Annotated in this window: 47 protein-coding genes and 2 pseudogenes (2 of these 49 running past the window's edge); 13 read left to right on the forward strand and 36 right to left on the reverse strand. The window is 63.3% G+C overall.

From position 1 onward, the window contains the following. Positions 1-388, forward strand: the 3' portion of a protein-coding gene (locus FW789_RS06700) for a site-specific integrase (protein ID WP_446431189.1). The gene continues 563 nt to the left of window position 1, outside the view; the window shows 388 of its 951 coding nt (coding positions 564-951); the start codon falls outside the window, past its left edge; the stop codon is at positions 386-388. Here FW789_RS06700 and FW789_RS06705 read toward each other — a convergent pair. Together FW789_RS06705 and FW789_RS06710 are read right to left on the reverse strand one after the other, a co-directional pair. Beyond that, positions 378-1,430 (reverse strand): SMP-30/gluconolactonase/LRE family protein, encoded by a 1,053-nt coding sequence (locus FW789_RS06705; protein WP_446431241.1) that lies wholly within the window; start codon positions 1,428-1,430, stop codon positions 378-380. The two genes, FW789_RS06700 and FW789_RS06705, sit on opposite strands and share 11 nt — an antisense overlap. Before the next feature lie 63 nt (positions 1,431-1,493). Beyond that, positions 1,494-2,090, reverse strand: a pseudogene (locus FW789_RS06710) (SDR family NAD(P)-dependent oxidoreductase); the annotation flags it as partial. Positions 2,091-2,357: 267 nt separating this feature from the next. Here FW789_RS06710 and FW789_RS06715 point away from each other — a divergent pair. Then, positions 2,358-3,329, forward strand: a complete 972-nt coding sequence (locus FW789_RS06715) for a LysR substrate-binding domain-containing protein (RefSeq protein WP_103437336.1) — start codon at positions 2,358-2,360, stop codon at positions 3,327-3,329. Here FW789_RS06715 and asnB read toward each other — a convergent pair. Genes asnB through FW789_RS06750 form a run of 7 tightly spaced genes read right to left on the reverse strand, consistent with a single transcriptional unit; the run spans position 3,318 to position 11,198 of the window. Beyond that, the gene (gene asnB, locus FW789_RS06720; protein WP_446431190.1) at positions 3,318-5,153 is read right to left on the reverse strand and encodes an asparagine synthase (glutamine-hydrolyzing); all 1,836 of its coding nucleotides are present in this window, start codon (positions 5,151-5,153) and stop codon (positions 3,318-3,320) included. The two genes, FW789_RS06715 and asnB, sit on opposite strands and share 12 nt — an antisense overlap. A 12-nt stretch (positions 5,154-5,165) precedes the next feature. After that, a complete protein-coding gene (locus FW789_RS06725) occupies positions 5,166-6,548 on the reverse strand; it encodes an amidase family protein (protein WP_446431191.1) in 1,383 nt (460 codons plus the stop codon). Next, entirely contained in the window at positions 6,535-7,515 is a 981-nt protein-coding gene (locus FW789_RS06730; RefSeq protein ID WP_446431192.1) for an AMP-binding protein, read from the reverse strand. The genes FW789_RS06725 and FW789_RS06730 overlap by 14 nt, the downstream gene beginning before the upstream one ends. Before the next feature lie 11 nt (positions 7,516-7,526). Continuing rightward, positions 7,527-7,811, reverse strand: coding sequence for an acyl carrier protein (locus tag FW789_RS06735; RefSeq protein ID WP_103437340.1), 285 nt, complete (start codon positions 7,809-7,811; stop codon positions 7,527-7,529). Further along, on the reverse strand, positions 7,808-8,215 hold the full coding sequence (locus FW789_RS06740) for a hypothetical protein (RefSeq protein WP_103437341.1): 408 nt from the start codon (positions 8,213-8,215) through the stop codon (positions 7,808-7,810). Before FW789_RS06740 ends, FW789_RS06735 begins: the two co-directional genes overlap by 4 nt. Before the next feature lie 11 nt (positions 8,216-8,226). Then, entirely contained in the window at positions 8,227-9,960 is a 1,734-nt protein-coding gene (locus FW789_RS06745) for a prenyltransferase/squalene oxidase repeat-containing protein (RefSeq protein ID WP_446431193.1), read from the reverse strand. Continuing rightward, complete coding sequence (locus FW789_RS06750) at positions 9,957-11,198, reverse strand: phenylacetate--CoA ligase family protein (protein ID WP_411563110.1); 1,242 nt, start codon at positions 11,196-11,198, stop codon at positions 9,957-9,959. The genes FW789_RS06745 and FW789_RS06750 overlap by 4 nt, the downstream gene beginning before the upstream one ends. A 368-nt stretch (positions 11,199-11,566) precedes the next feature. Here FW789_RS06750 and FW789_RS06755 point away from each other — a divergent pair, with 368 nt between their 5' ends. Both FW789_RS06755 and FW789_RS06760 read left to right on the forward strand, forming a co-directional pair. Next, entirely contained in the window at positions 11,567-12,802 is a 1,236-nt protein-coding gene (locus FW789_RS06755) for a 3-deoxy-7-phosphoheptulonate synthase (protein WP_446431194.1), read from the forward strand. Further along, positions 12,793-13,977 carry an MFS transporter gene (locus FW789_RS06760; RefSeq protein WP_446431195.1) on the forward strand — a complete coding sequence of 395 codons (1,185 nt, stop codon included), beginning with the start codon at positions 12,793-12,795 and terminating at the stop codon, positions 13,975-13,977. The genes FW789_RS06755 and FW789_RS06760 overlap by 10 nt, the downstream gene beginning before the upstream one ends. Here the strand turns inward: FW789_RS06760 and FW789_RS06765 are convergent. Next, positions 13,968-15,110 carry a glycerate kinase gene (locus FW789_RS06765; protein WP_340612235.1) on the reverse strand — a complete coding sequence of 381 codons (1,143 nt, stop codon included), beginning with the start codon at positions 15,108-15,110 and terminating at the stop codon, positions 13,968-13,970. The two genes, FW789_RS06760 and FW789_RS06765, sit on opposite strands and share 10 nt — an antisense overlap. Before the next feature lie 114 nt (positions 15,111-15,224). After that, complete coding sequence (locus tag FW789_RS06770; RefSeq protein ID WP_446431196.1) at positions 15,225-16,322, reverse strand: sugar diacid recognition domain-containing protein; 1,098 nt, start codon at positions 16,320-16,322, stop codon at positions 15,225-15,227. A 161-nt stretch (positions 16,323-16,483) separates the two neighbouring features. On the opposite strand from FW789_RS06770, the gene FW789_RS06775 reads away from it, so the two are divergent. After that, on the forward strand, positions 16,484-17,812 hold the full coding sequence (locus FW789_RS06775; protein ID WP_186698039.1) for an MFS transporter: 1,329 nt from the start codon (positions 16,484-16,486) through the stop codon (positions 17,810-17,812). Positions 17,813-17,851: 39 nt separating this feature from the next. On the opposite strand, the gene FW789_RS06780 is transcribed toward FW789_RS06775, so the two are convergent. Then, on the reverse strand, positions 17,852-18,385 hold the full coding sequence (locus FW789_RS06780) for a cupin domain-containing protein (protein ID WP_446431197.1): 534 nt from the start codon (positions 18,383-18,385) through the stop codon (positions 17,852-17,854). Positions 18,386-18,543: 158 nt separating this feature from the next. On the opposite strand from FW789_RS06780, the gene FW789_RS06785 reads away from it, so the two are divergent. Continuing rightward, entirely contained in the window at positions 18,544-20,472 is a 1,929-nt protein-coding gene (locus tag FW789_RS06785; protein WP_446431198.1) for a sigma-54-dependent Fis family transcriptional regulator, read from the forward strand. Positions 20,473-20,523: 51 nt separating this feature from the next. On the opposite strand, the gene aldA is transcribed toward FW789_RS06785, so the two are convergent. From aldA to FW789_RS06800, 3 genes are all read right to left on the reverse strand, one after another. Then, complete coding sequence (aldA, locus tag FW789_RS06790) at positions 20,524-21,957, reverse strand: aldehyde dehydrogenase (protein WP_446431199.1); 1,434 nt, start codon at positions 21,955-21,957, stop codon at positions 20,524-20,526. Positions 21,958-21,964: 7 nt separating this feature from the next. Next, entirely contained in the window at positions 21,965-24,112 is a 2,148-nt protein-coding gene (locus FW789_RS06795) for a PQQ-dependent dehydrogenase, methanol/ethanol family (RefSeq protein WP_411563193.1), read from the reverse strand. A 240-nt stretch (positions 24,113-24,352) separates the two neighbouring features. Beyond that, positions 24,353-25,480, reverse strand: a complete 1,128-nt coding sequence (locus FW789_RS06800; RefSeq protein ID WP_446431242.1) for an MFS transporter — start codon at positions 25,478-25,480, stop codon at positions 24,353-24,355. A gap of 379 nt (positions 25,481-25,859) precedes the next feature. Between FW789_RS06800 and FW789_RS06805 the strand changes: the two genes are divergently transcribed. Further along, positions 25,860-26,867: an aldo/keto reductase gene (locus FW789_RS06805; protein ID WP_446431200.1), complete on the forward strand. Its 1,008-nt coding sequence runs from the start codon at positions 25,860-25,862 to the stop codon at positions 26,865-26,867. Between the two features lie 215 nt (positions 26,868-27,082). Here FW789_RS06805 and FW789_RS06810 read toward each other — a convergent pair whose 3' ends face one another. From FW789_RS06810 to FW789_RS06880, 15 genes are all read right to left on the reverse strand, one after another. Beyond that, a complete protein-coding gene (locus FW789_RS06810; protein ID WP_446431201.1) occupies positions 27,083-29,326 on the reverse strand; it encodes a PAS domain-containing hybrid sensor histidine kinase/response regulator in 2,244 nt (747 codons plus the stop codon). Then, the gene (gene nosP, locus FW789_RS06815) at positions 29,256-30,410 is read right to left on the reverse strand and encodes a nitric oxide-sensing protein NosP (RefSeq protein WP_103437354.1); all 1,155 of its coding nucleotides are present in this window, start codon (positions 30,408-30,410) and stop codon (positions 29,256-29,258) included. Before nosP ends, FW789_RS06810 begins: the two co-directional genes overlap by 71 nt. 115 nt (positions 30,411-30,525) lie before the next feature. Further along, positions 30,526-31,296, reverse strand: a complete 771-nt coding sequence (locus FW789_RS06820) for a TraX family protein (RefSeq protein WP_189691609.1) — start codon at positions 31,294-31,296, stop codon at positions 30,526-30,528. Next, positions 31,245-32,336: a metal-dependent hydrolase gene (locus tag FW789_RS06825; protein WP_446431202.1), complete on the reverse strand. Its 1,092-nt coding sequence runs from the start codon at positions 32,334-32,336 to the stop codon at positions 31,245-31,247. The genes FW789_RS06820 and FW789_RS06825 overlap by 52 nt, the downstream gene beginning before the upstream one ends. 127 nt (positions 32,337-32,463) lie before the next feature. Next, a complete protein-coding gene (locus FW789_RS06830) occupies positions 32,464-33,714 on the reverse strand; it encodes an OprD family porin (RefSeq protein WP_446431203.1) in 1,251 nt (416 codons plus the stop codon). 64 nt (positions 33,715-33,778) lie between these two features. Further along, entirely contained in the window at positions 33,779-34,978 is a 1,200-nt protein-coding gene (locus FW789_RS06835) for a benzoate/H(+) symporter BenE family transporter (protein WP_207074017.1), read from the reverse strand. A 73-nt stretch (positions 34,979-35,051) separates the two neighbouring features. Beyond that, the gene (gene catA, locus FW789_RS06840; RefSeq protein WP_446431204.1) at positions 35,052-35,978 is read right to left on the reverse strand and encodes a catechol 1,2-dioxygenase; all 927 of its coding nucleotides are present in this window, start codon (positions 35,976-35,978) and stop codon (positions 35,052-35,054) included. A 44-nt stretch (positions 35,979-36,022) separates the two neighbouring features. Next, positions 36,023-36,313, reverse strand: a complete 291-nt coding sequence (gene catC, locus FW789_RS06845; protein ID WP_101319527.1) for a muconolactone Delta-isomerase — start codon at positions 36,311-36,313, stop codon at positions 36,023-36,025. A gap of 26 nt (positions 36,314-36,339) precedes the next feature. Further along, positions 36,340-37,461, reverse strand: coding sequence for a muconate cycloisomerase family protein (locus FW789_RS06850; protein ID WP_446431205.1), 1,122 nt, complete (start codon positions 37,459-37,461; stop codon positions 36,340-36,342). Between the two features lie 30 nt (positions 37,462-37,491). Next, on the reverse strand, positions 37,492-38,820 hold the full coding sequence (locus FW789_RS06855) for an MFS transporter (RefSeq protein ID WP_186698011.1): 1,329 nt from the start codon (positions 38,818-38,820) through the stop codon (positions 37,492-37,494). A gap of 54 nt (positions 38,821-38,874) precedes the next feature. Next, the gene (locus FW789_RS06860) at positions 38,875-39,636 is read right to left on the reverse strand and encodes a 1,6-dihydroxycyclohexa-2,4-diene-1-carboxylate dehydrogenase (protein WP_103437362.1); all 762 of its coding nucleotides are present in this window, start codon (positions 39,634-39,636) and stop codon (positions 38,875-38,877) included. 109 nt (positions 39,637-39,745) lie between these two features. Then, positions 39,746-40,756, reverse strand: coding sequence for a benzoate 1,2-dioxygenase electron transfer component BenC (benC, locus tag FW789_RS06865; protein ID WP_446431206.1), 1,011 nt, complete (start codon positions 40,754-40,756; stop codon positions 39,746-39,748). 73 nt (positions 40,757-40,829) lie between these two features. Then, on the reverse strand, positions 40,830-41,318 hold the full coding sequence (benB, locus tag FW789_RS06870) for a benzoate 1,2-dioxygenase small subunit (RefSeq protein ID WP_186698007.1): 489 nt from the start codon (positions 41,316-41,318) through the stop codon (positions 40,830-40,832). Next, positions 41,315-42,673 (reverse strand): benzoate 1,2-dioxygenase large subunit, encoded by a 1,359-nt coding sequence (gene benA / locus FW789_RS06875; protein WP_101323026.1) that lies wholly within the window; start codon positions 42,671-42,673, stop codon positions 41,315-41,317. The genes benB and benA overlap by 4 nt, the downstream gene beginning before the upstream one ends. A gap of 151 nt (positions 42,674-42,824) precedes the next feature. After that, on the reverse strand, positions 42,825-43,781 hold the full coding sequence (locus tag FW789_RS06880) for an AraC family transcriptional regulator (protein WP_446431243.1): 957 nt from the start codon (positions 43,779-43,781) through the stop codon (positions 42,825-42,827). A gap of 376 nt (positions 43,782-44,157) precedes the next feature. Between FW789_RS06880 and FW789_RS06885 the strand changes: the two are divergent. Further along, positions 44,158-45,049 (forward strand): annotated as a pseudogene (locus tag FW789_RS06885) (alpha/beta hydrolase). Positions 45,050-45,055: 6 nt separating this feature from the next. Here FW789_RS06885 and FW789_RS06890 read toward each other — a convergent pair. Both FW789_RS06890 and hisN read right to left on the reverse strand, forming a co-directional pair. Next, a complete protein-coding gene (locus FW789_RS06890) occupies positions 45,056-45,787 on the reverse strand; it encodes a hypothetical protein (RefSeq protein WP_103438778.1) in 732 nt (243 codons plus the stop codon). 134 nt (positions 45,788-45,921) lie between these two features. Next, positions 45,922-46,713 (reverse strand): histidinol-phosphatase, encoded by a 792-nt coding sequence (hisN, locus tag FW789_RS06895; RefSeq protein WP_103437367.1) that lies wholly within the window; start codon positions 46,711-46,713, stop codon positions 45,922-45,924. A gap of 145 nt (positions 46,714-46,858) precedes the next feature. On the opposite strand from hisN, the gene FW789_RS06900 reads away from it, so the two are divergent. After that, positions 46,859-47,443, forward strand: a complete 585-nt coding sequence (locus FW789_RS06900; RefSeq protein WP_411563098.1) for a nucleotidyltransferase family protein — start codon at positions 46,859-46,861, stop codon at positions 47,441-47,443. Here FW789_RS06900 and ptrR read toward each other — a convergent pair. Further along, positions 47,440-48,318 carry a putrescine utilization regulator PtrR gene (gene ptrR, locus FW789_RS06905; protein ID WP_103438779.1) on the reverse strand — a complete coding sequence of 293 codons (879 nt, stop codon included), beginning with the start codon at positions 48,316-48,318 and terminating at the stop codon, positions 47,440-47,442. The two genes, FW789_RS06900 and ptrR, sit on opposite strands and share 4 nt — an antisense overlap. Positions 48,319-48,425: 107 nt before the next feature. On the opposite strand from ptrR, the gene FW789_RS06910 reads away from it, so the two are divergent. Next, the gene (locus tag FW789_RS06910) at positions 48,426-49,811 is read left to right on the forward strand and encodes an aldehyde dehydrogenase family protein (protein ID WP_446431207.1); all 1,386 of its coding nucleotides are present in this window, start codon (positions 48,426-48,428) and stop codon (positions 49,809-49,811) included. Between the two features lie 57 nt (positions 49,812-49,868). Here FW789_RS06910 and FW789_RS06915 read toward each other — a convergent pair whose 3' ends face one another. Both FW789_RS06915 and FW789_RS06920 read right to left on the reverse strand, forming a co-directional pair. After that, complete coding sequence (locus FW789_RS06915) at positions 49,869-51,782, reverse strand: AAA family ATPase (RefSeq protein ID WP_411563097.1); 1,914 nt, start codon at positions 51,780-51,782, stop codon at positions 49,869-49,871. 68 nt (positions 51,783-51,850) lie between these two features. Further along, a complete protein-coding gene (locus tag FW789_RS06920; protein WP_186697995.1) occupies positions 51,851-52,747 on the reverse strand; it encodes a helix-turn-helix domain-containing protein in 897 nt (298 codons plus the stop codon). A gap of 149 nt (positions 52,748-52,896) precedes the next feature. Here FW789_RS06920 and FW789_RS06925 point away from each other — a divergent pair, with 149 nt between their 5' ends. The 3 genes from FW789_RS06925 to FW789_RS06935 all read left to right on the forward strand — a co-directional run bounded on the left by FW789_RS06925 (position 52,897) and on the right by FW789_RS06935 (position 56,726). Then, positions 52,897-54,255, forward strand: coding sequence for a glutamine synthetase family protein (locus FW789_RS06925; protein WP_103437372.1), 1,359 nt, complete (start codon positions 52,897-52,899; stop codon positions 54,253-54,255). Positions 54,256-54,327: 72 nt separating this feature from the next. Beyond that, on the forward strand, positions 54,328-55,416 hold the full coding sequence (locus FW789_RS06930; protein WP_150569215.1) for a polyamine ABC transporter substrate-binding protein: 1,089 nt from the start codon (positions 54,328-54,330) through the stop codon (positions 55,414-55,416). 14 nt (positions 55,417-55,430) lie between these two features. Beyond that, the gene (locus tag FW789_RS06935) at positions 55,431-56,726 is read left to right on the forward strand and encodes an NAD(P)/FAD-dependent oxidoreductase (protein WP_411563095.1); all 1,296 of its coding nucleotides are present in this window, start codon (positions 55,431-55,433) and stop codon (positions 56,724-56,726) included. A gap of 47 nt (positions 56,727-56,773) precedes the next feature. Here FW789_RS06935 and FW789_RS06940 read toward each other — a convergent pair whose 3' ends face one another. Beyond that, a protein-coding gene (locus tag FW789_RS06940) for a serine/threonine transporter (RefSeq protein ID WP_103437375.1) crosses the window boundary here: on the reverse strand, positions 56,774-57,671 show its 3' portion. It continues 410 nt past the right edge of the window; 898 of the gene's 1,308 nt are visible here — the last part of the coding sequence; its start codon lies off the right edge, out of view; it ends in the stop codon at positions 56,774-56,776.

Below are 57,671 nucleotides of genomic sequence, written 5' to 3' on the forward strand. Positions count from 1 at the left end.
GCACCGCACCCCGGCGCTGAAAGCGTTGTGCCCGGTGACGGCGTACCTGCAATGGCTGGAAGTGGCGGGCATTGCCCATGGCCCGGTGTTTCGCAAGCTCGATCGCTGGGGCAACCTGGGCCAGGCGCCACTGAACAGCAACAGCCTGATTGCCGTGCTGCGTGGCATGCTCGAACGCACCGGGGTGCCCGCCTCACTGTATAGCGGCCACTCATTGCGACGCGGTTTCGCCACCTGGGCCACAGCCAATGGCTGGGAGTTGAAGTCGTTGATGAGTTATATCGGCTGGAAGGACGCCAAATCCGCGCTGCGCTACATCGATGCAGCGCAGCGCTTTGGCGATCTGGCAGTCCTGCCCATTGCTCAGGAGCGCTTGCTCATTCCTTGAACGGATGGCGGGCAATCCCCGCCACTTCCGGGCGGATCATGTACAGGTCACCTGCATCCGGATAGTCGAGCAGCTGCGCCGGGGTCATGCCAAAGCGGGCGGTGGTGATGTACAGCGTGTCCAGCTCCGGGCCGCCAAAGCAGCAGCTGGTCGGCCGCGGCACCGGCATTACCACCTGGTCGCTGAGGTGACCGTGGCGGTCATAACGCAGCAGGCAGCTGCCGTTGAACTGGCACACCCAGATGCCGCCTTCCTTATCTAGCGCAATGCCATCCGGGCGACCCAGCTCGGCCGGGGTTTCGGCAAACAGGCTGATCTCGCCCAGCACGCCACCGGCGAGATAATCAGCACGGTAGATCGAACGCCCCACCGAATCGACGAAGAATAGCGTCTGGCCGTCTTGCGACCACGCCAAACCGTTGGGCAAGGACATCTCGCGATGGATCACTTCGGCATGCATTTCGTGATCGAAGCGGTACAGTGCGCCGGTCTTGCCGCTCGGGCCTTCGTCCATCAAACCGGTTACAAAATAGCCTTGGGGATCACAGGCGCCGTCGTTGAAGCGGTAGCTGGAGCGGTGATGCACGGGCGCCGAATACTGACGCACCTTGCCTTCGCCAAGGTCCAGCAGCGCAGCACTGGCATCCTCGGTGAAGATCAGATTGCCTTGGTCGGTCAAGGCCAGAGCGCCAATTTTCGCAGCGGATTCGTAAACCCGTTCGACATCGCCCTGCGGCGTCAGCCGGTTGATGCGGCCGCCGGAAATATCGACGAAATAGAGTAAGCCGCTGTGCGCATCCCAGACCGGGCTTTCACCAAGGTCGGCACGGGTACGGGCGACTTTGACTGGCGCGTAATGGCATTCCTTGATGCGACTCCAGCGCTCGGCGACTTCGCTGAGGCTGGCGGCTTCTACCCGGGCCAGATCGCGAGGATAGCTGACGCCGCTGTTCTCGCAGAAGCGTGTAGCGGTGAACTGGCCGTTGCTGGCGCGCAGGATGTAGCCGGTGTCGCGGCACAGTTCACTGGCCAGGTAGAGCAGGCCTGGGGTCACCCATCCAGGTTTGAGGTCCTCACTGGGCTGGCTCACTCCCCACATGCGGGTCTTGGCCACAGGCGAAATCGCATTGACCAGGATGCCGTGGGCCAGGCCTTCCATGCTCAGCGCATTCATGATCCCGACCTGGGCCATCTTGCCTGCGGCATAAGCCACTAGCCCAGGCTGGGCATAGCGCTGGTACATAGCGCGATCAGAGGTGGTCAGGACCACCCGCGGCGCCGCCGAGCGCTTGAGGTGCTTCCAGGCGTGCTTGGCCAGCCACACCGGCGCATGCACGCTGATGCCCAGCGCACGCTCGAGAAATGCCTCCTCTTGCTCTTCGATGTCCTGATAGCCGACCCAGCCGGCGTTGTGAATCAGGATGTCGAGTTGGCCGAACTGCTCGATGGCAAGGTCGATCAACTGCTGGCAGCCGGCCTCATCGTCCAGGCGGCCAATGTGCGCAACCGCCTCGCCACCCTGGGCCTTGAGAGCCTGCAACGCTTCAGTTACCAGTGCCTGATCTTCGCCTTCGCCGGCGCGATCGGTGCCCAGGTCACTGATCACTACCCGTGCGCCCTGAGCCAGCAGTGCCTTGGCATAATCCAGGCCAAGCCCCTGGCCTGCACCGGTAATAATCGCGACTTTATTTGTGAATGGCATCGACGAATCCCCCCGATTCTCATCCACAAACGATAACAATAAAAAAATCAATGACTTAATACTAAAAGCATGCAACCTTGATATCTAATAGATATCACCGGGACCCTGCAAGCGGATGGCTCCGCCCGGCCGGGTTACTCATATAGATAGCGCCAGTACTGGCGTCCAGGCTTCTGCGCCGCCCAAGCACACATTATGATGGCGCGCTTGCAGAGGGCCTGCGAGCCCACGCCCCTGCACCCGTTCGCCTCGATGAAGGAAAGTAGAATGATCGAGACCCGTTTGCTCAGGCAGTTCATCGCCGTGGCTGAGGAGTTGCACTTTCACAAGGCAGCTATTCGTCTGCACATGGCGCAGCCGCCTTTGAGCCAAGCGATCAACCGCCTCGAGGACAAACTCGGCTTCAGCCTGTTTCTGCGCAACAAGCGTGGGGTCAAGCTGACCGCCGCTGGCATGGCATTTCTGGAAACCGCTTATCGCACCCTCAAGGAACTCGAGCAAGGCATCGAGTACGCCCGCAATGTCTCCGAGGGCGTGTGCGGCAAGCTGACCATCACGGCCATTTCGATTGCCTACTACGAGTCGCTGCTGAACTCGCTGCGGCGCTTTCGCGAAAGCTACCCGAACGTGCGCCTGACCATCCGTGAAATGCCGTCGGCGTCCCAGGCCGCCGCCTTGTTGGCCGGCGAAGCCGACATCGCCTTCATGCGCAAGCTGCCACTGCCGCCAGATATCATCGAATCACGCCTGATTCTCAATGAACAGATCGTGATGGCCTTGCCGGCCCATCACGAAAAGGCTCGCCACGCCAACGTCGACCTGCGCGAATTCGCCGAAGAAGACTTCGTATTCACCCCGCAGGCATTGGGTAATGGCTACTACAGCCAGCTGATGGCGCTGTGCGAGTCGGCAGGCTTCTATCCCAAGGTGGTACAGGAAGCGTCGCAGATCCACACCTTGATCGGCTTGGTGGCCTGTGGCTTCGGTGTGGCCCTGGTGCCTGAATCGATCGCCAACTCGACGCTGCGTGATCGGGTCCTGTTCCGCCCGATCAAGCCCATTGGCGATCAGCCCAACGCCAGCATGGGCCTGTACATGAACTGGAACAACCAGAACGCCTCGCCGGCGCTGGGCAGTTTCATTTCGATGCTCGACCTCGGCGCACCCAAGCGCTTCAGCGACACCCTCCTCGACCTCGCGGCCCAGGAAAGCATCCTCAAACGCGACCTACACCGATAGCTGGTTGTGCCGCAGCCAGGTATCCAGCGCCAGTGCTGTTTCCAGGTTGTTACGGCGCAGCTGCGAGTTGAAATAGCCCTCGGCGTGATCCAGTTGCGTGTTCAGCTGAGCTCGATCGATGACCGCGAACGCCGGGCTGTCGGCCGTCGCCAGCAGCTGCCGGGTACGCTCGCGCAGAAAGCGCTCGTAGGCCAGGTTTGCCGAGGTCGGATAAGGGCTTTTCTTGCGCGCCAGCACGGCGGGTGGCAGTAGATCAGCCGTCGCCTGTTTGAGCAGCCACTTTTCCTCGCCTCCTCTACCTTTTATCGACCACGGCACGTTGTGCACGTACTCGACCAGCTCATGATCGGTATACGGCACACGCACCTCGAGGCTGGCGGCCATGCTCAAGCGGTCCTTGCGGTCGAGCAGGATCGGCAGCCAGTGGTGCAGGTGCAGGTGGCTGATCTCGCGCATGCGCCGCTCGACAGCGTCGTCGCCCGGCAGATGCTGCACTTGATCCAGTGCCTGGTGATAGGCGCTGTCCTGATAGCCGGCAAAATCGCAGTGGCGGTTGAAGTCCGGGTTTATCAGTTCTGCCTGCAGCAGTTGCATCCGTGACAACCAAGGCATCCGCGCCGCAGCGATGGCCTGCGGATCGCGACACCAGGCATAACCGCCAAACACCTCGTCCGCGGCCTCGCCTGAGATCGCCACCGTCGAGTGGCCACGGATGGCTTTGAACAGCAGATACAGCGAGGTATCGACATCGCCAAAGGTCGCCGCTGAATCATTGGCCAGGTACACCGCCTGCCTGGCTTGATCGGCAACCAGCTCGCGGTTGTCGATCAGGATGGTCTGGTGCTGGCTGCCGATATGCGCGGCGGCGGCCAGGGCATACGGCTCGTCGCGCTCCGGGCGGAAGGCATCGGCCTGGAACTGCTCGGCCTGGCCGACAAAATCCACCGAGAACGAATTGACCGTACCGCCCTGTTCGGCTTGCAACTTGCGCTGGGCCATCGCTGTGAGAATGGTCGAGTCAAGCCCGCCGGACAGCAACGAGCATACCGGTACGTCGGCATACAGCTGCTCGCCCAGCGCTTTACCCAACAGTTCGCGGGTGCGCTCAATGGTGCTTTGCAGGTCGTCTTGATGCTCACGTCGTTGTAACTGCCAATAGCGCTTGAGCTTGACCTGGCCGTTCGGCCGCCACGATAGCCGATGCCCCGGTGGCAGCTCACGAATGCCGCGCAGCGCCGTGCGCGAGCTGCCCCGCGACAAGCTCAGGGCATCGACCAGCCCCACCACGTCGAGCCGTTTGCTGAAATCCGGATGGGCCAGAATCGCCTTGATCTCCGAGCCGAACAGCAGGCCCTGGCCATGTTCGGCGTAGTACAGCGGCTTGACCCCGAGGCGATCGCGTACCAGCAGGAAGTGCCCGTCCCGCTCGTCGAACACGGCAAAGGCGAACATCCCCGACAGCTGCTCGCTGCAATGCTCACCCCATTCCAGGTACGCATGCAGCACCACTTCGGTGTCGCTGCGGGTCTGGAACTGATGCCCGGCCAGACGCAGCCGCTCGCGCAATTCGTTGTGGTTGTAGACCTCGCCGGTATACACCAGCGCCACTTGCTGGCCATTGCCGAAGCGGTAAATCATCGGTTGTACGCCGCCAGCAAGGTCGATGATCGCCAACCGCCGGTGGCCGAGCAAGGCATGCCGGTGGCGCCAGCTTCCGCTGGCGTCCGGGCCGCGCAGGGCCAGGGTGGCGGTCATTGCCGCCAGCAGCGGCGCGTGTTGCTCCAGGTCGCGACTGAAGTCGACCCAGCCTGTAATTCCACACATGGTTGCCGCTCCTTATTGACCAGCCTCAGCGGCCGGCACCCGCCCGACCAGCGCTTGCAGGCGCTTGGCAATGTCCAGCAACTGCCGCTCGCTGTCGCGTCGGCCCATGATCTGCACCGACAGCGCCGCCTTGCCATCCGGGCTCAGGCAGATCGGCACGGTGATGGCCGGAAGGCCGCTGAAGCTGGCCAGCGGGGTGAAGCTGATTTTCTGTGAGTAGTCGCCGTCGGCAGGTGATGGGATGGTCGAGTCGCCGGGCTGCGGATCACGCCGGTCGAACGGCCGATTGGGGTCCATCGGGAATACCACGAAGTCCACCTGGGCGTTGTCGAACCAGCTGTCGATACCCGCTCGAACGCTGTCCATACGTTGCTGGATGGCGTTGTACTCTTCCTCGCTGACACCGGCACCGACGGCCAGTGCGCTCTGCGTCGACCAGTGCAGTTCGCAGTCGAACACCTGCTGCCACGCCGCAGAGGCTAGCCACGCATCACGGGCGCAGAGTTGCCAGGCGTCGCCGCGGCACGCCCACAGTTCAGGCATGTCGACATCACTGTCGGCCATTTCAAGCTGCACCACGGCGCTGCGCGCCTGAGCAAGCATGGCGAGCATCTGCGCGCTGGTCAGGCCCGGTTCCTGCATATGGCTGAGGAAACCGACCCGGTACTGCTGCTTGAGCGGCAGCTGCTCGCCGAGCAGACCATCGATGCCAAGCATCGGTAGCAGCAGGTCGAGGTCATCGGCGCTGCGCGCGACCCAGCCAAGGGCGTCCATGCGCGGAGACAGGGGGAATACGCCGGCCAGATTCCCGGCCTTGTGCGTCATGCGCAAGCCGACCATGCCGCAGTGCGACGCAGGCCAGCGGACCGAGCCGAGCACATCGGTGCCCAGCGAGATATCACACAGCCCCGCCGCCACCGACACCGCCGAACCGGTGCTCGAACCCGAAGGGTCGATGCTCGGGTAAAGCGGGTTGCGACAACCGCCACCAAAGGCGATGTTCAGTTCTGTGGTGGTCACCTTGCAGGTCAAGGCCACCCGTGGGTCCAGCCAGGTCAATGCTTCGGCGCTGCGCGCTGGGTAGTGGCGGTAGCTACGCAGGCCCAGTCGGGTCGGCAAACCCGCAACGTCAACGGTGTCCTTGACGCCCAGGCGGAACCATGGCGCCTCGGCCGGGCGGGTGCTGATCAGGCAACGGTAGTGGCCGTCGGCATGCACCGCCCATTGCTCATACTGCCCTGCCCAATCGGCCGCCAGTGCTGGGTTGGCCTGCAGTTGCGCATAGCGCTCACGCAGGGTCAGGGCCAGGTAATTCGGCACCTGTTGGCCAACTGCTGCGGGACCGCAGTTGGCCAGGTAGGCGTCGATAGCATTTTCGGTTTTAACGTATGACATCGGTGTATTCCTTGACAGTTGATGCCGCCGCCCAGGCTTGTGGCTTGCCTGTGGCAGACAGCGGTAAGTGATCAACGTGATGGATATGCAGCGGCCGCGGCGTGCCGGGCGTGAGGTGAGAAAACGCAGCCAGTACAGCCCCGCTGCTGACTGACGAATCGCCCAGCACTATGGTGTAGGCCTCGCCACGCAAACCGTCGCGTAGCGGCACACAGGCCAGGCTTGCGCAGCCCAGCAGCATGCCCAGTTCGGCGCCTAGCCGGGCCAGGTCGAGGCGAACGCCATTGACCTTGATCAGGCTGCTGACCCGGCCCAGCCACTGCACCCGGCGCGGGTCGAGCACCTGCACCAGGTCGTCACAACGGTGGCTTGGCGCTGCGCAGGCCTGGCCCTGCTCACGGGCAATGCGTGGGCTGGCAATTTCCAGGGGCGCGGGCTGGCCTGCGGGCGTCAGTAGCTGAACGTCGTCAAGCAAAGTCCACGGCTGCTCCGGCGTGCTACTGGCATCCAGTTCGCGGACGGCAATCGCGCCGGTTTCGGTCGAGCCGAGCACCTCGATGAAACGCACCTGCGCACCGGCAAACTGCTGGACCACAGCCAGTGCGCCGGGTGGCAACATTGATGCGCTGTGCATGACCAACAGCGGGCGCTGGCCAGCCAGGCGCTTGAGCAGTGCTGGCAGCAGCTTCCAGGTACTGGCGATGGCCAGGATCACGCACTGGCCGTTTCCAGCCAGCATTGGCAGTTGCTGTTGTTCGAACGAGCACAGCTGTAGCGCCGCCCCATTTACGCGCGCACCGGTTTCGCCGAGGATCTGCCCGTAGCTGTGGCTGACCGGGGCAAAGCTGATGATCTCGCTGACCTCCGGCGCCCAGCGCTGATAGATCAGCCGCGCCTCCTGCTCCATCTGCGCGCAGCTGCGCAGCCACTGGCGCGGCGCGCCGCTGGAGCCGGAGGTATGGAACATCTGCTCGGCGCTCACTCGGCGGCCTGCAGGGTGAGCTGGTCTTCGACCTTCTGCGCAACGAAGCGCTGCATCTTGTCCAGGGTCTCGAACCAGAAACGCACATCGTCGCTGAGGTAGTCCACCTCGATGCTGAAGCGGTCCTCGACGGCAGTAATCACCTCGACTGCCATCAGGCTGTCGAAGCGCTCACCGAGAAAGTCGCGAAAGCTGGCCTGGCTGTCGATGCCGAGGACCTCGGGGCCGAGCAATTGCGCAAGCGTCTGGCGGATCTGGAGTTCGATGGAGGGGGTATTCACGAGCCGGTGCTTCCTTGTTGAGTGCTTGCGTTGATCAGTGCCGCGCCCGCGCTGTAGAACACCTGTTCAGGCGCGATCGGGTCAAATAGCAGATAGATGAAAGCTGTGCTGTAGCGGCTGCGCAGCCCCGCGTACAGGCCGTCGGCCAGGGTCTGCTGCGCGAGCATGTCGCGCTCGCTGGAGAGCGTGATGCGCACATGAAACTGCGCAGGCTGGCCGTCACGGTCCTGGCTGGGCAAAGGCATGCCGGCGCTGAACACGCAGTCCAGCGGCAGCGGCGCGAAGAACACCATGCAATGCGCGGGGTCGGCGCCCAGGCTCTTGAGAACGCGGGTAAAACCCAGCGCAATGCGCTTGCGCTCGATCAGCGGCAGCGGCGCGCAGGCGACGGTAATGGTCGGCATGCTTGGTGTCCTTATGACAGTTGCAGGTTGGGCAAATGGCGGCGGCGGCCGTCGACGAATGCCTGCAGCAGACGGCCCAGGCAGGCTGACAGCGCATCGCTGCCCTCCAGATACAGCGGCGACCAGGCAAAGCCTTGCGCGGTGCTGACCTTGTCGAGGAAGAAGCGCAGGTGAGCGATGTCCACCGGCAGCTCGAATGCCAACGCCATGGCCACCGCCTGATAGGTGCTGAGCAGGTCGGGGATACGTTGACCGTGATTGGCGAAGCCACCCTGACGAACCTTGTGCGCCGCCAGCAGCGCAGTCGCGGCCTGCTGCACGGGATGGCCGAGATAGGCAAGACAACTGAGCGCCTGCAAACCGGCCCGCAGCGATGACGCGCCTCGCGGATAGGCGCTGTAGGTCAGACGCCCGCTGTCTTCATGCTGGCAGCTGCCGACGAACCGCTGCAGGCCATCCAGCGCCACGCAGCTGCTGTCTCCCAGCGACTGCAGGATGGCCACCGCGGCGGCGGTCGAGACCATGTCCGAGCCGCGTCCTTCCCAGAAGCCAAAGCCGCCATCCGGGTTTTGCAGCGAGGCCAGCCATTCGCCGATTGCCTGACGGGCCTGTGGCTGCTCGGCAAACGCCCCGGCTGCCAGTCCCCAGGCCGTGCAGCGCACCTCGGCACCGCGCCCGGGCATGTACATGATCCCGGCCTCGTTGGGCATCTGGCAGCCTTCGATCCAGCGCAACGCCGCAGCACGCTGGCCGCCGTCGAGGGTGCCGCCGAGGATCCCGGCGGCGCTGGTCAGCACATCCGCCGCCGTGCTCGCTTCGCGGTAGGTGTAGCCGCCACCCGGTGTGGCCAGGCTGGCGATATAGTCAGCGACTTCATCGGCCAGCCAGGCGACTGGCTGCCCGAGTGCCTTGAGTGAGCCCACCGCGCAGAACACCGCCCAGACGTCCTCGCCGTCATAACCCTGCCAGCGGACAAAACCGCCTGCGCCGCTGCGGCGGGCAACGATCCAGTCGCTGCAACGCTGTGCGTCCAGTGGTAGTGCGTGCAACTCTGCCAGGCTTGCAGTTGCCCGGTAGGTTGCCCACAGGCACGCCGACTCGGCCGACGCGCTGAAGCGAAAGCCGCCGTCAGCCAGCTGCTGCGCCTGCAACCAGGCGATCAAACGCGTGCGGTCCCACGCTGGCGCCGGCAGCCCGGCTCGTTGCAGTGCGCGGGCGGCCATCACGCCATAAAAGCAGGCGCGCGTATCGGCGACATCGCGCTCGGCAAACTCAGCCGACCAGCTCAGGCCACCATTGGCGCATTGCAGACCCTCAAGCCAGCGGTACAGCGGTTCACGCTGCTGGACCTCGCCTTGGCAGACTTCGAGCAACGTGCGCAAGGCGTAGTGCGTTGCCCAGGCATCTGCCGTCTGACCCGGGCACATAGCGTAGGCGTCGCCGTCGAACAAGGTGTGCAGCCATGCGGCAGTGGCGTCTGTGTCGCTGACTGGCGCCGCCAGATCCTTGAGGGTTTCGGTGCAATAGAACGTGGCCCAGGCATCGGACGGCATACCTTTGCTCCAGGCATAGCCGCCATCACGGTTGCGCCGTGACTGGATATACGCCTGCAGCTGCGGCACATCGGCACTGCCCAGGCGCTCGACCCAGGCCAGGCTGCGGATCGCAGCGTAGGTGCACCAGAGGTCAGCCTGATGATTGGCCAGGCCCTGCCCTTGCGGAAACTTCGGCAACAAGGCGCTCATTGCGCACCGCCGACAAAGCGCAGATTGGTTTTTTTCCAGCTCTTTTGCGAGGCGCCGCTCTTGCTCAACACCGACAGGTTGTTGATGAACAGGATGCGGCTCCAGCGCAGGCGCATGTGAGCTTGCGAATGGGCCTGCAGGCGCGCCTCGATCGCCGCCTCCTGACCAGTGTCCCAGAGCACATCGCGCTCCAGGATCAGCGCGGCGCTGTCCTTGTCGCGGTCGACTTCGATCATGTAACCCGTGGCGTCGCAGTTGCCGTAAACAACTTCCTCGACGGCGCGAATATCCAACGCCACGCCGCCGACTACCACGGCATCGTTGTCACGGCCGTTGATCAGCAGGCTTGGGCTGAGCTGGCCGGCCTCGCAGGCGCCGCTGATGGTCACGCTGTCACCGGTATCCAGGCGCAGCAACGGCCGCGCATACAGGTTCAGCGGCGTTACCACCAGACGCCCGCTGAGACCTTGCGCCAGCGGCACCAGTTGACCGTCCTCCAGCAGCAGTTCGAAGTAGTTGGTGGTGCAGGCCAGACGCATCTGTTGATCTTCGCCAATTGTCGCCAGGGTGCCGGTCTCGGTACTGCCGTAACTGGCATCGAATACCTCGCACTGCCACCAGCGCGCCAGGCGCTGGCGGAACGGCTGGGTGTTGACCTCGCCCAGCAGCATGATCGTCTGCACCGACAGGGCGAAGCCGTCGAGCATCTCCCGCTGTTTAAGGTAGCGAGTCAGCTGGACCAGCACGCCAGGGGCAATGAACAGCACGCTCGGCTGGTAGGTGGCGAAGGTCTTGCATACCCGCTCCCAGTCGGTGATACCGGTGGTAAACGGGTACAGGCGCACGTGGGAGACGTCCAGATAGTCGCAGACGTTGGCAATCAGATCGCCGACCGGGACGATATCCGACGGCATAAGGTTGGCGACCCTGGAGCCTGGTCTGAGTACCGCGCGCCACTGGCTGGCGACGCTGATGGCATTCCAGATGATGTCTTGCTTCAGGCGTGGAGTTGGCGTCGGTTCGCCGGTGGTGCCGGTGGTGGCGTAATAGCGCGCCGCATCACCCAGGCCGACCGTGCAAAAATCCAGCGGGGTGGCCTTGAGGCTAGCCTTGGGCGTGACCGGCAGCTGGGCGAAGGCTGTGCTGCTGAACGGGCCGATATCCGCGTAATAGCGGCTGTTGCGAGCTCGTTCCCAGGCGGCCTGCAATTTGCCGGTGTAAAAATTCTGACAAGGCATATTCCTGCCGAACTGGCGAAGCTCGCCCTCGGCTGCCGCTACGACTGAATGGTCGTTTTCCTTGTGAACCAACATCGCCCCGCCCTCTCGAATAAGTTGCGCCGAGAATTGGCGAGTGAAGACCTTGAGTAAAATACTTTTGGCGAAGCAGCGGTGATAGATCGAAAGTATTAGTAGCCCCTGAAATACAAGTTTAAGCCCCCGTCAGCGGCTGTGGTCTGCGCCACGCCCCGCGCGCTCTGGGGCAACTGCGCGTATCAGATTGAGACCTTTATTGTATTTCCCTTGAACTGTCGTCGCTGCGCACTATCGCCGCTCCTTGCAGCAGGTGCAGGGCGAACGACGACACTCAGGGAGCGACACCGATCATGCTGACTCAAGGCGCCAACGTGCTCGACGGCCCACTGGCCTGGAGCCTCAACTCCTGGCGCGATCGCAGCGCTGCGCAGCAACCGCTGTATCACGACCAACCTGCCCTTGAGCAAGCGCTGGCATACTTGCGCCAGGCCCCCGCGCTGGTCAGTCGGCAGTCGATCAGCCTGCTTACGGCCTTGCTGGCCCAGGCCCAGCAGGGCCGCGCGTTTGTCTTGCAAGGCGGTGATTGCGCGGAAGGCTTCACCCAGACCGATCAGGCTGCGCTGAATCGCTTTGTGCAATTGCTGCAGCAGATGAGCCAGCTGCTGACGCGGGGTGTACAGCGGCCAGTGATCAAGATCGGCCGCCTGGCCGGGCAGTACGCCAAGCCACGTTCCAGTGATATCGAAACCCGTGATGGCCTGAGTCTGCCGGTGTATCGCGGCGATATCGTCAACCAGGCCGAGTTCCGCGCAGCAGCGCGGCGGGCAGATCCGCAGCGCTTGCTTGCAGCCTATGCTCACTCGGCCGCGACCTTGCGCGATATCCGCACCCTGCAGGGTTTCATGGACAGCGATGGCCTGTGCGATCAGGCGCTGTTCATCTCCCACGAAGCCTTGCTGCTGGAATACGAGCAGGCGTTGACCCGGCAAGAGGACGATGGCTGCTGGTTCAACCAGTCCACCCACCTGCCGTGGATTGGCCTGCGCACCGCCCAGCCCGACGGCGCCCATGTCGAATACCTGCGTGGGGTGAGCAACCCGGTGGCGGTCAAGGTCGGCGCTGAAACTTCGGCCAGCGCACTGCTGCAACTGATCGAACAGCTTAACCCGCACAACCAGCCGGGCCGGCTGACGCTGATCCACCGTATGGGTGCGGCGCTGCTGGAACAGCACCTCGGGCCGCTGATCGACGCAGTAGAGCACGCTGGCGCACGGGTGTTGTGGCTGTGCGACCCCATGCACGGCAATACCCGCACCCTGCCCTGCGGCACCAAGACCCGCGCCTTCGATGACATCCTGGCGGAAATAGAGACGGCCTTCGCCGTGCATGCCCGGCATGGCTCGGTCCTCGGCGGGCTGCACCTGGAATTGACCGCTGAAGCAGTGACCGAGTGCCTCGGCGGCCCGAGCCAGCTGCAGCCGGAGGATCTGCACCGCTGCTATCTGAGCAAGGTGGATCCACGCCTGAATGGCGAACAGGCGTTTGCCTTGGCCCAGCACTTGAGCCGGATGCCGCCATGCCGTTAGCCATATACGTGTTTTCGCTGTGCACCTTTGCCTTCGGTTTGTCCGAGTTCGTGGTCGCCGGTCTGGTTTCGGCAATGGCGGACGATCTGAGCAGTTCAGTCGCTGCGGTGGGCGCGGCGATTGCGGCGTACGCGTTGGGTGCCGCCATCGGCGCACCATTGCTGACTGCGGCGCTGGCGAGCTGGCGTGACCGCTCGCTGATGCTGCTGACGGTAGCAGCGCTGGGGGTGGGCAGCCTGCTGCTGGCAAGCGTCGAGCAGGTGTTGACCTTGCACCTGGTGCGCTTTGGGATTGGCCTGGCCCACGGCGTGTTCATGGCGGTAGCGGCCAGTGTCGCAGTCAAGCTGGTAGCACCCGCACAGGCTGGGCGGGCATTGTCGGTGGTATGGATGGGCTTGACGGTGTCGTTGGCACTCGGGGTACCGCTGGGCACGCTGCTGGGCAGCTTCTGGTCGTGGCGGGTGATATTTGTCGCGCTGGCGCTACTCGGTTGTTTGAGCTTGATCGGCTTGCTGCGCTGGATGCCGGTTCAGGCCGGTGCGGTGGCTGCTCAGCCTGGCGCGGGGCTGAGCGGCCTGCGCGCCGTACTACTGCGGCCGTTGTTGTCCGTTGCCGTGGTGTCCATGCTGGTCAGCGTCGCGGTGTTCAGCTTTTTCAGTTACGTGTCGCCGTACCTGCTGGAGGTGAGCCAGGCCGGGCCACGCTTGTTGAGTGCGGGCATGCTGCTGTTTGGCGCCTGCACGATTGCTGGCAATCTGGTTGGCGGCTATGCCGGCGACCGCTTTGCGATAAACCGCTGCCTGTTGCTGGCCCTGCTCATGCTGGTGGTCACGTTAATGCTGCTGTATGTGTTCAGGCAGTCGCCATGGGCAGTGCTCGGCCTGGTCGGGGTGCTGGGGGCAGTGTTCTTTGCCATCGTCACGCTGTCCACGTTGCGCCTGCTCAACTTGGCCAAAAGCGTGGCGCCGCTCGCCAGCGGCGTGGCCTCAGGGTTGAACATTGCTGCGTTCAACCTCGGCACAGCGCTCGGCGGCGGGCTCGGTGGCCTTTTGATCGGTCAGCTCGGCCTGGCGTGGTTGCCGCTGGCAGGCGTCGGCGCCGGGCTGTTGGCAATTGCTGTGCTACTCAGCCAGACGCCTGCTGATGTGCCCTATGAAGCTGAAACTCAGCGCTGAGCCTTGGCGCACTGCCACAGCCTGGCAACATCGCTGGCACGCGCCTGCAGCAGTGCCGGCGCCTCGCTGCACGCCTGAGCCAAGGTCATCGGCCCACTGGCCAGCGCAAACGCGGCATCGATGCCATGGCCGTACAGTTGCTGGTAACCCTCGCCCAGGGTGCCGGCCAGCACCACCACCGGCACACCATGACGTTTGGCAACCCTGGCCACGCCCATGGGCGTTTTACCGCGCAAGGTCTGCGCGTCAAAGCGGCCTTCGCCGGTGATGACCAGATCGGCGCCCTGCACCAGTGTATCCAGGCCGGCCAGCTCGGCGACCACCTCCACTCCAGCGCGGAAACGCGCGTCCATGAATGCCTTGGCCGCAAAGCCCATGCCGCCGGCAGCGCCGCTACCGGGCGACTCCCTGAGGTCTTTACCCAGCAGTTGCGCGCAATGGTCGGCAAAATGGCCAAGTGCGAGATCCAGCGCTGTCACCTGCTCAGGGCTGGCGCCTTTTTGCGGACCAAAAATCGCCGAGGCGCCATTCGCCCCACACAGTGGGTTGTCGACGTCTGCAGCGACTTCGACCTGCACCTCAGCCAGACGCGGATCAAGCTCACTGGCGTCGATCCGGGCCAATTGCGCCAAGGCCAAGCCGCCTTCGGCCAGCGCCTGGCCATCGGCATCGAGCAAACGCAAGCCAAGGGCGCGGAGCATGCCGCTGCCGCCGTCGTTGGTGGCACTGCCGCCAATCGCCAGGACGATGCGTTGGGCACCCGCAGCCAATGCCGCGCCGATCAATTCGCCGGTGCCCCAGGTGCTGCTGCGACAGGCGTCGCGCTGCTCGCCGGGGACCAACTGCAAGCCACTGGCTTCAGCCATTTCGATGATTGCCGTGTGGCTCTCGGCGAGCCAGCCCCAGCTGGCCTCGACCGTCTGCCCCAGCGGCCCGCGCACCGCTTGCTGGCGGAGCTCACCGTGGCTGGCCGCGACAATCGCCTGCAGCGTGCCTTCGCCGCCATCGGCCATCGGACACTCGATCAGCTCGGCCTGCGCCCATACCTCGGCCAGGCCGCGCGCGATGGCCTGGGCGACAGCAGCGGCGTCGAGGCTGTCCTTGAACGAATCGGGGGCAATGACAATTTTCATGGGGATTCTCCTGATCCTGTTGCAGCGATGCTGACAGTTGCGTCATCCGCAGGCCTCGGTCAGATGCACAAAAGCCCGGCGCCGTTGTTTGGGCAAACGCCTTTGCCACTCAGCTCAGTCGGCGGGCAACAGCTGCAAACCCAGATACAAGGTCAACATGCCGTCCAGCCGCTGTGGGTCGACTTCGCCCAGCTCGGCGATACGTTCCAGGCGATAGCGCAGGCTGTTGCGGTGGATGCCCAAGGCATCGGCACAGGCCTGGCTCTGGCCATCATGGGTGCACCAGGCGCGCAAGGTATTGAGCAACTGGCCGCTGGCGTCCTTGCTCCGAATGCGCAGCAATGGCTCGAGCAATTCATCCAGCGCGTCGTCGTTGCGGTGGCGCCACAGCAGTGCTGGCAAGCGGTAGCGGGTCAGGTTCAGCAAGCGCTCGGCAGGCAGCACTTCGCGCCCATAGGCAAGCAAATCACGTACCCGCCGGTAGCCGCGTCGCAATTGCTCAAGGCTTTGCGCTGGCGGGCCAACGGCCAGGCGCTGGACATGCCAGCCATGGCGCTGCAGCCGCTCGAGCAGGCGCTGTTCATCCAGCGCGACCGCTGCCGGCCGACACCACAACAGCGACTGACGGGCCGGGCTGACGCACCAGCCATCCGGGTAACGGCTCATCAGCCAGGTGGCCAAGGCTTCTGCAGGCGGTCCGGACTCCAGCTCGAACAGGCACGGCACCCGTGCCAATTGAGGCTTGAGGCCAAGTTGCTGGGCCTCGTCGAGCAAACGCGTCGAATCACCACTACTGCCCAGCAACAATGCCAGCAAGTCATCACAGCGCTGGCGTCGCCAGTGTTGCTCGACTTGCAGGTGACGCTGAGCCAGGAGCATCTCGGCGGTCATCCGCACCAGCTCGCCGTAGGTGCGCAATTGCTGCGGATCACCGGTCAGGCCGAGCACGCCGATCAAGCGGCCATCGAGCATCAGCGGCAGGTTGACGCCGGGCTGCACGCCCTTGAGGCACTTGGCCGCGTCATTATCGAGCTCGACGATCCGGCCATTGGCCAATACCAACTGGGCACCTTCATGGCGGGTGTTGATGCGCTCTGCTTCACCGCTGCCGAGGATCAGGCCCTGGCTGTCCATGACGTTGACATTGCACGGCAGGATGGCCATCGCCCGGTCGACGATATCCTGCGCCAGGTCATGGTCCAGTTCGAACATTCAACGGTCCTTGCAGTGATAGGATTTGGGCCGCAGCACAGCGGCCAGCGCTGACACCTGTGCATAAGCACAAAGACAGCCGCGCTGCGCTCGCCGAGACTCGTCAGGCGAGCGCCGAAACAGGCGACGCGGTAACAATCATAACAACAGAGATCCCGATCATGGCACACAGCTCTGCCCCTGACCAAGGCCACGATAGCACCCGCAATGCGCTGTACCGGCGCATCACGCTGCGGCTGATTCCATTCATTTTCATCTGCTACCTGTTCAACTACCTCGACCGCGTCAACGTGGGTTTTGCCAAGCTGCAGATGCTCGATGCACTGAAGTTCAGCGAAACCGTCTATGGCCTCGGCGCCGGGATTTTCTTCATCGGCTACGTACTCTGCGGCCTGCCCAGCAACCTGGCGCTGAACCGCTTCGGGCCACGGCGCTGGATCGCCTTGATGATGATCGCCTGGGGCAGCCTGTCGACCTGCTTGATGTTTGTCACCACGCCGACCGAGTTCTACGCCCTGCGCCTGCTCACCGGCGCCGCCGAAGCCGGCTTCTTCCCGGGCGTGGTGCTGTACCTCTCGCGCTGGTTCCCTGCGGATCGACGTGGGCGGATCATGGCCCTGTTCATGTCGGCGATCCCGGTTTCGGGGCTGCTTGGCGGGCCATTTTCTGGCTGGATTCTGCAGCACTTTGCCGCCGGCCAGCACGGTTTGGCGGGCTGGCAGTGGATGTTCCTGATCCAGGGCCTGCCGACAGTGGTGCTGGGCGTACTGGCGATCAAACTGCTCAGCGACGGTTACCAGAAAGCGCCGTGGCTCAGCCCGGCCGAGCGGCAGATCATCGAAACCGACCTTACCGCCGATGCAGCACGCAAGCCGGTCAGCAGCGGTGACAGCGTGTTGTCGGTGCTGACCAATCCGCTGATCTGGACCTTTGGCTTCATCTACTTCTGCATCCAGAGCGGCGTGTACGCGATTAACTTCTGGCTGCCGTCGATCATCAAGAGCATGGGCTTTGACAACCCATTGCTGATTGGCTGGTTGAGCGCGATCCCTTATCTGCTGGCCGGCCTGTTCATGATTCTGGTAGGCCGTTCGGCTGATCTGCGCAACGAGCGCCGCTGGCACCTTGTGGTGCCGATGCTGATGGGCGCGATCGGCCTGCTGATCGCGGTCAACTTTGCCGGCAATCCGCCGATTGCCATCCTTGGTCTGTCGATCGCGACCATGGGCGCCCTCACCGGTTTGCCGATGTTCTGGCCGATGCCAACTGCGTTGCTCAGTGCTGCCACTGCGGTGGCTGGCCTGGCGATCATCAACTCGGTCGGGCAGATGGCAGGCTTCCTCAGCCCGTATCTGGTGGGCTTCATCAAGGATCAGACTGGTTCCACCGATGCTGCACTGTACTCGCTGGCCGGGCTGATCGTGATCGGCAGCCTGGTGGCCCTGCGCGTCACCCGTGCAGGCGCCTTGAGCAGCGCCCGCGCCGATTGATACGGCTGAACGTTGCCGGGCCTGGCGCCCGGCAACACTTCAACGCCACAACGCGACGACCCCGCCATCCTTGCCCAGCACCGGGTCCAACTCCGGCAACGCCACCTTGGCAATCCGCGCTACCGCCTGCGCGTGGCCACGGGCGTTGGGCCGCTCGATCTCGTAGTCTTCCTGCCCCCGCGGGTAACCGCCAACCACGACAAAGTCCTCACTACAGGTCACGCAGCGATGGCCGGTGCCCGCCGGCAGCACCAGCACGTCGCCCGCTTTGACGCTGATGGTCTGCCCGGCGGTACCACCCAGGGTCAAGCGCGCTTCCCCCTGCGCTACGCCCAGTACTTCATGCGCGTTGGGGTGGAAGTGGTGGTAGGGAAACACCCCATCTCGCCATAACGCAGGCCACCCGTGCACCTCGAACAGCGCCTCAAAAGCCGCCGCTCGGTTCGTGCCGTGTGGCCACTGCATCGCATAAAGCAACACCGGCAACAGGCTGTTCGGCGTCGAGCCGTCGTCGGTAAAACGTAGCTGGCGCGGCTCAACCGGCCGCGGCGCGATAGATTGCTGCTGGTCCATGATCTGCCCCTCCCAGGCTTGTATTCTGTTGAGAAGCTAGAATGCCGTCAGGCGTTCCATTTCAAGCAGGCGCTCACTGCCTCAGGCTTTTGCGCTATGGTTGCAGTCTGACCGGCACTTCGAACCGGCCCACGACAATAACAGCACGGGGAGCGCCCATGACCGCGCCTACCACCGACACCCGCGCCAGGGAACTGGCTGCGTTTATCGACTGCCACTTCGCCGAGCGCGGCCTTGCGCCGGAAGCGGTGATCGCCGAATCGTGGTTTCGCAGCATCAACCAGCACCACCTCGACCCAGGCCTGCGCCATGTCGACAATATCCTCAGCGCCGCCGAGATTCGCCAGCATCAGGCTCAGCACGAGGCTTACCTGAGCATCGCCGGGCAAGGCGTCAACGGCCTGGCCCGAAGGGTGGTCGATGCGGGCTTCGCCGTGCTGCTCAGCGATGCCGACGGCATTACTCTGGATGCGCGCCTGCCGGCCGATCACGACCGTTATTCACGCGCTGGGCTGATTGTCGGCGCGCGCTGGGACGAATCGATCGCTGGCACCAATGGCATCGGCACCGCGCTGGCGTCGGGGCAGGCGCTGACCATCCACCGCCAGGAGCATTTTCTTGCGGCCAACGCCCGCCTGAGCTGTTCGGTGTCACCGATCTTCGATGCGCAGAATCAGTTGCTTGGCTGCCTCAACGCAACCTGCCTGTTCAACGATGGGCCAAAACAGGCGCAGCACCTGACCCTGCACCTGGTTACGCTGTACGCGCGGCTGATCGAGAACACCCATTTCCGCCAACGTTACCGCGACCGTCTGACCCTGGCCCTCAAGCCTCGCGACGACATCACCGATCTGGCCAACGAGCAGCTATTGGCGCTGGATGAAGGCGGCCGGGTGATCGGCGCCAACCGGGCTGCATTCATGGCCCAGCCTGGCGCTCTGCTGGGCTTGCGCATCGAGCAGTTGCTGCCCGCCACTATCGATGAGCTGCTGATGCTCACCCGCGGCGGCGCTTGCGGCACCCAACTGCGCGAGCCTGGCAGCGAGCTGATCATCGAAGTCGGTTTGCGTGTGCCGGCTGGCTACGGGCTGCGCGCCAAGCCTGTTGCGCCGGCCCCAACTACAGCCCGCCACCCGACACTTGAGCAACTTGCCGGCGGCGACAGCCAACTGCAGCAAAGCGTGCAGCGTCTGCGCAAGGTGCTGGACAAGGACATCTGTATCCTCATCACCGGTGAAACCGGCACCGGCAAAGAGGCCTTTGCCCGCGCCGTGCACCAGGCCAGTCGCCGTCAGGCCGGGCCGTTCGTTGCACTCAATTGCGCAGCGATCCCCGAGTCGTTGATTGAAAGCGAGCTGTTTGGCTACCGCAGCGGCAGCTTCACCGGCGCCAACCGCAAAGGCATGAAGGGCAAGCTCGAACTGGCCAATGGCGGCACGCTGTTCCTCGATGAGATCGGCGACATGCCTGCACACCTGCAAACCCGCTTGCTGCGGGTGCTGGCCGAGCGTGAGCTGCAACCCCTGGGGGCCGAAGCGCCAGTGGCGTTGGATATTCAGGTGGTGTCGGCGACCCACCAGGATCTGGCCAGCATGATTGCTGACAAACGCTTCCGTGAAGACCTCTTTTACCGTTTGTGCGGCATGCGCATGAGCCTGCCGGCGCTACGCCAGCGCAGCGATCGCGTCGAGTTGATCGAGCACCTGCTGCGACGGCTGCCCGAAGCGCAAGGGCTGCAGCTGGACGCCGAGGCTCACCGCTGCCTGCTGGGCCACCCCTGGCCTGGCAACGTGCGCCAATTGCTGAACGCGCTGCGCTACGCAGCCGCGCTGGCGGAAAATGGCGTGATAAGCCTGAATTGTCTGCCGGAGGAGTTGCTGGCGAGTGCGCCGCAGACGCCGGTCCTTGCACAGCCACTGCGCCTGGAGGCTCAGGTCGAGGATGCCGAAGCCCGGCATTTGCTCGATGTACTGCGGCGCGAGCGTTGGAATATCAGCGCGGCAGCAGACGCGGCGGGAATTTCCCGATCGACTCTGTACCGCAAGATGAAACGACACGCAATCGTGCCGCCGAATCAGGCTGACTGAGCGCAGCACTGGCCGCTGCACGAGCGTGCCGGCCAGTGCTGCCCCCGTTACTCAGCCCTGGATATACACCACTTGCGTGCGCGTGTACTCATACAGCCCATGCTTGCCATCCGCCCCGCCCACCCCAGACTTGCGTGCTCCGGCGTGGAAACCCTGCATGGCCTCGAAGTTCTCGCGGTTGATGTAGGTCTCGCCAAAATCGATTTCGCGGCTGGCTTTGAGTGCGGCGTTCAGGTCGCGGGTATATAACGACGAGGTCAGGCCATATTCGCTGTCGTTGGCCAAGGCAATCGCTTCATCCAGGTCGTCGATGATCTGGATCGGCAGGACCGGACCGAAGATCTCCTTGCGCATGATCTCCATGTCCGCCTCACAGCCGGCCAGCACCGTCGGTTGATAGTGGAAGCCCGCACCAAGATCAGCTACCTGCCCGCCGGTAACCACCTGAGCGCCCTGCCCGACAGCCGTGCGCACCATCTGCGCGACCTTGTCCAGCCCGGCCTGATTGATCAATGGGCCCATGTCCAGGTCAGCCTGCAGCGACGGGTCGCCATAGCGCGTGGCGGCCATCGTCTGCGCGACCTTGTCGATGAAGGCATCCGCCACATCGCGCTGCACATACACCCGCTCGGCGCAGTTGCACACCTGCCCGGTGTTGATCACCCGCGAGGCAACGATCGCACGGACGGCCAGGTCCAGGTCGGCGTCGGCCAGCACGATAGCGGGCGCCTTGCCGCCCAGTTCGAGGTTGAGCTTGGTGATGTTTGGCGCTGCCGCAGCCATGATCCGCGCCCCGGTGGCGACACTGCCAGTGAAGCTCACCAGGTCAATACCGGCATGGCTGGTGAGGCTGTGGCCGACACTTGCACCTTTGCCGCCGACCACGTTGAACACCCCTGGCGGTAGATCGGTTTCGGCCACCAGCCGGGCAAACTCGTAGCAGTTGATCGGTGTCTCTTCGCTGGGTTTGATCACGATGGTGTTGCCGGTCAGCAGCGCCGGCGCCATCTTGCGCGCAATCAGGAAGAACGGGAAATTCCACGGCAGCACCCCCGCAACCACGCCCAGGGGTTTGCGCAGCAGGAAGATGTGTTCGTTGGCCCGATCACTGCTCAGCACCTCGCCCTCCAGGCGGCGCGCCCATTCGGCCATGTAGTCAAGATAGTCCGCAGTGAAATTGACCTCCACCAAGGCCAACGCCGGCACCTTGCCCTGCTCCTGGGTGATGATGCGCGCCAGGCGCTCGGCATTGGCCCGCACCTTGGTCGCGATCTGGCGCAAGTAACCGGCGCGCTCGATGGCAGGTCTTGCCGCCCAGCCTTTCTGCGCACGGCGCGCTGCGTCAATCGCGCGTTCGACCTGCTCAACGGGTGACTCCGGCACCGCCCCCAACAGCTCGCCGTTGGCCGGGTTGAACACCTCGATCAGTTGTTCGCTGGCCACAAAAGCGTTGTCGATATAGTTCTGGTACAGATTATCGCGCATCGTCATGTCACTCCTTGGAGGTATTGTCGGCAAGCGGCGTGGCGGCTGCGGGCTTGGCGCTGAAGCGCTGCCAGACACTGCCTTCGCTTTGCAGGTCGTGGGCGCGCTTGATCAGGTATTGGTGCACCTGTTCCACCTGCTCAGGCTTGAGCGCTTCGGCGAACGAAGGCATACCGTCCGGGATGCGCCCGCCATAGAGAATGCCGAGGAACATCTGGTGTTTTTCCGCGGTGAGCTTGCGCAGGTCCGGCAGCACGCCGCCGCTGACGGCATGGATGCCATGGCACTGCGAGCAGTTGCCGTCGTAAAGCGCAGCACCGGCGGCTACGGTTTTTTCGTCAGCAGTGAGCGCTGGCGGTTTCGGCGTGTCGGCCGGCGGTGGTGGCTCACGCAGGGTGGCGTTGCCGCCGATCTTGTAGGTCAGCACCTGGGCGAACGGCTGCACGCCGGCGCGCAGCGACAAGGCCCCGGCAAAGGTCGAGAACGCCCCGCCCCAGCCGGCCATGAAGGTCACGTATTGCTCGCCATCTACCGAATACGTGATCGGCGCAGCCATCACGCCGCTGGCAGCCGGTGATTCCCAGAGCTTTTTGCCATCGTCGGCGGCGTAGGCGATCACCCGGCCATCGGCACTGCCCTCGAAAACCAGGTTGCCCGCCGTGCTCAGGGTGCCGCCGTTGAAGATGGTGATATACGGCACTTCCCAGGCAGGCGCCTGCTTGACCGGGTCCCAGGCGATCAACTTGCCTGACCAGGTTTTGGCCATTTCCAGCAGGCCTTCCGGGCCTTCGGGCATCATCCCGGTGCGCAGGCCGAGCTGGTACACGCTCTTGAACGGGTGACGCTTGGGCGCGTCCGGGATGTGCTCGTAGTAGGCCGACATGATGTGCGCCGGGATGTACACCAACCCGGTGTTGGGGTTGTAGGACATCGGGTGCCAGTCATGTGCGCCCCAGAATGCCGGGGTCACCAGCTTGCGCTTGCCGTCCTTCCAGTAGGCAGCTGCCTCATCATCGACGATTGGCCGGCCGGTCTTCATGTCGATGCCCTTGGCCCAGTTGACCGGCACGATGTTCTTCGCCGAGAGCAACTCGCCGGTGGCGCGGTCGAGTACATAGAAGAAGCCGTTTTTCGGCGCCTGCATCAATACCTTGCGCTGTTTGCCGTTGATCGGCAGTTCGGCGAGGATCATGTGCTGGGTGGCCGTGAAGTCCCAGGCATCGCCCGGCGTGGTCTGGTAGTGCCAGGCGTATTCGCCGGTATCGGCATTGACCGCCACGATCGACGACAGGAACAGGTTGTCGCCCTTGGCCTGGCTGCGCCATTTCGGATCCCACAGCGAGCCGTTGCCGACGCCGATATAGAGCAGGTTCAGTTCTGGGTCATAGGCGAACGAATCCCACGCCGTGCCACCGCCGCCCTGCTCGACAAAGGCATCGCCGTGCCAGGTCTTGCTGGCGATTTCCATCGCCTTGTCTTCAGGCGGCAGCTTGGGGTCGCCAGGCACGGTGAAGAAGCGCCAGGCCTGCTTGCCGGTTTCGGCATCATAGGCGGTGACGTAGCCACGCACGCCAAATTCGGCGCCGCCGTTGCCGATCACCACCTTGCCATTGACCACACGCGGCGCGCCGGTGATGGTGTAGCTGCGTTTGTCGTCGCTGCGGGTGTCGACCGACCATACGCGCTTGCCGGTCTTTGCATCGATGGCCTCCAGGCGGCCATCGAGCACGCCGACATAGACCTTGCCCTGCCATACGGCTACGCCACGGTTGACCGCATCGCAGCAGGCTTCACCGGCCCGATGGCGATCGGACTGCGGATCGTACTTCCACAGCAGCTTGCCATTGCGTGCGTCCAGGGCATACACCACCGAAAATGGCCCTGTGGTGTACATCACGCCGTCGACCACGATAGGCGTGGCCTCGACGCCGCGGTCCAGATCGAGCTTGTAGCTCCAGGCCAGGCCCAGTTGATTGACGTTGCCGTCGTTGATGGTGTTCAGCGGGCTGTAGCGCTGCTCATCGTAGGTACGGCCATGGCTCATCCAGTTGCCGGGTTCTTTGTCGGCGTCGATTATGCGCTTGCCATCGACCTCGGCGGCAAACGCCGGGGCCAGGCAAGCCAACGCCAGGACGGCGCAACCTGCGGTTCTCATCAAGGCACCCGGCATGGGCCGGCGGTGCGGACCTGATTGGGTCATCGGGGAATCTCCGTTCTTGTTATTGGCGACACCCAGGGAATGTGTCGTGAACAACAGGAGCAACGGCTGTGCCAGCACCAGAGATACCACTGAAAGCCCCGTCGTAGAGAGCTTTGTCCACTGTCGAACGCAAGCCAGCGAGCCTACGAGTCGCCGCAGTTTCGGCACACGTGGCGCAGGAATGGAACAGGTGTGTCAGTCCGGGAGAAGCTTCGATTGCAGGCTGCGAAGACGTCCCAGCAACAGACTCCCGATCAGCGCTGCAAGGACGAATGCCATCGCTAATGCCTGCAGCAAGTCCCCTTCTGCCAACGCGACCCCTGCGCTGCACAAGCCGCCAAGGGTAAATACCAGCGTGTTATTCAGAGCGGCTGCCGTCCCTGCAATCTCAGGGTGTAGGCTCAACGCCCAGGTAGTCGCGGCCGGGCGCACAATCGTTGTACCGGCACTGCAGACCACCATCGACAGCATGATTCCGGTGACGGTCAAATTCAGCACGTACAGCCAGAGAAACAGCGACAACCCAGCGACGCCGATCAAAAGCAGCCCCAGTCTGATCTGTGCACTCACCTCGATGCGTTTGTTCAAGGCACTGGCGACCACGCCGCCAATGATATAAGCCGCACCGTAAGCAATGAATATCAGTGAAAAGGCGTAGTCGGTCATCCCCAGCAGATCCATGAACAGCAAGGGTGACGTGACAATGAAAGAGAAGTGGCAGGCAAATGCCATTGCGGACAGCAGCGAATAGCTTATGAAGCGTCGATCCTTGAACAAGGTGCGATAGCCGCTCCGTGGGGCGACAGGACGCGAGGCGTCTGTGAGCGAAAGACTACACAGCAACACAGCTAACGCCGCGAGCACGACAAAGGCCTGAAAGCTGCCCTGCCAACCAAGCCACTGTTGCAAAAAACTGCCTGCCAGCGGTGATAGGGAGATAAACAAACCGCTGGCGGTAGTCAGCAAAATTCGCATCGAATTGCGCCGATGGTCGCTATACAGGTCCTGAACCAGTGCATGGCTGAGTACAAAGCAACCGCATCCAGCGGCCTGAACCAAGCGGAACACCATGAAGGACGAAAAGTCCCAGGCATAAATACAACCCACGGCACCTGACGCCGCCGTTATCAGTCCGACTAACAACAGGCGTTTACGGCCAAGGCGATCGGATAGCGGTCCGATCCAGCACTGCGACAGCGCGGCCCCAACGGCGAACAGGCTGATGGACCAGGCGATATCTGGGGTTGGCACCGAAAATTGTGAAGACAACGCTGGGAATGATGGAAGTATCACATCTAGTGGGAATATCCCCAGTAAGCTCATCAGTATCAGTACAGTAACTAACAGCCGATTTTCAGATGGTTGATCTTTAAGCACTACGCACCTCAGCACTGCGAATCAGCGGCATGGTTACTGGCGGATACTGCGTCTCCAGGCTGCATCAAGCATCGCTGTCTCGTTGTGCGCGTGGCAATAAGCACAGGCAGGAAAAAGATCCCATAGCGTTGTGAGGAATTTCGCTAACTATCAGCTGCGTATAAACATCATGTTGAGTATTTGAAAATGCTGTTGGCGCTGCGCGACACAACGCCGCGCACATTTACAGGCAGGATCAGGCAACAACCCCGCTGTTTTGCCCTTTCAAACCCCACCGCTTGCCTGTAAAAAAGGTCATCCCCCTCCCCACTCAAGGACCTTCCCCATGCTCTATCGCCCTCTTGGCCAAAGCGGCCTGCAGGTTTCAGCCCTGACCCTGGGCAGCATGATGTTCGGCGAGCAGACCAGCGCCGAGGATTCGCTGCGGATCATCGACAAGGCCTGGGATCAAGGCGTCAACTTTGTCGACACCGCCGACGTCTACAACGGCGGGCGCTCGGAGCAGATCGTTGGCGAGGCGGTGGCGCGCAAGCGGCAGGACTGGGTGGTTGCCTCCAAAGCGGGATTCGGTGCAGTGGACGGCTTGCCCAACCGCAGCGGGCTGTCGCGCAAGCATCTGTTCAATGCCATCGAAGCCAGCCTGACGCGTATGGGTACCGACTACCTGGATATCTACTACCTGCACCGCGAAGACCACAGCGTGCCGCTGGAAGAAACCGTGAGAGCCATCGGTGATCTGCTGCAACAGGGCAAGACCCGTTACTGGGGCGTGTCCAATTTCCGCGGCTGGCGCATCGCCGAGATCTGCAACGTGGCCGAGCGCCTGGGTGTGGCCAAGCCGGTTGTGAGCCAACCGCTGTACAACATCGTCAACCGCCAGGCCGAACCTGAACAGTTGACCGCTGCGGGTTATCACGGGCTCGGCGTGGTGCCGTTCAGCCCACTGGCACGCGGCGTGCTCAGCGGCAAGTACGCACCGGGTTCCGAGCCTGACGCTGGTAGCCGTGCCGGGCGCCAGGACAAGCGCATCATGGAAGTGGAATGGCGTCAGGAGTCACTGACCATCGCGCGCAAGATCCAGGCCTACTGCGAGGGCAAAGGCGTCGGTATCGTCGAGTTCGCGATTGCCTGGGTGCTGAACAATCGCCTGGTCAGCTCGGCGATAGTCGGGCCGCGCACCGAAGCGCAGTGGGACACCTATGCCGGGGCACTGCAGGTGAAAATCACCGCCGAAGATGAAGCCTTCATCGATGCGCTGGTGACCCCAGGCCACGCCTCGACCCCAGGCTTCAACGATGTAGCCCACTTCGTCAGCGGCCGCCTGGCGCGTTAACGAGGCCGCTCACCTGCCGCTGCCCCTGTAGCGGCCTTGTGTCGCGAAAGGCGCGCGCAGCGGGCCCAGACATCAGCTTCGCCGCCGACATTGCCGGGCCAGCTCTGCTGGCCTTTCCGACCGGTCCGGCGCCCCGGCAAGGCCGCTCCTTGTCCGCGTAAGTCTTGGTGATGTGGCACCCGGTGAATTGCAGATGACTTGAAAGGCATTACGCGCTAACGGCCTCTTGACGACCCAAGCAGGTGGCTGATCGCGGTCTTGAGCTTCATCGGCCGCACCGGTTTGTGCATCAGGGTGTGGCCAAGCAGGCGCACTTGCTGCTTGAGCTCGTTGCTGTAATTGGCGGTGATCATCAGCACCGGTATGGCCCGGTCGCGGCAGGCGTTGATCGCCGCTACCGCCTCGATGCCGGTGCGGTCATGGTCCAGGTGATAATCGGCGATCAACAGGTCGACTCGCGCCCGTGGCAGGGCGACCTGACGCTGCAGGTCCGCTTCACTGGCCGCCGTGGTGACCTTGCAGCCCCACTGTTCGAGCAAGCTGCGCATGCCGGCACAGATCGCCCCGTCGTTATCCAGCACCCAGATTCGCGCGCCCTGCAGCGATTGCAGGTGAGGCATGTCCTGCTGCAACGCTAAGCATTTGCTCACAGGGCGCTGGCAGCACGGGACTTCGACCGAGAATACCGAACCTTTGCCGGGCACCGAGCGCAGCTGGATGGGATGCCCGAGGATACCGGCGATCTTGTCGACAATCGCCAGACCCAGCCCCAGGCCGCGATCCTGGTCCGGCCGCTGCGCCTCACCACGTTTGAACTCCTGGAACACTTCGCGGCACTTGTCCGCTGCGATGCCGATGCCGGTATCCCACACCTCGATCAACACCTTGTCGCCGCGCCGCCTGCAACCGAGCACGATCCGCCCGCGGGGGGTGTAGCGTACGGCGTTGCTGAGCAGGTTGCGCAGGATCCGCGCCAATAGCTGCATATCACTGCGCACGCGCAAGCGGCTCGGCACGTAGTCAAGGCGCAAGCCCTCGCTGGCGGCGACGGTAGCGTGCTCGGCCGCGAGGTTGTCGAGCAGGTCGCTCAGGGCAAAACTGGCGACATCGGCGCGGATCACCCCGGCGTCGAGCTTGGAGATATCCACCAGCGTGCCGAGCAGGCTCTCGACGCCATCCAGGGCGTTGCTGACGTTCTGGATCAACGGGCCTGCGCCAGGCTGTTCGAGCAGGGCACTGGTAAACAGCCGGGCGGCATTCAGCGGCTGCAACAGGTCATGGCTGACTGCGGCGAGAAATTTGGTTTTCGACAGCGTGGCCTGCTCGGCATCGGCCTTGGCATCGCGCAGGCTGGCTTCCATACGCCGGCGCTGGTTGATTTCGCCGAGCAATTGGCGATTGAGGCTGGTCAGTTCGGCGGTGCGCTCGTGCACGCGCAGTTCCAGGTGCTGATAGGCCTGATGCAGCGCTTCGGCATGGGCGTAGCGCTCGGTGATATCGGTGAAGGTGTTGACGAAACCGCCTGTGGGCAATGGATGCGTACGAATTTCCAGCATGCGCCCGTCGAACAGGCGCTGCTCCAACTCCGGCAGCGGCTGGCCGTGGTCGTCGCGGCTGGCGGGCGTCAGCAAGGCCAGCTCGCTGTCGGCAATTACGTCGGCAAACTGCCGATGGCTGGCAATCGGTGCCAGGCCGCTGACCTCGAGAAAGCGTCGGTTCCACAGCTCGAGCACGCCCTCGGCGTTGACCATGGCCAGCCCCTGCGACAGGTTGTCGACCGCCCGCTGCAGCAGGTACGACTTATGCGCCAGGGCCTGCTCGCGGCGGTGATTCTCACGCAGCTTGACCCGGGTGACATCAGTAAACAGCATCACCCGGCCGCCGTCGCGGGTCGGCCGTTCGCTGACCTGCAACCAGCGCTCGTTGCGCAGCCGATACAACGGTTGCTCGTCGCTGCTGGCACGGGGTTCTTCGCGCAGCAGTTTGTGCATCAGGCGTTTCACCTCGACCAGCTGCATACCGCTGGCCACGCGCAACCGGCTGTTGGCCCAGAGCGCCTTGAAGCGCCGGTTGAACAGCACCACGCGCAGGTCGGCATCGAACAGCACGAACGCATCGGAAATACTCTCGATGGCATCCACCAGCCGCTGGTGGGCGGTTTCGGCGCGGTGATGCGCGTCGCTGAGCAACAGGTGGCTGGCCTTGAGTTCGACCAATACCTGGCTCAAGGCATCCGTGCGCTCGCGCACCTGCTCGGCCAGCACCACCGAGTGCTGGAACGCGGCAAAGGCATCGTCCGGCCGCGCCGCACCCGACTCCAGCCGCTCGATCAACGCTGCATTGATGCGCTTTAGCTTGTGGTTGTCGCGTTGCAGCTGGCTGATCTGCTCAGCTGGCGATGCGCTCGCGGGGCCGTCCGATGGCAACGCCGGTGAAGGTCTGGTTGATGTGCATGCCATTGAACTGCTCCCCATAGGTGTTGAAGCCCAGCACCTGCTGGCTGCGCAACAACGCGCTGACCTCAGCCACAGCAGCGCCCTCGCCCTCCAGCTCGAGACGGCGCAGTACGCAGTCGCAGCCGATGGTCAGCAGCAACGGCCCGAGGCGCTGGCGCAGGCCCTCGAACAACGATTGCAGGTTGGCCAGCAGCGGACCGGGGCGCATTGCGGTGAGGACGATGCCGTTCTCCACCGCGCAGTAGAAGCTCAGGCTGCCATCCTCATGTACCTGCTGAATGGCCCGCACGTAGTGGTTCTGGTTGATCCGCAGCGCCAGCGGGTGCGCCGCAAACAGCCGATGATCGAGCGCGCCCACGGGTACACCGATCAACTGGGCGTATTCAGCGGCTGCCGGCTCGGCGTTCAGCTCATAGACCCGGCGTAACTGACGGTCAGCGCGGGTCACCACCAGTTTCTCGCTGCGCGGCTGAATGTGATCGGCGCTGAACACCTCGAACTCCAGCCAGGTATTGACCAGCAACAAAACCGCCGCACCGCTGTGGAAGGCACCGTTGTAATACACATGAGTGCGGCTGAGGTGATTGTCATCACCTGCCGAACCGCCGAACTGCGGGATATCGCCCAGCGCCGCTGCCAAGGCAGCCAGCACCACCTCTTCCCGGCTGGACAGGCCGTCGAACAGGGTCAAGGCAAAGCTGTGCGCCTTGATCGGTGCCAGGCTGTTGCGTCGGCAGTCTTCGACCAGCTGGGCAACCAGCGCCTGCGCGTCGAGCAGGCTGAAACCGGGTACCGCTTCCACCAGGCCAGCGGCGATGGAGAAGTAGCGCCGGTCGAAACCGACCGCGGTGATACAACCGCGCGCATAGCCCTCCGGGGTCAGTTCGCCGGCGCTGGTGCAGCCGGCCAGCCCCACCGCCGGAAATTGCGCCTGTAGCGCAGCCGCCAATGCCGGCAGATCGTATTCGGCAGAGCAGAAAAACAGCACAAAGCCTAGCTCGGCATGCCGCAGTTGATCAGCCAGCTCACCGGCTGCCTGAGTAGCGCAGGTAGCCCGCGACAGTGCGCTGAAGACGCCTTCGCTCATAAGTCGATTTCCGAGAGAGATACAGCCATGGCCGCAGGATAGGCAAGCATGCGGCTCAGCCGAATGCTACTTGGGTAGGGGGTCGGGGTGGCATTGGTTGTACGCGGCCCTCGCGCTAAATACCAAGGGCTGCGGCCAGACGTTGCAGGCCGGCGATAAGCGCCAGGTGCAGCGGATAGAACGCATAACCCCAGCGCCCGACCCGCGATACCTGCCAGCGTTCCTGACGCGCCAGCCACAGGCCTATTGGCAACGACATTGCTGCGGTGCTCAGGATGACCAGGGCGATGGGTTGCAACGGATGCGCACGTAACCAACTGTTGGTCACGTTGCCCGCCACCGCCAACGCACACGGCAGCAGCCAGCCGGCGCCGCCGTAGCGCCTGGCGATCAGTATCGCGGCGGGGAGCAGGACGCCAGGCAAGCCGTACATCAGGTGATCACTGAACAGCGCTGCAGTCAGCGCAGCGCTCAAGCCGAGCAGGCAGGCCAGCGCCTGTCGATGGTGTATTGCCCAAGCCAGCAACAACCCGAGCGTCAGGGTCGGGATCACGTTTAGCGTCTGCGAACCGGTGTCCAGCCAGCGGTACGGGCCTTCGGACAGCACGCCAAATACCAGCAGCCAACCGAGATAGCGCGCCGCGCTGCGGCTGGGCCACATAGCCGGGTCGCTGCGCCCGACGTTGATTGCCAACGCCAGGCAGAACAACGGAAATGCCAGCCGGCCGATGACGAACAAGCCGTCGGCAGCTGGCCATAGGTAACGCAGGTGGTCGGCGACCATGGTCACGATCGCCGTCCACTTGACCAAATCCAGCCCGGCGGAGCGCACGGTTATTGTCCGGACTCGCTGCTCGCCATTGGCTGCAGGTACTTGGCGGTCCATGCCGCCAACGGCATCGGCGGTTGTTGGTGAATGATGCGGCGCCAGATCAGAGCAAGGTCTTCCAGGTTGAACATCGAGTTGGCCGATGTGCCTGACCAGGCTGTTGGCGTGCCGACGATCCACTGGCCAGTGCTGTCGCGGCTGGCCATCTGGAAGCGGAACGTGTAGTTGCCGGGAATGCCCATGCGCAGGTCGGTCACCACCAAGGCATCACCGACCTCGTCGTAACGCAGCCAGTCTCCCGTGAACCAGCGCAGACGCGCGTGCAGTGGGTCCTTACCAAGAGGCTTGGCTGCGTCGAGGTTGCGCGAATGCCGCAGCATTTCCGGCGGCTCGCGATCGAACACGCTGCTGACGCCCTCGAAGTAATGGCCGTCCGCGGTTTTCGCCATCACCCGCCAGACCAGACTGTTAAAGGCGATAGGCACGGCACGCACTTCGGTCACTGCTACGCCTTGCTGATCCAAAGCAGCCGCAAAGCGCTGCTCGGCATGCATACGCGCGCCCACGCCAAAGCCGAGGTAGGCCGTACTGAACAGCAATGCACAAGTCATCAACGCAATCGCCCTGCCCTGCATGCCGCGAATCGCCGCGAACAGCACAGTAAATAACAGCGGCAACGTGTACACCGGATCAATGATGAACACCGCCGCCCAACTTTCCGGAATCAGTTGCAACGGCCAGAACAACTGGGTGCCATACACGGTGAAGGCATCAAGTACCGGATGCGTGATGAGCACCAGCCAGAACGCGGCAAACAGCCTTGGCCAGCGATAGCCGCGCTCCGGCCAGTACTTATGGCCAAGCCAGGTCACCAACCAGGCCAACAACAAGGCCAGGCCGGTGAGCACGAACAGTGAATGCGAGAAACCACGGTGGAAGGTCATCTGCGACACCGGATCGGCATAGCGGATGATCACGTCGAGGTCTGGCAAGGTGCCCAGGGCGGCGCCGTAGAGCAATGCCCGGCGGCCTTGAATACGGCCTAGCACCGTGCCTTGCAGCGCTGCGCCGAGCACCGCTTGAGTGAGTGAGTCCAAGGGTCAGGTTTCCACAAAAAGTCTGCTGGCAACCTACCTGCATTGCCGGCCACCGTGCAAACGCTATCGCCGCAGCGCAGCGTTTGCAGCGGGCTGGCAACTCAGCCTTCTGTGAGCGGCGCGGGGCTCACAGCAACTGCCAGGTGTAGGCCAGAATCAGCCGGTTCTCGTCGATATCGCTGCGATAATTCGAGCGCGCCACCGCGTTTCTGACACGAATCCCCAAACCCTTGAACACCCCGCTCTGCACCGCATAACCAATATCCAGATCGCGCTCGCGGTCCTTGCCCTCGAAGCCGCGGCCAGTATCGACATTGTTGCCGGTTATGTAGCGCACCGTCGCGGTCAGGCCAGGGATGCCCATGGCCGCGAAGTTGTAGTCATAGCGCGCTTGATAGGAGCGCTCATCGGTGTAGGCAAACTCATAGGTGGGCACCTCATTGCCCAGCGGGGTGATATTGGCAAATACCCGTGGAAACGGGCTTTCGCCATAGATGCCCTGATAGCCGACGTGAAAGCTGTGTCCGCCATGCCGGGCTGTCAGCAACGAGAAGAACGCCTGGTTGTCGATCTGGCCAAGCAAGGCATCGCCGTCCTCGCGGGCAGTGAAATAACCCAGGTTGGCGCTGAGGACCCAGTCGCCGAACGGCTTGCTGTGCTTGAGGCCGACAAAGCCCTGCTGGTAGATGTCTTCGAGCTGGCCATACCACAGGCTGGCGCTGGTCTGCTTGTCATTGAAGACATAGTCACCGCCCAGGTAATTGAACGCGTCACTCGCGACCTGGCGCATCGGCACATGGCCAAGCATGGCGTTGAGCTTGTCATCCCCGCCTTCGTTGCGCAGGTGCGTCGAAGACAAATGCCCAACCTGCACGGTCAGCCCGTTGATCTCGGCAGAGTTGAGGCTGACGCCCTGATAGGTGGGTGGCAGCAGGCGAATGTCGCTGAAGGTCAGCACCGGCAGATTCGGCTGCAGCTCGCCAACGCGCAGCTCGGTTTGCGACACGCGTGCTTTGAAGGTGCCAGCCAGGCGACTGTAATCGCTAGCCGCACGCCCGTCGCCATGCACTGGCAACAGTCCGCTGTTGACCCGGTCCGGGCTGCTGTCGAGGCGAACCCCGAGCAAGCCCAGTGCATCCACGCCGAAACCGATCGGGCCAGGGGTGTAGCCGGACTTGAAATCGAGGATGAAGCCCTGGGCCCACTCCTCGGCCTTGGACTGATGGTTGGCGCCGACGATGTCAGAGAAATCCCGGCTGAAATAGTAGTTGCGAGCACTGAGGCTGGCTTTGGCATCTTCGAAAAAACCGCTTTCGGCAGCCAGCAAGGGTTGGCTGAGCAAGGTTATGCCCAGGGCGACACAGGGGTTAGGGTTCATTGCGAAGCTCTCTTGATCTTGTTTTTATGGATGGATCGCTACTACGGTTTTGCACTACGGTTTTTCAGGAGTTACGGTGCAAGGCATCCCCCGCCTGCGGCCGCCGCAAACGCAGCAAGGCATGCGCACAGAGGCCAAACAGCAAGCCCCAGAACGCTGCCGACAAGCCCAGAAAGGCAACACCGGAGGCCGTCACCAGAAAGGTGAACAACCCGGCATCACGCTCGCTCGGTTCGGCCAGGCTGCGGGCCAGTGCCTCGCTGATCGCGCCATACAAGGCGAGCCCCGCCAGGGCGGCAATCAATGCAGCAGGAAAAGCGGCAAACAACGACATCAGGGTCGCGCCGGCGATGCCCAGCAGCAGATACAAGCCACTGCCGGCCAATGCCGCGATGTAGCGTCGGCGCGGGTCTTCGTGGGCCTCGCGGCCGGTGCACAGGCTGGCCGTGACGGCGGCGAGGTTGAGTCCGTGGCAGCCGAACGGCGCCAGCAGCATGCCGCCCAGGGCACTGGCACTGATCAACGGGCTTGCCGGCGTCTGATAACCAGCATTGCGCAGCACGGCCATGCCCGGCATGAACTGCCCGGTCAGGGCCACCAGCACCAGCGGCAAAGCCAGGCTGAACACTGCCGACAGGCTGAATTGCGGGGTGATCAACCGCGCGGTAGCAAACTCCAGGACCAGCGCCTCACTGCGCAGCTGGCCGCTGAGCACTGTGATCAACGCGCCAACGGCCAAAACCGCCGCCACCGCATAGCGGGGCTGCAAGCGCCGCATCAGTACATAAGTGATGAACATCGCCACGACCAGCGTCGGTTGCACCGGCAAGGCGCGAAACACTTCAACGCCAAAGCTGAACAGAATGCCGGCCTGCATGCCTGCCGCAATCGAGCCCGGCAGGCGTGCGATCAAGCCGTCGAACGCACCACTCAGGCCAATCAACAGCAAGATCAGATTGGCCACCAGATAGGCGCCGACCGCTTGCTCGAGACCAATCTGCGGCAGCGCAGTCACCAGCAGTGCCGAGCCTGGAATCGACCAGGCGATAACCACCGGCACCCGATAACGCAGGGTCAATACCGCGCCAAGCACGGCGCTGCCCATCGACACGGCCCACACCCAAGACGACAACTGGCCGTGGGACAGGCCCGCAGCCTCGGCAGCATGGAAGATGATCACCAGCGGGCCGGCGTAGGAAATCATCGTCGCCAGCAGGCCGGCGACGATGGCAGACAACGAACAATCCTTGATCAGGTCTTTCATGGGACCTCTGGCCAGACCGGGGCCGGACGGGATGTCCGGCATGGGTTGTTCAAGCAACATCAAGTGAGGCCGATTACACCTGCTGCAACGCCCGCGGCCGACCACTGCGTTGCTCGGCCTCGCTGTCCGGCGCGCGCTGCAGCAGGAAGTCGAAGCGCAGCTCGACATAGCGCCCGCTCACGCCCCGCGCGCCGTCTTCGCGCATCTGCACTTCGCCGACCAGGCCGTCACGGGTGGCGTAGGCGAAGTCGTCCCACAGGTACTTGTCGCCAGCCAGGTTGATCTGCGTGGTCAGGTGCCGATAGCCCGGCGCCGAGATGAAGAAGTGGATGTGCGCCGGGCGCTGGCCATGCCGGCCGAGCAGGTCCAGGCACTCCTGGGTCGGGCCTTGCGGGTCACAGCCGTAACCCGATGGCACGATCGAGCGCGCGCGGTAATAGCCCTCGGCATCGGTGACAATGCGCCGACGCAGGTTGTATTCGGACTGGCTTTGGTCGAAGAACGAGTAAGTGCCACGGGTGTTGGCATGCCACAGGTCAACCGTGGCGCCGGGCACAGGCTGGCCAGCCGGATCGAGCACCTGGCCTTCGAGGAACATCACCGTGGCTACGCCCTCCTCGCTGCCATCGTCCATGCGCACCTGGCCCGTGGCAATGGGCGCGCCGGCGACATACAACGGCCCCTCGATGGTGCGCGGAGTGCCACCGGCAAGGCCGACGGCGGCGTCCTTGGCGTCCTGCAACAGGTCGAGAAAGTGCTCGATACCAAGGCCGGCGACCAGCAACCCCGCCTCACCACGACCGCCCAGGCGGTTGAGATAGTCAACGGCGTGCCAGAACTCGTTTTCGCTGATCTCAAGGTCCTCGATCAGGCGCGCGCTGTCCTGCAGGACGCGCAGGATGATCTGCTTGAGCCGAGGGCTGCCTTCATCGTTGGCAAACCCTGCGGCTTGTTCGAAGAACTTGGTCAGTTCGCCAGTGTGGGAAATTTTCACGGTCATGTTTGCTTACCTCTAATAATTGTTCCTGGGCGAGTCGGGCTCGATCAACGGTCGTCGCTGTGGACTGACGAGGGATGCCGGCACAGGCCGGTCACTTCGATGGCCATATACGGGAACAGCGGCAACTGCATCAGGGTGTCGTGCAGCGCCTCGACACTGGGCACGTCGAACACGCTGTAGTTGGCGTAGTGCCCGGCAATGCGCCACAGGTGACGCCAGGTACCGTCGCGTTGCAGGCGCTGGGCCAGCTGCTTTTCGTCAGCCTTGAGCTGGGCGGCCCGGGCCGGGTCCATGTCGACGGGCAGGTTCACGGTCATCTTCACGTGGAACAGCATGGGTTTCTCCTTGGGTAAGGTCGCAATCAGCGCCGGGCGAAACGCGCCAGGCGGGTTTCATCCAGGTTCAGGCCCAATCCGGGCGTGCGTGGTACATGCAGTTGGAAGTCGCTGTAGCGCAGCGGCTGCTCGACGATGTCTTCGGTCAGCAGCAGCGGCCCGAACAGCTCGGTGCCCCAGGTCAGCTGGCGTAGGGTCAAAAAGGCGTGGGCCGAGGCCAGGGTGCCGACCGCGCCTTCGAGCATGGTGCCGCCGTACAGGGCGATGCCGGCGGCTTCGGCGATCTGCGCGGTACGCAGCACGGCGCGGGGGCCGCCGTTCTTGGCGATCTTCAAGGCGAACACGCTGGCAGCGCCGTCGGCGGCGAGGCTGAAGGCGTCTTCCACGCTTTCGATCGACTCGTCGGCCATGATCGGTGCCGGGCTGCGCTGGTTGAGGCGGACTTGCCCGCTGCGGTTGATCCGCGCGATCGGCTGCTCGATCAGGTCGATGCCGTTGTCGCCAAGCACCTGGCAGGCACGCAAGGCCTGCGACTCATCCCAGTACTGATTGACGTCGACGCGCACGCTGGCGCGCTCGCCCAGCTCACGCTTGATTGCCACCACGTGGCGCAGGTCCTGCTCCAGCGGATTGGCGCCGATCTTCAGCTTGAACAGCCGATGGCGGCGGATCTCAAGCATGTGCTCGGCTTCAGCGATGTCGCAGGCGGTGTCGCCACTGGCGAGGGTCCAGGCTACTTCGAGGCTGTCGCGCACCCGGCCACCGAGCAACTCGCTGACCGCCAGGCCCAGGCGTTTGCCCTGCGCGTCGAGCAGGGCACTTTCGATGCCCGACTTGGCGAAGGTGTTGCCCTTGGCCAGCTTGGCCAGCTTGAGCATGGCGGCATTGATGTTGTCGGCTGGCAGGCCGACCAGCGCCGGAGCCAGGTGCGCGTCGATGTTGGCCTTGATCCCTTCCGGGCTTTCGTAGCCATAGGCCAGGCCACCGATGGTGGTCGCTTCACCAATGCCTTCGACGCCGTCGCTGCAGCGCAGGCGCAGCACCACCAAGGTCTGCTGCTGCATGGTGTGCATCGCCAGCTTGTGCGGGCGAATGGTCGGCAGGTCGACGATGATCGCCTCCAGCCGGTCGATAGTCGGGCTTGTCATGCAAGACCTCCAGTTGCGTCAGTCAAAGGGTTACGCCTGCGCCAGCGTGGCCAGGCCGTGGCGCCGGCTGCTGGCCAGGTGCACGGCCATGGCCAGCGCGGCAACCGCGCCGGGGATGGCAAAGGCGATGAAGTTGAGTTGCAGCGGCAGGTTGATGCCCATCAGCGCGCCGCCCAGCAGCGGGCCGACGATGGCGCCGTTGCGGCCGATACCGGAGGCCCAACCGAGGCCGGTCGAGCGCATCGACAGGCCATAGAGCTGGGCCGCGCCGGCATACAGCAGGATTTGTGTGCCAATGGTGGTGGCGCCGGCAATGAAGATCAGCAGGTACAGCACTGGCATCGGGCTGTTAACCCCAAGCAGGCTGATCGACAGCGCCGCCGCGACAAAGAAGGCGATCTTGACCTTGACCAGGTTGTAGCGATCACCCAGCCAGCCGCCGAGAATTGCCCCGGCCATGCCGCCGAAGTTCAGTGCCAGCAGGAACGACAGGCTTGAACCCAGGCTATAGCCGGCGTTGGCCATCAGTTTCGGCAGCCACGAGCTGAGCGCATAGACCATCAGCAGGCAGCAGAAAAACGCCAGCCACAGGGCCAGGGTGCGCACCGCCAGGCCGTCACGAAAAAGCTCCAGCACCGACGCGCCCTTGCCTTTGCGCTCGCTCGCCTGCAACACATCGTCGGCCTGCACGTCGCAGTCCGGATCAAGACGTTTGAGCAGCGCACGAGCTTCGTCGGTACGGCCCTGGCGCACCAGAAAACCAATCGACTCGGGCAGGTAGTAGAGGATCACCGGCAGCAGCAGCAACGGCAGCGCTGCGGCAAAGAACATCGACTCCCAACCAAAGCGCGGCAGCAAGAAGATGCCGACACCTGCCGAAAGCATGCCGCCCAGCGAGTAACCGCTGAACATGATCGCCACCAGCGTGCTGCGCAGGCGTTTGGGTGCGTACTCGTTCATCAACGCCACGGCATTGGGCATCAAGCCGCCGCAGCCGAGCCCGGCGATGAAGCGGTAGATGCCGAACTCGCTGGGGCTGCTGGCAAAGCCGTTGAGGATGGTCGCGCCGGAGAACAACGCGAAACAGATGGCGATGCCCTTCTTGCGCCCGATCCGGTCCGCCAGGCTACCGAACAGCAGCGCACCGAACATCATGCCGAACAGCGCGTAGCTGCCCAGCGCGCCGGCTTGCAGCGGGGTCAGGCCCCACTCTTTCATGATCACCGGCAGCACTACGCCATAGATGAACAGGTCGTAGCCGTCGAATACCAGCAGCAGGCCGCACCAGGCCATGACCATCCAGTGGAACGGTGAAAAGCGCGCGTTATCAATGATCGGGTGAACATCCAGGGTTCGCATGGCATCGGTCTCTGTTGTTTTTGTTGTGAGAGGTAAACGCAGGCTGGGCGACTGTCAGCCGAGGTCGCCGCCGCCGACCGGCAGGGTCACGCCGGTGATGTAAGAGGCCTCGTCGGAGGCTAGGAAAAGGATCGCGCTGACTTGCTCATCGATGCTCGCGTAGCGCTTCATCAGGCTGCTGTCCAAGGTCTGGGCAACGATCTGCTGGTACCAGGCCTTGTCCTGCTCGCTCTGCGCATCGCTGTTGCGCGGCACCCGCCGGGGTGGCGCTTCGGTGCCGCCGGGCGCAGTGGCGTTGACCCGAATGCCGCGCTCGGCGGTCTCGAAGGCCAGGCAGGCGGTGAGTGCGTTGACGCCGCCCTTGGCTGCGCCATAGGGCACGCGGTTGATGCTGCGGGTGGCAATCGACGACACATTGACGATGGCGCCGGCACCACGCTCGAGCATGTACGGCAGCGCTGCATGGCAGCACCACAGGGTCGGGAACAGCGAACGGCGTACTTCGGCCTCGATCTGTTCCGGCTCATAGTGCTCGAACGGCTTGGCCCAGATGGTCCCGCCGACGTTGTTGACGAGGATGTCGATCCGGCCAAAGCGCTCGACCGCGCTGGCCATGACCCGGGCGCACTCGGCGTGCTGCTCGAGGTCGGCGATCAGCGTCAGCGTGCCCTCGCCGGCCAGTTCATGAACCAGCTCGGAACGGTCTACGGCTACCACTTGAGCGCCTTCGGCCTTGAGCCGCCAGCACACGCCGCGGCCAATGCCCTGGGCCGCGCCGGTGACCAGCGCGACCTTGCCTTGGAATCTGTTGCTCATCTCTGCTCTCCCCAGCGCCGCCTTCGTCTGCACGCGGCGACGCTGCTGCCATTGGCAATAAAAAAGAGGCCAGCCGCACCCGCACGATGCGGCCAGCCCCCAAGGAAACTCAGGCCGCGGCGGCGAACTTCTCGTAATAGAAGTTGGCCGGAGTGATGCCCTGTTCGCGGATGTACTGGCTGACCGCCTCGACCATCGGCGGCGGGCCGCACAGGTACACGTCGACATCGCCGTTGTTCAGGTGCGCCGGTTCGATATGCTGGGTGACGTAGCCCTTTTGCGGGTACTTACTGTCAGGGTTCGCCACGCAGGCGCTGTAGGTGAAGTTACTGATGCGCGCAGCCAGCGCCTGCAAGCGGTCGAGCTCGACCAGGTCGAAATCGTTGGTCACGCCGTAGATCAGGTGCAGTGGATGCGCGCTGCCGACGTCGGCGATCTTTTCCAGCATCGCCGTGAACGGCGCCAGGCCGGTGCCGCCGGCCAGCAGCAACAGCGGCCGCTGGATCGGGCGCAGGTAGAAGCTACCCAGCGGGCCGGCCAGGCTCATGCTGTCGCCGGCCTTGGCCAGACTGGTAAGGAAGCTGCTCATCAGGCCGCCGGGAACGTTGCGGATGAGGAAGCTGACTTCGCCATCCTTGGGCAACGAACTGAACGAATACGCGCGGCTCTGACCGCTGCCCGGCACCTGCAGGTTGACGTACTGGCCTGGCAAGAAGGCCAGGCTGCTCAGCGCTTCACCCTTGATCGACAGGGCAATGGTGCTGGCCGACAGCTGGCGCACATCGCTGATCTCGGCCTGGAAACTGCCCTGCTCGGCTTTGCACAGCTGCGACGATGCCGGGATGCGTAGCACGCAGTCGGATTCAGCGCGCATCTGGCAGGTCAGCACGTAACCCTGGCTGATTTCTTCTGTGCTGAGGGCGTCTTCGATGAAGTCCTCACCCAGCGCATAGCTACCCGCCTCGGCCTTGCACTTGCAGGTGCCGCAGGCGCCGTCACGGCAGTCCAGGGGGATGTTGATACCTTGCCGATAGGCTGCATCGGCAACGGTTTCCTGGCCTTCGGCATTGATGAAGCGGGTGATCCCGTCTTCGAAATTGAGTGCGATCTGGAAGCTCATGTTGCACCTCGCGCACGAGCCTGCCCGCAGCGCGCCCTGCGGCACGCCGGTCAGTACTCGTCTTGACCAGAAGTCAGATGTGGTAGATGTCGATGACCTGGCGAACGTAGTCGTTCTTCAGCACCACTTTCTTGGCCTTGATCAGCGGCTGCTCGCCGCGCAGATCCAGGGTGTAAAAGCTGCTGCCGAAATAACTGTCGGTGGTCTTGTAGCGAAAGCTCAGGGTGTGCCAGTTGAAGCGCACCTGACACTGCTCGCCACTGTGCTCGACAATCTCGATATTGCTCAGGTTGTGCGAGGTGCGGGTATCCGGAACTGTGGCACTTGAGCGCTCGGTCTGGATGCGGAACACGCGGTCCTCCAGCCCTCCTCGGTTGCCGTACCAGATCAGGGAAATCTCGCTTTGCGGGTCTTCGGTGAGCTGGTCGTTGTCATCCCACGATGGCATCCAGAAGGTCGCATCGCTGGCATACAGCTCCAGCCACTGCTCCCACTGACCATCGTCTAGGTAGCGCGCTTCGCGGTAGAGAAAGTCGCGCACGGTGTCGTATAAAGTGCTCATCGCACGGCCTCCACTGGGATCAGCTGCGGCTCCTGCTCGAGTGCCTTGAGCATGGTTTCCTGCCAATACTTGTGCTGCAGCACGAACAGGCCTTCATCTTCGGTGCGCACGCCTGACAGCAATGGCTTGAGCTCGATCTCGCGGGCGGCCTCGTCGGCCCCTTCGACCCAATGCTCGGCGCCGCGCGACATGTCGTTCCAGCCAGTGCCGCCGCCGTAGCCGGTCTGGCACGAGCGGAACTCTTCGAGGTCATCCGGGGTGGCCATGCCACTGACGTTGAAGAAGTCTTCGTACTGGCGGATGCGCTTGGCGCGGGCCTCGCTGCTCTCGCCCTTGGGTGCGATGCAGTAGATGGTGATTTCGGTCTTGTTCACCGAAATTGGGCGGGCGATGCGGATCTGCGAGCTGAACTGGTCCATCAGGTACACGTTCGGGTACAGGCACAGGTTGCGCGAGTTCTCGATCATCCAGTCGGCACGGGCCTGGCCGAAATCTGCCGCCAGTTGCTCGCGGCGCTCGTAGGCCGGGCGGTCTTCGGGGTTGGCCCAGCGCGTCCACAGCAGCAGGTGGCCATGGTCGAACGAGTAGAAGCCGCCGCCCTGTTTGGCCCAGGCACCGGCGCTCATGGTCTTGATCTCGGCAGCGCTTTCGCGTTGCTTGCGCTGGTTCTGGGTAGCGGCGTAATTCCAGTGCACCGAGCTTACGTGGTAGCCGTCGGCGCCGTTTTCGGCAGTGAGCTTCCAGTTGCCTTCGTAGATGTAGGAGCTGGAGCCACGCAGCACTTCCAGGCCCTCGGGCGACTGGTCGACGATCATGTCGATGATCTTGGCCGATTCGCCCAAGTGCTCGAGCAGTGGTTTCACATCGGCATTGAGGCTGCCGAAGAGGAAGCCGCGGTACGACTCGAAGCGCGCCACCTTGGTCAGGTCGTGCGAGCCGTCGCAGTTGAAGCTGGCTGGGTAACCGGCATTGCTCGGGTCTTTGACCTTGAGCAGCTTGCCACTGTTATTGAAGGTCCAGCCGTGGAACGGGCAGGTGTAGCTGGCACGGTTACCGCGTTTGTGCCGGCAGAGCATCGCTCCGCGGTGGCTGCAGGCATTGAGGAAGGCGTTCAGCTGGCCATCCTTGTTGCGCGCGATGAACACCGGCTGGCGGCCCATGGTCAGCGACAGGAAGTCGTTCTTTTCAGGGATCTGGCTTTCGTGGGCCAGGTAGATCCAGTTACCTTCGAAGATGTGTTTCATCTCCAGGTCAAACAGGCGCGGGTCGGTGAACATCTCCCGCTTACAGCGGTAGACGCCCGATTCCCGGTCGTCCTCGAGCATGGCATTGAGGTAGTCGAATCCCAGGAACATGGCCAGGGTCTCCATTGTTATTGTTCAGACCAGGTCAGGTTAGGACGAGCGCGGCGGGGGCAATATCCGGATTGTGCAGAGTACTATCCGTTTTCTGCAGGCTTGTTGCAGGAGGCTGAGGGTGTGGCGCCAGGGCGGCGCCAGCGCAGGTTCAGGGGCGGCGTTTGAAGGTTTCCGAAGGCAATTCGGCGAATTGCTGGCGGTAGCTCTCGGCAAAGCGGCCCAAGTGCATGAAGCCGTAATCCATCGCCAGCTCGGTCACGCTGCGCACCGAGCAGCTCGGGTCGGCCAGACACTCGTGCAGGCGCTGCAGCTTGCGCTGGCGTACATACTGCTTGGGCGTGGTGCCCAGATGCCGATCGAACAGCGCATACAACGAGCGCAGGCTCATGCAGGCCTGCTCGGCCAACGCCTCCGCCGGCAGCTCAAGCTTGAGGTTGCGCTCGATGTAATCAAGGATGCGCTCCAGGCTGGCGCCCGGCGCGCCGAGGTTCTCCCGCTGAACATTGGTGCTCATCAAGGTCAGCAGCTTGCTGGCGACGATCTGGCTGTAGTGGCCCTGCACCCGCGGCAACGAGTCACTGACCTCCGCCTCATGGCAGACCATGCCCAGCAGGTTGACGAAGCCGTCCAGCTCATCCAGCCGGTAATGATTGCGCAAAAACCGCACGCCACCGCTGGGCCGCTGCCAACGCTGCTCGTCGCAGATCGATTCGAGCAGCCGGGTCGGCACCTTGAGGATGAATTTTTCGCAGTCTTGCGAGTAGGTCAGGTCGACCGGATCATCCGGGTTGATCAACAGCAACTCGCCCGGCACCAGGTGATGCTCGCGCTGTGGCCCGCGCCACAGGCAATTGCCGTGCAGCAACACCTGCAGGTGGTAGATCGTTTCAAGCGCTGGCGAAGTAACCCGCACGCTGCCGCCATAACTGATGCGGCACAGGTCCAGCTCGGCCAGTTTGCGGTGGCTGAGGCTGGCTTGCGGATGGGTGGTGCGCGACAGGCCGATGCAGTGCTGGCCTACATGCCGGTTGACGTAATCGGAGACGGCATACGGATCAGCGTGGTGAAACACACTGCTACGCTCGCTCAACAGGCGGTTTTCCATAGGCAAGGCACTCGGCTCATTATTGTTATCGTCGCCGCTTCCTACTGCCTCAACGGTGAGTGGTTGCGGTCGTACACGCTCAGTCTATCGGGCCGGTCGCCGCGTATAGCAGGGAAGTGACAACCGGTGGCTTGACTACACACTACGCAATGCAACCGCTGCCAGGCAATGAGACCTCAGTAACGCCCGGGCGAACACCGCACTCGTGCGGCCAGCAATTGGCCGATTATCGAACGCAGGCGATGGGCGCAGGCTCTAGATCAGTCTTCGCCTAGGGTTGATAGCCCTTTTTACTGACACAGCTTGCAATCATCCGACTACACCGCTCGGTTACTTTCCTCACACCGCAATCGGCGCTTCTGCTAAAAACGCCTGCATGCCCTCTTCTCTTTTGCTTCACCTCAAACGTCGCTGGCTCAGCTGGCTGTGCATGGCCGTGCTCATGATCGGCCTGCCGGCCGGCTGCAGCGTGCTGCAACACAAGGAGCGCGAGTTGGTGTTTCGCATCGAGCCCGGCCAGGCCAGCTGGTTCCGTGGCTTGCCCGCAGGTGTGCAGGAACTCGACCTGCGCCCGCGCACCTTCACCGCCAACCAGAGCCTGCATGCCTGGTGGTGGCCAGCCCAGCGCGCCGACGCACCGGCCATCCTCTACCTGCACGGCGTGCGCTGGAACCTCACCGGCCAGCTGTTTCGCATCGAGCAACTGCATGCCATGGGTTACTCGGTCCTGGCCGTGGACTACCGCGGCTTCGGCCAGAGCCGCGGCGACCTGCCGTCCGAGGCGACCGTCTATGAAGATGCGCAGGTGGCCTGGGAGCGCTTTGCCCAGCTGCAACCGGACCGCAACAAACGGCTGATCTTCGGACACTCGCTCGGCGGCGCGGTGGCCGTGGAACTTGCGGCCGAGCTGAGCCGCCAAGCGCAAAAAGACGGCAGCCAGAGCGCTGCGCGCGGCTTGATCCTGGAATCGACCTTCACTTCGCTCGGCGATGTTGCGGCTGTGGTAGCCGATACCGCCCTGCCAGTGCGCTGGCTGCTGTCGCAAAAATTCGATTCGATCGACAAGATCGACCAGGTCGGCATGCCGGTACTGCTGGTGCACGGCCAGGACGACCGCTACGTGCCGCCACGCTTCAGCCAGCAATTGTACGAGGCCGCGCAGCAGCCCAAGACCCTGCTGCTGGTGCCTGGTGCCTGGTGCCAGCCATAATAACAGCATGAGCCTGGCCGGCCCGCGCTATCGCCAGGCGATCAAGGCACTGCTCTAGCGCGGTCTATTGCACTGGCAGGAAGTTCATCAGCAACAAGCTTTGCGCGTAGTTCAAGCCAATCCGCCGGTAGCGTTCGTCGAGCATCTGCGCCAACAGGTCGAGCCGGGCGACGATCTTGCCGAACTCGACCGCGAAGCTGAGGTTGCTGCCTTCTTCGGAAATCTCGTTGGAGAACAGCAACAGCACGCCATTGGCGTCCTGACGCTGGCTGAGCATCCAGGTGGCTTTCTCGATGTTGCGCGCAGCGTTGTTGACGAACAGCGGGTCGATCGCATCGGTCATGTAGAACTCGCTGCGTCCGCCGTGGGCGGTGATCAGCATACTGCCGATGGCATAGATGAAGGCGCCGACCCGATCGCCGCGGAACTCCGGGCTCAGGGCGTAGCTGAGGGCTGCCAGATCGCGCCGCTGACCGAGCTGCGGCAGCGGCTGGCGTTGCTCGATGGCCAGGCGAATCTGCCGCTCGGCGGTAGCGGCGTCAAGGTAGCCGGACTGCTTCCACTGGTTGGGATTGCGGGCGTACAGCTTGTTCATCAGCAGGTAGAGGCTTTGCAGGTTGTCGCGCATCGCCAGGGTGGCCATGCGGTCGACACTGGTCTGGAACAGCTCGCTGGGTTTACCGTCACTGAACTGGCTGACGATATCGCGGCCCTGTTGCTCGGTGCACGCGCACAGCAGGCTCAGGGCGCCGGCCAGCAGCAGGCGGGGGCAGGTTCGCAATACGGGGACAAGCATCGGCACCGGGGTCTTGATCAACGACGGGGCCGGGGATCGGCTCTGCCTGACCAGACATAGAGCGTGAAATGGCGAAAAAGTGCAGTTGCGCAGGCCAGTCAGGCCTGCGCAACGGTATTGCAGGGCTCAGCCGGTCACATGGCGTGACGCAACAACTCGATCATTTGCGCATGCAACGCAGGGTCACCGCAGGCCACCACACAGCCGCCGTTCTGCGCCGAGCTGCCATCCCAGGCGGTGATCACCCCGCCCGCCCCTTCGATGATCGGCATCAACGCCTGCACGTCATACGGCTGCAGGCTGGCCTCGACGATCACGTCGACAAAGCCACTGGCGAGCATGCAATAGGCGTAGCAGTCGCCGCCATAGCGCATCAGCCGCGCCTGGCCGGCAACGGCTTCAAAGGCGGCCTTGCGCGCCTCGGTATCGAACATGTCCGGCGTGGTGCACATCAGGGTGGCAGAGGCCAAATCGCTGCAGGCACGGGTCTTCAGCGGTGTGCTGCCGAGCCAGGCTCCCTCTGGGGTACCGATGAAACGCTCGCCGGTAAACGGCTGGTTCATCACCCCGACCACCGGCTTGGTGCCGTCGTTGAGCGCGATCAACGTGCCCCACAGCGGCAGCCCGGTGATGAAGGCGCGGGTGCCATCGATCGGATCAAGCACCCAGGTCAGCGGGCTGCTACCAACCGCCACGCCCTGCTCTTCACCAAGGATGCCGTGGCTTGGGTAGCGTTGCTGGATCAGCGAGCGCATGGCGTCTTCTGCGGCCTTGTCGGCCACAGTTACCGGGTCGTACAGGCGCCCGCCCTTGTCCTCGACCGCCAGGTTGGCGCGAAAATACGGCTGGATCGCAGCCGCAGCGGCCTGTGCCAACTGCTCGGCAAATGCACGGTATTCGCCGATCTGTTCAGCGTTCAAGGTCATGGTGGCGGGCCTCTGGCAACGATAGGGGTTGGCATCATACCCGAGCCTGCCGGGTGATGGCGTGCGGCCGTGCCTGCGCCAGCAAGCCGGGGTTGAGGTAGTCTAGCGGCCAGCCCACCGTTGATATGCCAAGGAACACCACTGGATGCCATGCACCGTAGCCGCACTGGTACTCGCCGCCGGCCACAGCCGCCGTTTTGGCAGTGACAAACGCCAGCACCTGCTGAGCAGCGGCCAGACCCTGCTGCAGGCCAGCCTGCAACTGCCTTGCGCGCAGTTGAGCGAAGTCTGGCTGGCGCTGCGTGACGACGACCCTGCCCCGGTCGGCGTGGCTGATAACGTGCGCATCCTGCAATCGAGCAGCAGCCGGCTTGGCCTTGGCCACAGCATCGCTACCAGCGTCGGGCAGATCAGCAACGCGTCCACTGCTCAGGGCTTGCTGGTGATGCTGGGTGACATGCCGTTCATCCAGCCCGCCACCCTCGCCGCGCTGCTGGCCAGAGCGGACAGTCGCCTGATCATCCGCCCGACGTATCAAGGCAAGCCCGGCCACCCGGTGCTGTTCGGTCGCGCCTGGTGGCCGCAGTTGTGCACCCTGACCGGCGATGAAGGCGCCCGCAGCGTGCTGCTGGGCAATCCGCAGGCGGTGCGCAATATTGAATTGGGCGATCCTGGGGTGTTGCTGGATATCGACCGGCCGGGTGATGTGCCCAGTCGGGATAAACACTAGGCAGCGCTTGCCAGCGCCCGCCGCTCCTCCAGCAGCTTGATAAACATACTCAAGCTGCGCGACACAGTACCGCGCCGCCACACCAGCCAGGTCTGCAAGTACCGAAAGTCTTCCGACAACGGCCAAACGCTGACCGTGCTCAGCCCCGGCATGCTGTCGAGCATGCTGCGCGGCATCAACGCCAGGCCGGCACCAGCACTGACGCACGCAAGCATGCCGTGATAGGACTCCATCTCATGGATTTTGCCGGGCACGGCCTGATCCTGGACAAACCAGTTCTCGAAATGATGGCGGTACGAGCAGTTGGCGCGAAAGGCGTAGATGCTCTCGCCGTTGACATCGCGGGCGCGGCTGATTGCGGCATGGTTGAGTGGCGCAATCACTACCATCTCTTCATCGAACACGGCCATGCCTTCCAGCGTTGGGTGCAGTACCGGGCCATCGACGAAGGCTGCGACCAGGCGGCCGGACAGCACGCCTTCGAGCATGGTCCCGGAGGGCCCGGTCGACAGGTCCAGATCCACTTTCGGGAAGCGCTGGTTGTAGCTGGCCAGCAAGGCCGGAATGCGCACGGCGGCGGTGCTTTCCAGCGAACCCAGGGCGAACGTGCCCTGCGGATCTTCGCCGGCCACGGTCAGGCGCGCTTCGTGGACCAGGTCGAGAATGCGCCGGGTGTACTCGAGAAAGTTCCAGCCCGCCGGTGACAGGCGCAGGCGGCTTTTCTCGCGGATGAACAGTTCGACACCGAGGTCTTCCTCAAGCTGTTTGATCCGCGTGGTGAGGTTCGACGGCACGCGGTGAATCTGCTGGGCAGCGGCGCTGATGCTGCCGTGCTCTGCCACTGCCTTGAAAATTTCCAGTTGCACCAGATCCACAGTCATTCTCCAAACGTGAACGTTGCGCTCATTATTATTCAGTTTTCAATACGGTTGCACGCCACTAGTCTGAGCTTCGTCAACTTACAACAACGAGGAGCTCCGCCATGAGCGAGATCAGCAGCCTGACCCACGCCATTTCTGTCGACCCGTTCAGCGGTGAGCAGATCGGCCACTATCCGTTCGACACCGACGCCGCACAGGAAGCGGCGCTGCAACGTGCCAAGGTTGGCTTCAACCAATGGCGCCAGGTGTCACTGGGGCAGCGCAGCGAGTATCTGAACGCCCTGGCCGATGCTCTGCAGGCCAATCACGAAGCGCTGGCAGTGATGATCAGCCGCGAAATCGGCAAGCCGATCAGCCAGGCACGTGGCGAAGTGACCAAGTGCGTTGGCCTGTGCCAATGGTACGCCGAGCACGGCCCGGCGATGCTGGCTGCCGAGCCTACGCAAATCGCCACCGCGCGCATCGAATACCGCCCGTTGGGGCCGATTCTGGCCGTGATGCCGTGGAACTTCCCGCTCTGGCAAGTGCTGCGCGGCGCGGTCCCGGCACTGCTGGCGGGCAATACCTATGTGCTCAAGCATGCCCCGAACGTCATGGGCAGCGCCTATCTGCTGCTCGACGTGATCAAGCAGGCTGGCCTGCCAGCAGGCATCTTCGAAGTGCTCAACGTCACCCCGGACGGCGTGACCCGGGCGATCAATGACCCGCGCATTGCCGCCGTGACCCTGACCGGCAGTGTCCGCGCCGGCATGGCGATTGGTGCTCAAGCCGGTGCTGCGCTGAAGAAATGCGTACTGGAACTGGGCGGTTCCGATCCGTTCATCGTACTGGCGGACGCCGACCTCGATGCAGCGGTCAAGGCAGCGGTGATCGGCCGCTATCAGAACACCGGCCAGGTCTGTGCAGCAGCCAAGCGCCTGATCGTCGAAGAAAGCATCGCCGAAGCGTTTACCGCGAAGTTCGTCGAAGCCACGCGTCAGCTCAAGGTCGGCAACCCGCTTGAGGCTGACACCTACATCGGCCCGATGGCCCGCTATGACCTGCGCGACGAGCTTGACGGCCAGGTGCAAGCAACCTTGGCTGAAGGCGCGGTGCTGCTGCTGGGTGGCAAGAAGGCTGAGGGCGTCGGCAACTTCTACGAGCCGACCGTATTTGCCGGCGTTACCCCGCAAATGACCGCGTTCAAGCAGGAGTTGTTTGGCCCGGTGGCAGCGATCATCAGCGCCCGTGACGCCGAGCACGCCGTGGATCTGGCCAACGACAGCGAGTTTGGTCTGGCATCGACCATCTACACCGCCAACCTCGAGCTGGCTGAGCGGATGACCTCGGCGCTGGATACCGGTGCGGTGTTCATCAACGGCTACTGCGCCTCTGACCCACGAGTAGCGTTCGGCGGCGTGAAGAAGAGCGGCTTTGGCCGTGAGCTGTCGCACTTCGGTGTGCGCGAGTTCTGCAACGTGCAGACGGTGTGGCTGGATCGCAACTGACAGCAGCGTAAGTAAAAGGGGCAAGTCGCTTGTGCGGCTTGCCTCTTTTTTTGCCAGCTAGTTGTCGCGCACCTGGTCCTGCACCCAGTCGAGCATGCCACCCGGCACAATCAGCTCATGCCTGGCCCGCGAACAGGCGGTGTACAGCCCCGCGAGCATGCGCGCTCGCTCATTGCGGTTACCGGCGGCGGCAGGCGCGACCATCAGCTCTGGCGAGACCATGACCCGGGCGAACTCCATGTTCTTCACGTCGCGCACCCTGGCCAGGAACAGCTTGGGCGCCTTGTCCCAGCGATAACGGCTCTTGGCCTTGGCGAAATCTTCCGGCGTGTAGCCCCTGCGCAGCAGGTTGGCCACAGCAGCAAAGGCCTTGTCGTCGCCCTTGTCCTGTTCCAGCGCCTGCCAGCTGGCATAGCGGAACAGCATGTTGTGACGCGGCCGCGTACCATAGCGGTAGAGCTCGATGCAGTCTTCGACAAACAGCTCGAACTCCTTGCGCGCCCCCTTGAGCAAGACAAACGGCACGCCTTGATGGGTCAGGCGCTGGAACCAGCCGAACAGACCCCATTCGTCATCCACCAGCAGCGCCGTAGGTTGCTCGGGCACCGTTACCGTGTCGAAAAAACTGACCCGGGTGTAGTGCTCGGCGCTGCCGGTAAAGGCCGCCTGCACTGCGGCCGGGTGGGCCAGGATCAGCGGGTTCAGCACGCCCTCCATGGCTGGCCCGGCACGCAGCGAGTGATCGATGCAGCGCTGGCGGATAAACTTGCCGTGGTGCGCGCTGAGGCCGTTGAGGTTCTGCAGATCGTCGCCCAGGGTAATGATTGCCTGCGGGCTGCGGTCGAGCACGGCGAGCATGGGCGCCGACAGCTCGTGGGCTTCATCGACGATGACATGGCTGAACTGGCTGTCGATCACTTCCAGCGTCAGCGACAGCAGCTTGACCCGGTGATAATCGCGCACCGGCAGCTGAATCTCGCGCGCCGAGGGACGGATCAGCTGTTGCCAGTACAGGCGCGCCTTTTCCAGCAGCACCTCCTGATCCAACGGCGAAAAGCCGTGACCCATCCACGGCAAGTGATGCAGTTCGATGGCGGTGTCTGCGCTGCGGCAGAAGCTGCGTACCGCCTTGATGCACAGGGCGACCACTTCGCGCGCCGCCAACGGGCCGATGTCCGGCACCGCCAGCCACTGTACGACTTGCGCCTCCTGCGGGCGCCACGAGAGTTTGCTGCGGTACACGTCGCGCAGGCGCCAGCCGTTGCTGGTCAGGTCGCGGTCAAGAATTTCGTCGGCCAACTGGCCAAAGGTCCGCGCGGTGAACGCCGAGGCGTCCTTGATCCGCGCCTGCAGGGCGCGTAGCTGGCCTTCGGTCATGGCCAGCAACAAGGTCCGCTGCGGGTCGAGCAAACGGGCGAACTGGTTGATGAGGAAGGTCTTGCCGGTGCCGGCAAACCCCTGCACGGCCACCGACTCGTCAACCCCCGAGAGAAACTCGCGCAGCAAGCGGTTCTGCTGGTCACTCAGGCGCAGATTGCTCGGCAACGACGGCAAGCTGACTGGTCGCAACGGCGTTACCTGCTCGCGATAGGCATCGGCAAAGGTAAAGCTCCAGCCACCTTCGCTGTCGCGCAGGTCGGCAACATCGACCGGCTGCTCGGCCGCCAGCAGGCCGATGCCGTTCTCGCCCAGCATGCCCAGGCCCATGGCGAACACTTCTGCGTCAAAACGGCTGGCGACCTGCTGCTGGAAGCGCGACGGCGCCGCCGCTTCAACCTCATCGGCAATCCGCACGATCTCGGCAAAGCGCCGCTGCTGCGCTTCGACCGAAGGCGCACCCTGCTGGCGCGGCACATTCTGGATAAACAGCACCGCAGCACTTTCCAGCAGGCTGGCCTGCACAAAGAACTCGCTGGCGTGTTGACTGGCCAGGCCGTCGGCCTGTTCGCTGGTCAGGGGCAGATAAAACATCAGGACCTCGGTACATTACTGCCGCGCACGATACCAGCAATGGCTCTGATCTGCAGAACTGTACCGGGCTACCTGGCCCGCTTCAGCGTCTCGCTGGGCAGCTCGCCAAACAGTTGCCGGTAACTTTCCGAGAAGCGCCCCAGGTGCCAGAACGACCATTGCATGGCCACCTCGGCCACGGTCGCCCCAGCGCCACGCAACAAGTCACGGCGGGCGCCGTTCAAGCGACGCAGGCGCAACCAGTGCGCCGGGGGCATGTCGGTAAAGGCCTTGAAGATTTGCTGCAACTGGCGCACGGACACCCCGGCGACTTCGGCCAGCTCGACGAGGTTGAGCGTTTCGTCGGGGCAATCGGCGGCCCAGTCGCTGACCCGGCGCATGACGGCGCGTGCCTCGCCGCGCCGGCCATGGGCATCGCCCTGCAGGCGTTGGCTGGCATTGTCGAGAATGAACAGGCAATCCTCGAGCAGCTGTTCGCCCAACGCCCTGCCCTGCAATGGGCTGTCAGCCTCGCCCAGCCGGGTCAGGGTCGCGCTAAGCCAGCTGCCGAACAGGTTGTTCTGCACCGAGTCCAGCGGGGTCATGAACAAGCCTTCCAGGCGGGCGACATCCAGCCCATGGCGCTGGAGAAAGTCGCGGCTGAACACCACCGCCACTTCCTGATAGTTCTCGGGCGTGATCCAGATATTGCGGCTGTCTTCATTGAGCAGGTAGAGGCTGTTCTCGCTGCGATCAAAGCAGAACGTCAACGAGCCACTGGGCGCGCTGAAAAACTGCTCAACGCGGGTGTTCAGGCGTTCTTCGTACACCTCGACGCCCTCAAGCTCCAGGCTGCGCAGTTGGCCATTGAACAACCCCGGCGACATTTGCCGATATTGCTGCTGCCAGCCGGGCGTTGTGCGCACCTGTTCACTGACGTCACTGGTCTGGAAAGCCTGAACTTGCAAGCCGTTGGCGCTGGTCACGCGGCATCCTATACGCACTCTTTTGGTGCATTTGCTGGCGAAAGAAGTGGATAGATCAACCCTGCGGGCTGCGCCCAAGATAGCCTCCAGCGCAGCGAGTGGGAAGATCCCTTAGCGTGGCGCGATCAAAACCCAACCAAGAGGTCTGTATGAACGCCCCCTTCGATCAGCTTTCCAACTGGCTGAAAGAACACCGCATCACCGAAGTCGAATGCGTGATCAGTGACCTGACCGGCATCGCCCGCGGCAAGATTGCACCCACGGCCAAGTTCCTCCATGAGCGCGGCATGCGCCTGCCTGAAAGCGTGCTGCTGCAGACCGTCACCGGCGACTATGTCGACGACGATATCTACTATGACCTGCTCGACCCGGCCGACATTGACATGATCTGCCGCCCCGACCCGTCGGCGGTGTACCAGATCCCGTGGGCCATCGAACCCACCGCCATCGTCATCCACGACACCTTCGACAAGCAAGGCAACCCGATCGAGCTGTCGCCGCGCAACGTTCTCAAGAAAGTCCTCAAGCTCTACGCCGACAAGGGCTGGCAGCCAATCGTCGCGCCGGAGATGGAGTTCTACCTGACCAAGCGCTGTGAAGACCCGGACTTGCCCCTGCAAGTGCCGATGGGCCGCTCCGGGCGCGCTGAAAGCGGTCGCCAGTCGTTCTCGATCGACGCCGCCAACGAATTCGACCCGCTGTTCGAGGACGTCTACGACTGGTGCGAGATTCAGTGCCTGGACCTCGACACGCTGATCCACGAAGACGGCCCGGCGCAGATGGAGATCAACTTCCGCCACGGCGACGCGCTGGACCTGGCTGACCAGATCACCGTATTCAAACGGACCATGCGTGAGGCCGCGCTCAAGCACAACGTCGCCGCAACGTTCATGGCCAAGCCGATCACCGATGAGCCCGGCAGCGCCATGCACCTGCACCAGAGCGTGGTCGACATCGCCACCGGCAAGCCGATCTTCGCCAATGACGACGGCAGCATGAGCGAGCTGTTCCTGCACCACATCGGTGGCCTGCAGAAGTTCATCCCCAAGGTGTTGCCGATGTTCGCGCCGAACGTCAACTCGTTCCGCCGCTTCCTGCCGGACACATCGGCCCCGGTCAACGTCGAGTGGGGTGAAGAAAACCGCACCGCCGGCCTGCGCGTACCGACCTCAAGCCCCGAGGCCATGCGCGTCGAGAACCGGCTGCCGGGCGCCGATGCCAACCCTTACCTGGCCATTGCTGCGAGTTTGCTCTGCGGCTACCTGGGCATGGTCGGCAAGATCGAGCCGAGCGCTGCAGTGCAAGGCCGCGCCTATGAGCGACGCAGCCTGCGCCTGCCGATCACCATCGAAGACGCGCTGCAGCACATGGAGGAATGCGAAATCATCCAGGACTACCTGGGCAAGCAGTTCGTCCAGGGTTATGTCGCGGTGAAGCGCGCCGAACACGAGAACTTCAAACGGGTGATCAGTTCGTGGGAGCGCGAGTTCCTGATGATGAGTGTCTGATCATCTGCGGGGTGCCGAGCGCCCCGCCTTATGCAACATCACGACCCAGAATAAAACCAGAGAGGTGTCGACATGCGTCATTTGCAGTCTGTGATCCCCGCAGCATTCGCCCTTATGTTCGGCGCCGCCGCTCAGGCCCAGCCGAGCGTCAGCGTGTACAACTGGACCGACTATATAGGTGAAACCACCCTGGCCGACTTCCAGGCCAGCAGCGGCATCAAAGTGATCTATGACGTGTTCGACTCTAACGAAACCCTGGAGGGCAAGTTGCTCGCCGGGCGCACTGGCTACGACGTGGTGGTGCCGTCCAACCACTTCCTGGCCCGCCAGGCCAAGGCCGGCGCCTTCCTGCCGCTGGACCGCAGCAAGCTGCCGAACTTCAGCAACCTCGACCCCAAGCTGCTCAAACAGCTGGAGCAGAACGACCCCGGCAATAAATATGCAGTGCCGTACCTGTGGGGCACCAACGGCATCGGCTACAACGTCGACAAGGTCAAGGCGGCGCTGGGCATCGACAAGATCGATTCGTGGGCAGTGCTGTTCGAGCCAGAAAACCTGAAGAAACTGCAAAAATGCGGCGTAGCCTTCATGGACTCGCCGGATGAACTGTTCCCGGCCATGCTCAACTACCTGGGCATGAACCCGCGCAGCGAAAACGAAGCCGATTACAAGAAGGCCGAAGCCAAGCTGGTGGAAATACGGCCGTACATTACCTACTTCCACTCCTCCAAGTACGTTTCCGACCTGGCCAATGGCGATGTCTGCATCGCGTTCGGTTACTCGGGCGACGTGTTCCAGGCGGCTAATCGCGCTGTTGAAGCGAAAAACGACGTAAAAATCGCCTACAGCATTCCCAAGGAAGGCAGCAATCTGTGGTTCGACCTGCTGGCCATTCCCAAGGACGCCAGCAACCCTGAACAGGCCCTGGCCTTCATCAATTACCTGCTCGACCCTGAAGTAATCGCCAAAGTCAGCACCACCGTCGGTTATGCCAACGCCAACCTCGCGGCCAAGGCGCACATGGATCCGGCGCTGGTCAACAATCCCGAGATCTACCCGCCGCAAGAGGTGCTCGACAAGCTCTATGTATCAAGCACACCGAGCCCGAAAATCATGCGGGTCATGACCCGTTCCTGGAGCAAGATCAAATCCAACCGCTGAGCCGAGCCTGTGCCATGTCATTAGAGAGCCAACACGCTGCCTCGTACTACGCCGCCACGGCGCGCAGCAGCGCGCCCTACCCTGCGCTGCAAGAACAACTGAGCGCCGACGTCTGCGTGGTCGGTGGTGGCCTGACCGGGGTCAATACTGCGCTGGAACTGGCCGAGCGCGGTTTGTCGGTGATCCTCCTCGAAGCCCGGCGCATCGGCTGGGGCGCGAGCGGGCGCAACGGTGGACAGCTGATTCGCGGCATCGGCCATGATGTTAGCGGTTTTGCCCGCTATGTCGGCCAGGACGGCGTGCGGTATCTGCAACAGGCCGGGATCGACTCGGTCGAGCTGGTGCGCCAGCGCATTGCCCAGTACGCCATCGACTGTGACCTGCGCTGGGGCTTCTGCGAGCTGGCCAACACGCCCGCCCAATTTGCCGCGTTCAAGGACGAGCAAGCGCAACTGGCCGAGCTCGGTTACCGCCATGCCACGCGCCTGGTTGATGCGACACACATCGGTGAAGTGGTCGCCAGCGAGCAGTACGCAGGCGGGCTGATCGACATGGGTTCGGGCCATCTGCACCCGCTCGATCTGGTCCAGGGTGAAGCGTGCGCTGCGGCAAAGTTGGGCGTGCGCATCTTTGAACAAAGCCCGGTGCTGCGTATCGAGCATGGCCCGAGCGTGACCCTGCACTGCGCCCACGGCAAGGTGCGCGCGCAGAGCCTGGTGCTTGGCTGCAACGCGCACCTGGACGAACTCGAGCCGCGCCTGAGCGGCAAGGTGCTGCCCGCTGGCAGCTACGTGGTGGCGACCGAGCGACTGCCTGAACAGGTGGCACAGGCGTTGATCCCGCAGAACATGGCTTTGTGTGACCAGAAGGTCGGCCTAGATTACTACCGCCTGACCGCCGACAACCGCCTGCTGTTTGGCGGTGCCTGCCACTATTCGGGCCGCGATCCGAAAGACATCGCCGCCTACATGCTACCCAAGGTGCGCAAGGTGTTCCCGCAACTGGCCGATGTGCGCATCGACTATCAATGGGGCGGCATGATCGGCATCACCGCCAACCGCTTCCCGCAGGTGGGCCGCTTGAGCCAATACCCCAACGTCTACTATGCCCAGGGCTATTCCGGGCATGGCCTGAACGTAACGCACTGGACTGCCAAGCTGTTGGCCGAAGGCATCGCCGTCGGCCACAGCCAGGGCCTGGATGTTTTCAGTGCGGTGCCGCACCTGACCTTCCCGGGCGGCAAGGCCCTGCGCTCGCCGCTGCTGGCAGCGGGCATGCTCTGGCATCGGCTGCGCGAAGTACTGGGCTGAGGCCACGGGTACAGGCCCGCGCCGAATCGGCGCGGGGTTGAGCTGGGTCAGGCGAAGAAGCTATAGAAGATCGCCGACAAGGTGATCAAACCGATCAAGGTAACGAACACATTGGACAGCTTGCCCGAGTACTTGCGCAGCGCCGGCACTTTGCGTACGGCATACATCGGCATCAGAAACAGCAGGCAGGCAATCACCGGGCCGCCCATGCTTTCGATCAGGCGCAGGATGCTCGGGTTGAGGGTGGCGACCGCCCAGCAGGTCAGCACCATGAACAACGCGGTAACCCGCTCCAGACGCTTGGCCGGCCAGGCTTTGCCGCGCCCGCGCAGGCTCTTGACGATCATGCCCTGGAAGCCCTCGCTGGCGCCGATGTAGTGGCCGAGGAACGACTTGGTGATTGCCACCAGGGCAATCAACGGTGCCACGAACGCGATTACCGGGGTCTGGAAGTGGTTGGCCAGGTACGACAACACCGAGATGTTCTGCTCCTTGGCGGCCGCCAGGTCGGCCGGGCTCAACGCCAGCACGCAGCTGAAGCAGAAGAACATCACCGTAAGCACCATCATCACGTGCGCGGTTGCCAGCGTGCGGCCGCTCTTGCGGTCAGCGTCGGCGCCATAACGGTGCTTTTGGTCGACGGCGAAGGCCGAGATGATCGGCGAGTGGTTGAACGAGAAGACCATGACCGGGATCGCCAGCCACAACGTCAGCAGCAATTTGTTGACGCTGATGCCTTCACTGGCCTGGGCGAGGAAGGCGCCGTTCCAGTTCGGGATCAGGCTCAGGGCCAGCAGCAACAGCGAGGCGACGAAGGGATAGACCAGGATGCTCATGGCCTTGACGATCATCTGTTGGCCACAGCGCACGATCACCATCAGGCCGCAGATCAGCAGCAACGACAGCAGCACCCGCGGCGGCGCGGTCACGTGCAACTGATGCTCG

It is taken from the genome of Pseudomonas sp. 1121_17, assembly GCF_052850745.1.

Coding starts and splice junctions, on each gene's coding strand:
- nosP (WP_103437354.1), bottom strand. CDS start 30,410: ATGAGCGAAGGCGTCTTCAGCGCACTGTCGCGGGCTACCTGCGCTACT.
- catA (WP_446431204.1), bottom strand. CDS start 35,978: ATGACCGTGAAAATTTCCCACACTGGCGAACTGACCAAGTTCTTCGAA.
- FW789_RS06910 (WP_446431207.1), top strand. CDS start 48,426: ATGAGCGAGATCAGCAGCCTGACCCACGCCATTTCTGTCGACCCGTTC.
- FW789_RS06765 (WP_340612235.1), bottom strand. CDS start 15,110: ATGAAAATTGTCATTGCCCCCGATTCGTTCAAGGACAGCCTCGACGCC.
- catC (WP_101319527.1), bottom strand. CDS start 36,313: ATGCTGTTCCACGTGAAGATGACCGTGAACCTGCCCGTCGACATGGAC.
- FW789_RS06900 (WP_411563098.1), top strand. CDS start 46,859: ATGCCATGCACCGTAGCCGCACTGGTACTCGCCGCCGGCCACAGCCGC.
- FW789_RS06715 (WP_103437336.1), top strand. CDS start 2,358: ATGATCGAGACCCGTTTGCTCAGGCAGTTCATCGCCGTGGCTGAGGAG.
- FW789_RS06785 (WP_446431198.1), top strand. CDS start 18,544: ATGACCGCGCCTACCACCGACACCCGCGCCAGGGAACTGGCTGCGTTT.
- FW789_RS06770 (WP_446431196.1), bottom strand. CDS start 16,322: ATGTTCGAACTGGACCATGACCTGGCGCAGGATATCGTCGACCGGGCG.
- FW789_RS06805 (WP_446431200.1), top strand. CDS start 25,860: ATGCTCTATCGCCCTCTTGGCCAAAGCGGCCTGCAGGTTTCAGCCCTG.
- benC (WP_446431206.1), bottom strand. CDS start 40,756: ATGAGCTTCCAGATCGCACTCAATTTCGAAGACGGGATCACCCGCTTC.
- FW789_RS06880 (WP_446431243.1), bottom strand. CDS start 43,781: ATGGAAAACCGCCTGTTGAGCGAGCGTAGCAGTGTGTTTCACCACGCT.
- FW789_RS06860 (WP_103437362.1), bottom strand. CDS start 39,636: ATGAGCAACAGATTCCAAGGCAAGGTCGCGCTGGTCACCGGCGCGGCC.
- FW789_RS06830 (WP_446431203.1), bottom strand. CDS start 33,714: ATGAACCCTAACCCCTGTGTCGCCCTGGGCATAACCTTGCTCAGCCAA.
- FW789_RS06890 (WP_103438778.1), bottom strand. CDS start 45,787: ATGCTTGTCCCCGTATTGCGAACCTGCCCCCGCCTGCTGCTGGCCGGC.
- FW789_RS06760 (WP_446431195.1), top strand. CDS start 12,793: ATGCCGTTAGCCATATACGTGTTTTCGCTGTGCACCTTTGCCTTCGGT.
- FW789_RS06740 (WP_103437341.1), bottom strand. CDS start 8,215: ATGCCGACCATTACCGTCGCCTGCGCGCCGCTGCCGCTGATCGAGCGC.
- FW789_RS06800 (WP_446431242.1), bottom strand. CDS start 25,480: ATGAGCTTACTGGGGATATTCCCACTAGATGTGATACTTCCATCATTC.
- asnB (WP_446431190.1), bottom strand. CDS start 5,153: ATGTGTGGAATTACAGGCTGGGTCGACTTCAGTCGCGACCTGGAGCAA.
- FW789_RS06755 (WP_446431194.1), top strand. CDS start 11,567: ATGCTGACTCAAGGCGCCAACGTGCTCGACGGCCCACTGGCCTGGAGC.
- FW789_RS06745 (WP_446431193.1), bottom strand. CDS start 9,960: ATGAGCGCCTTGTTGCCGAAGTTTCCGCAAGGGCAGGGCCTGGCCAAT.
- FW789_RS06795 (WP_411563193.1), bottom strand. CDS start 24,112: ATGAGAACCGCAGGTTGCGCCGTCCTGGCGTTGGCTTGCCTGGCCCCG.
- aldA (WP_446431199.1), bottom strand. CDS start 21,957: ATGCGCGATAATCTGTACCAGAACTATATCGACAACGCTTTTGTGGCC.
- FW789_RS06820 (WP_189691609.1), bottom strand. CDS start 31,296: ATGGACCGCCAAGTACCTGCAGCCAATGGCGAGCAGCGAGTCCGGACA.
- FW789_RS06930 (WP_150569215.1), top strand. CDS start 54,328: ATGCGTCATTTGCAGTCTGTGATCCCCGCAGCATTCGCCCTTATGTTC.
- FW789_RS06810 (WP_446431201.1), bottom strand. CDS start 29,326: ATGGCATGCACATCAACCAGACCTTCACCGGCGTTGCCATCGGACGGC.
- FW789_RS06935 (WP_411563095.1), top strand. CDS start 55,431: ATGTCATTAGAGAGCCAACACGCTGCCTCGTACTACGCCGCCACGGCG.
- FW789_RS06780 (WP_446431197.1), bottom strand. CDS start 18,385: ATGGACCAGCAGCAATCTATCGCGCCGCGGCCGGTTGAGCCGCGCCAG.
- benA (WP_101323026.1), bottom strand. CDS start 42,673: ATGTTCCTGGGATTCGACTACCTCAATGCCATGCTCGAGGACGACCGG.
- FW789_RS06750 (WP_411563110.1), bottom strand. CDS start 11,198: ATGCCTTGTCAGAATTTTTACACCGGCAAATTGCAGGCCGCCTGGGAA.
- FW789_RS06725 (WP_446431191.1), bottom strand. CDS start 6,548: ATGTCATACGTTAAAACCGAAAATGCTATCGACGCCTACCTGGCCAAC.
- FW789_RS06855 (WP_186698011.1), bottom strand. CDS start 38,820: ATGCGAACCCTGGATGTTCACCCGATCATTGATAACGCGCGCTTTTCA.
- FW789_RS06730 (WP_446431192.1), bottom strand. CDS start 7,515: ATGTTCCATACCTCCGGCTCCAGCGGCGCGCCGCGCCAGTGGCTGCGC.
- FW789_RS06915 (WP_411563097.1), bottom strand. CDS start 51,782: ATGTTTTATCTGCCCCTGACCAGCGAACAGGCCGACGGCCTGGCCAGT.
- benB (WP_186698007.1), bottom strand. CDS start 41,318: ATGAGCACTTTATACGACACCGTGCGCGACTTTCTCTACCGCGAAGCG.
- FW789_RS06925 (WP_103437372.1), top strand. CDS start 52,897: ATGAACGCCCCCTTCGATCAGCTTTCCAACTGGCTGAAAGAACACCGC.
- FW789_RS06775 (WP_186698039.1), top strand. CDS start 16,484: ATGGCACACAGCTCTGCCCCTGACCAAGGCCACGATAGCACCCGCAAT.
- FW789_RS06835 (WP_207074017.1), bottom strand. CDS start 34,978: ATGAAAGACCTGATCAAGGATTGTTCGTTGTCTGCCATCGTCGCCGGC.
- hisN (WP_103437367.1), bottom strand. CDS start 46,713: ATGACCTTGAACGCTGAACAGATCGGCGAATACCGTGCATTTGCCGAG.
- FW789_RS06850 (WP_446431205.1), bottom strand. CDS start 37,461: ATGACAAGCCCGACTATCGACCGGCTGGAGGCGATCATCGTCGACCTG.